The sequence below is a fragment of the Tersicoccus sp. Bi-70 genome, from assembly GCF_001968825.1.
Lineage (GTDB): Bacteria > Actinomycetota > Actinomycetes > Actinomycetales > Micrococcaceae > Tersicoccus.
Genome location: NZ_MIEU01000016.1, coordinates 576,716 through 632,217, shown reverse-complemented (window position 1 = coordinate 632,217; position 55,502 = coordinate 576,716). Strand labels below are relative to the sequence as shown.

Sequence of the window (55,502 nt, the reverse complement as noted above, 5' to 3'; positions counted from 1 at the left end):
TCACCCCAGTAACGGGGGAATAGTGTTACGGCGGCCATAGCGTGGGGGAAACGCCCGGACCCATCCCGAACCCGGAAGCTAAGACCCACAGCGCCGATGGTACTGCACTCGTGAGGGTGTGGGAGAGTAGGACACCGCCGGACAACCATTAAAAACGCGTGAAGCCTCGGACCACCCCACCACGTGGGGGAAACGGTCCGAGGCTTCCCGCATTTAACACCCCTCCCGCGTTTTACACGCCTTCATTTCTACTGGGCGGCGTCACCGCGCTGTGTGACTGCTGCCGGCGCGCTCGTCGAGTCAGGCGCGTCGACTTGCTCCCGCCGGATGGTGCGCGGGCTTTCGGGCGGCCCCGGCTGGAGGCGCCGCTGCGGTGGTGCGCCGGTATCGTGATGATGGTGATCATCCAGCGATCGTCTCGGCGCAGACCGGCGGCCCGGCGAGCTGATCAGCCCGGCCCATCGGGCTCCGACGACCTCACGGCAGCACGGGACAATCGGGCGCTCTTCGACACCTGCGCCGTTCGCACCATCGACGGCGGTCAGGTGGTGGAGCCGACCTGGCGTCCGCGCGTGATGCTGATCGGAGCACTCGGGCTCCTGCTGATCGCGGTAATCGGACTGCTCTGGGCCAAGTGGCTCCCCTACACCGGGCGCGTGCACACGCTGGCCGGCACACACACCTGGTCGGGTGGGCCGATCCTCACGACCGCGGGCCCGGCGGGCTCGACGCCGTCCCTCTCGGGAGCCCTGGCCTTCACCGGCGCCTACATCGCGGCGGTGTGGCCCGCGGCCGTCGTCGGGATCACCGTGGGCGCCGCCCTGGAGTCGCTCGTGCCCCGACACTGGCTGGTCCGGGTGTTGTCCCGCCGCAGTCGCTGGGGTCAGGGCGTCGCGGGCGGTCTGCTGTCCCTTCCCACCATGATGTGCACGTGCTGCACCGCACCGGTCGCCTCGAGCCTGCGCCGCCGCGGCGTTCCCCTCGGCGCGAGCATCGCCTACTGGCTCGGCAATCCGCTGCTGAATCCCGCCGTGTTGGTCTTTCTCGCCCTGACCCTGCCCTGGCCGGTGGTCGCCGTGCGTGCCGTCGTGGGCGCCGTTGTGATCGTGGCGGCGGCGATGCTGGCCGGACGGTGGGCTCGCGACACCGCATCGGCGCCCGTGGTCCTCGAGGGCAGCGCGCCGACCTCGGTCGCGCAGCTGGTCCGGCGCTTCGCCGTGACGCTCGCGCGGTACGTGGCGATCATCGTGCCCGAGTACCTGGTGCTGGTGTTCCTCACCGGACTGCTCAGCGGCTGGCTCTCGGACTGGGCCGGGCTCGGTGCGGCCGCCGGTCCCGTGTCCCTGCTGGTCGTGGGGGTCGTCGGTGCCGTCCTCGTGATTCCGACGGGTGGGGAGATTCCCGTCATCGTCGGGCTGGTCGCCGCCGGAGCGAGCATGGGCGTGGCCGGCGTCCTGCTCATCACCCTGCCGGCGCTCAGCCTGCCGTCGGTGATCATGGTCGCGCGCAGTTTCGGCTGGCGCGCCCTGCTGCCGACCGCGGCGGTCGTGGTGGTGGGCGGCGTCGCCGCGGGTGGCCTGCTCCTCGCGCTCGGCTGATCTCACGCTGGACCGGTCTCACGCTGGACCGGGCGTGCGTCGGGCCGACCCGCGCTGAGCCAAGGCGACGACGCTCACGCTGCCCCGCCGTCGTCCCGGCACACCGCCGGTCGAGAAACCGAGGAGCACCGGCCGCGTGCCTGGCGTTGCAGGTGCCCATGATCATGCCCCACGCCCGGGATACCTGCCTGCCCACACGACAACGGCCGCTCACCGCCGGGTGAGCGGCCGCTGCGGTGTGGGCGGGGGAGGGGCCGGTCAGCGCGTGGCTGCGGCGTCCCGGTTGCGTCCACGGCGCTCGACCTTGAAGTCGGTCGTCATGTCCTCGAGTTCCATGCCCTTCGTCTCCGGGATCCGGAAGAACACGAAGAAGAAGGAGACGAGGGCGAAGAACGCGTACAACCCGTAGGTGAGGGACAGGGACATGTCCCGCAGGATGGGGAAGCTAAGAGTCACGAGCCAGTTGGCGATCCAGTTCGCGGCGGTGGCGATCGCCATCGCGTATCCGCGGATGCTGTTGGGGAACATCTCGCCGAGCAGCACCCACATGACCGGGCCCCACGTGGCACCGAAGAAGACCACGAAGGCGTTGGCCGCGATCAGTGTCACCTGGCCCCAGCCCGGAGCGAGCTGCAGGGCGCCGTCGACCGTGGTCGCGCTGGCGAAACCCATCGCCATGACCGCCAGGCAGATCGCCATCCCGAGGGACCCGATGAGAAGGAGCAGCCGGCGCCCGATCCGGTCGACGAGCGCGATCGCGATGATCGTGACCAGCACGTTGATGACCGACGTGATGACCGACGCCGTGAAGGAGAAGCTCTCGTCGAACCCGACCGAGCTCCACAGCGACGTCGAGTAGTAGAAGATCACGTTGATGCCCACGAACTGCTGGAACACCGCCAGCAGGATTCCGGTCCACACGATCGGCAGGAGGAAGTACTTCTTGTCCCGCACGTCGCGGTAGGAGGGCTTGGACTCGCGATGCACCGACTCGCGGATGGCGGCCACCCGCTTCTCCGCCTGCTCGCGCGTCTCACCGAGCACTTCCTCCAGCACGGAGGCCGCCTTCGCGTCGCGGCCGCGGCTGACCAGGAACCGCGGCGACTCCGGGATGCTCAGCGCCATCACGCCATAGACCACCGACGGCACGACGCCGACGAGGAACATCCAGCGCCATGCGTCGAGGCCGGCCCACAGGCTGTTGCTCGCACCACCGGCCGACGTGGCCAGCCAGGCGTCCGAGAGCAGGGCGACGAAGATGCCCAGCACGATGGCCATCTGCTGCAGCGAGGCCAGCCGGCCCCGCAGGCGCGAGGGCGCGATCTCCGAGATGTACGTCGGCCCGATCACCGACGCGATGCCGATGCCGATACCGCCGATGAGGCGCCAGATGGCCAGGTCCCAGGCGGCGAACGCGAGGCCGGACCCGATCGAGGACACCAGGAAGAGGACGGCGCCCACGAACATCACCCGCAGGCGACCCCACCGGTCCGCGAGCGGGCCGGCGAACCAGGCGCCGACGGCCGAACCGATGAGGGCGATCGAGACGATGACGCCGGTGAGCGCGGCCGGCAGGGTGAAGTCCTTGGCGAGGGCGTCGACGGCACCGTTGATGACCGAGCTGTCGAAGCCGAAGAGGAAGCCGCCCACGGCGGCGGCGATGGAGATGATGACGGCCCGGCCGGCGTGCTGTTCCGGTTGGTATCCGTACCGGGAGTGATCCGGGGCCACCCCGTCGTCGCTGGTTGAATGACTCACGTTGCGCCTCCGTCGTTGGATCCTGCACACTGCTCGGCTTCGACCCAAACTACTCCTGACCAGGCACGCGCGCGACGCGCTGACCTGCACGCTCACGCGTCCCTGACGGGGCCGCCCGCGGTGCGTAGAGTGAACGGGTCGAGGAGGAGGAAACCGTCGTGGCCTGGATCGAACACGCCATCTGGTGGCACGTGTACCCCCTCGGTTTCACCGGTGCCGAGCACACGCTGCGCGAGGCGGGCGGATCCGTCCGCCACCGGCTGGCGGACCTGACCGGATGGCTGGACTACCTCGTCGACCTCGGCTGCAACGGCCTGGCCCTCGGCCCCGTGTTCCTCTCCTCCTCGCACGGCTACGACACCGTCGACCACTACACGATCGATCCGCGGCTGGGCGACGACGGCGACTTCGACCGCCTCGTCGAGGAGGCGCACGCGCGCGGCATCAAGATCCTGCTCGACGGCGTCTTCAACCATGTCGGGCGCGACTTCAGCATGCTGCAGCGCGCCATGGCGAACGGCCCGGACTCGGATGCCGCCGCGTGGTTCCGATGGGAGGACGTCGACGGCGAACGCCGGCCCGTGACCTTCGAGGGCCACGAGGGTCTGGTGGCCCTGAACCACGACCACCCGGCCGTCGTCGAGTACGTGGGCGACGTGATGACGCACTGGCTGGACCGGGGGGCGGACGGCTGGCGGCTCGACGCGGCCTATGCCGTCCCGCCACGGTTCTGGGAGGCCGCCCTCGCTGCGCCACGCCGGGCCCACCCCCAGCTGTGGGCGGTGGGGGAGATGATCCACGGCGACTACGTCGACTACGTCAACGTCTCCGGCCTGGACTCGGTGACCCAGTACGAGTTGTGGAAGGCGATCTGGAGTTCCATCAACGACGTCAACTTCTTCGAGCTCGGTCACGCACTGGGCCGGCACGCGGAGTTCTGCCGCCGGTTCCTGCCGCTGACGTTCCTCGGAAACCACGACGTCACCCGGCTCGCGAGCCGGATCGAGCGCCCCGAGCACCGGGACCACGCCCAGGCGCTGCTGTTCTTCCTGCCCGGCGTCCCGAGCATCTACTACGGGGACGAGCAGTCCTTCGCCGGGGTCAAGGAGGAGCGCCTCGGGGGCGACGACGAGATCCGTCCCCCGTTCCCGCCCAGCGGCGAGGCGCTGCACGGCTGGGACACCTATCACCGCATCCAGGAACTGATCTCCGTGCGGCGCCGCCACCCCGGCCTGCAGACCGCCGACGTCGAGGTCGTCACCGTCGAGAACGCGTTCCTCGAACTCGGAACGACGGTCGACGGTGCACGGCTCCGCCTCAGCCTGAACCTCGCGGAGGAACCGCGGGACATCCCGGCCGGCCAGGTGCTGGCCGCGTCCGACGGCAGTCGCACCCCGGGCGCGCTCGCCGGCCACGGCTGGCAGATCGCGGTCCTCGGGCCGACGTCCTCGACGGACTGACGGCGCTCACCGGCCCTGCACCGAACCCCGCGGATCCGCGGATCGACGGGTGTCGTGTCGATTAGTCGACACCCCGTCGAGATGATACGATCATCGTCGGCCGGCACCTCTGGGGGGTGCCGGCCGCATGCATGTCCGGGCTCTTCTCGACCGCGCGCCGGGCGCCGGTCAGTCGTCCTCGGTGCTGAGCACCGCGAGGGTGCGGGTGTCCGGATTCAGGAGGATGTTGGCCTCGTCGCGGCGGTGCCGCAGGATGTCCTCGAGGTAGGAGGTCACCGCCTCCGAGAGCGGGATGAACCGCTGCTGCCGCTCCGACATGTACCAGCGGTGCTCCAGGACCTCGTGCACCACCTCGGGCGGCTCGAGCTTGCCGGCCAGATCCCGGGGGATGGACCGGACGATCGGCTCGAACACCTGCTGCAACCACAGGTGGGCGGCGTAGTCCTCGTCCAGCTCGGGGCAATTCGCGGCCCGGTAGCTGTCCATGTCGTTGAGCAGCCGTCGCGCCTGGTTCTCCTGCACGTCCAGCCCCGTCAGCCGGAGCAGGCGCCGCGCGTGGTGGCCGGCGTCGACGACCTTGGGCTGCAGCAGGAAGGACGTGCCCTCCGGGCTCGTGGTGATCGAGTACTCCTCGACGTCGAACCCGAGATCGTTCAGCCGCCGGATCCGCTCTGCGACCCGCCACTTGTCCGTGGCCTTGAACGACTCGATGTCCAGCAGCTCCGACCAGAGCCGACGGTACGAGTCCATGATCCGCTCGCTGGTCTCGATCGGGTCGACGGCGTCGACCAGGCCGCCCTCCATCAGGTCCATCAACTCGCCGGCGATGTTCACCCGGGCGATCTCCAGGTCGTACTCGCGCTGCCCGGCGGAGAGCTCCGGATAGATCTCACCCGTCTCGGCGTCCACGAGATAGGCCGCGAACGAGCCGGCGTCCCGACGGAACAGGGTGTTGGAGAGGGACACGTCGCCCCAGTAGAAGCCGACCAGGTGCAGCCGCACGAGCAGCAGCGCGAGGGCGTCGATGAGCCTGGTCAGGGTGTCCGGCCGCAGCTGCTGGGAGAAGAGGGCGCGGTACGGGAGGGAGAACTTGAGGTGGCGCGTGACCAGGGCTGTCGCGAGCTCCTGGCCGTCGGCGTCGCGCCGGTTGCTGACGATCGCGACGGGCTCCACGCACGGGACGTCGAGACGCTGCAGCCGGCGCAGGATGTGGAACTCGTGGCGGGCGATGTGGTCGCTGGTCTCCTTGACGGCGACGACGGCGCCGGCCAGGTGGGCGAACCGGACGACGTGCCGCGAGATGCCGCGGGGCAGGGACGCCAGGTTGCGTTCGGGCCACTCCTCCAGCGGCACGTCCCACGGCAGGTCGAGCAGCTCCGGTACGGTCGCGGCCGCCGTGATGGCCAGCGACGCTGCCCGGGGGCCCTCGGGGCGGGACCGGTCGCCGCCGGTGCGGGGAAGGCGACCGCCGGCCGACCACTCCTGCGGGGCCTCCCACGCCGCGGCGCCGGCGGGCGGTGCGGCCGGCTGGGCGCCGGCGTCGGGCGTCGTCACGATCTCCGGTGCTGCTCCGGACGGCTCCGGGGGCGGTCCTGACGCAGCGGACCCGCCGGCGCCCTCGCGGGGTGCAGGGGTTCCGGCGGGTCCGTTCATGCGTCAGTCTCCTGTCGATCGATACCGACGATCGGGTCGGTCGTGGTGGCCGGGAGGAGGGTCACGGCCCGACCGTCAGGCTCACTCGATGACGTCGGAGAGGCTCGCCTGCGGGGTGTCCGCCGCCGGCCCGCCGTCGCCGAGGCGCAGCCCCGTCTTCGTGTCGAAGAGGTGCACGTGCCCGGACTGGGGACGGACGTGCACGACCTGCCCTGCCCGCGGTGGGCGCCGGCCGTCGGCGCGCGCCGTGATGGTGTGCTCCCGATCGCCGATGGTGGTGTGACCGTACACGTAGGCGTCGGCGCCGAGCTCCTCCACGACGTCGGCCTCGACCGCCAGGCCCTCACCCTGGCCCACCATCTCCAGGTCCTCCGGACGGACGCCGAGGGTCACGGTGTTGCCCGCGGCCTCCTGCAGGATGTCCCGCGGCACCGGGTAGACGGTGTCGCCGAACTTCACGCCGCCGTCGACGACGGGGAGTTCCACCAGGTTCATGGCGGGGGAGCCGATGAAGCCGGCCACGAACACGTTGTTCGGGTGGTCGTAGAGGTTCCGCGGGGTGTCCACCTGCTGCAGCAGGCCGTCCTTGAGCACGGCGACCCGGTCACCCATGGTCATGGCCTCGACCTGGTCGTGGGTCACGTACACGGTGGTGACGCCGAGCCGGCGGGTCAGGGACGCGATCTGGGTGCGGGTCTGCACGCGCAGCTTGGCGTCGAGGTTGGACAGCGGCTCGTCCATGAGGAAGACCTGCGGGCTGCGCACGATCGCGCGGCCCATGGCGACGCGCTGCCGCTGGCCGCCCGAGAGCGCCTTCGGCTTGCGGTCCAGGTAGTCCTCGAGGTCGAGCAGCTTCGCCGCCTCGCGCACGCGGCGCACCCGCTCCTCCTTGTCCACGCCGGCGATCTTCAGGGCGAAGCCCATGTTGTCGGCGACGGTCATGTGCGGGTAGAGCGCGTAGTTCTGGAACACCATGGCGATGTCCCGGTCCTTCGGGGGAACGTCGGTGACGTCCTTGTCGCCGATCCAGATCTTGCCGTAGTTGATGTCCTCGAGGCCGGCGAGCATGCGCAACGACGTCGACTTGCCGCAACCGGACGGGCCGACGAGGACGAGGAACTCGCCGTCCTCGATGTCCAGGCTCAGCTTGTCCACCGAGGGCTTCTCCGAACCCGGGTAGATGCGGGTGGTGTTGTCGAATCTGACCGTGGCCATGATGATTCCTTCCCTTCACCGGCAGGTACGTGCCGGACGATCCGTTGTGAAGCGGGTACCGAGTGGCGCTGACCAGACACGACACCGGACACATGGCCCCGTGGTGTGACATGGTTCACGCACTCGCGGCCATTATGTCACAGCGGTCGCAAGCGCTTCCGGGTGCCGCTCGCGTCCGAGCGGACCGATTTATTCGTCCAGGCTCGGACCGACGCGCTCGCGGTCCAGGGGCGGGGTGTCGAGCGCGTCCCGGCGCAGCCGCAGGACGGTGGAGAGCAGCTCCGCGACGTGCTCGGGGTCCTCGGCCCGGTACGCGGCGGCGGTGTCGCCGTCGCCGACCTTGACGCCCACATCCCCGGGCGCGAGAGCCGCGAACGCGGTCTCGTCGGTCACGTCGTCCCCGGCGAAGAGGATGCCGGTGGCGCCGGTGAGCTCGCGCAGGGTGGCCAGGCCGTCACCCTTGGACGCGGAGACGACCGACGCCTCGACCACCTTCTTGCCCTGCATCACGTGCACACCGTCCATCGTGGACAGCTCCCGCACCGCCTCGTCCGTGGCGGCGTCGCCGACCTCCGGCTCGGCGCGGCGGGTGTGCAGGACGACCCCGGCCGGCTTCTCCTCCAGCGACGTGCCCGGGTGCGCATCGACCACCCGGCGGACGGACGCGGTGACGACGCCGAGCAGGTCACGCTGCTGGTCGTCGAGCTCGAGCGGCTCCGCGTCCGGCCCGATCCAGGTCTCGGCGCCGTGGCTGGCGACCAGCAGCGTGCGCTCGTCGGGGGAGGCGACGTCTCGCAGCGAGGCGAGCGCTCGACCGGAGACCAGGGCGGTGCGCGTCTCCGGCAGGTCGGTCAGGCCGGCCAGCGCCTCACCGGCGGCGGGCAGGGCGCGGGCGTCCTCCGCTCGGTCGGTCAGGGGCGCCAGGGTGCCGTCGAAGTCCATGCACACCAGCAGCACCGGGGTGAAGGCCAGCCGTTCGAGGGCATGCTGGAGCCGCGCTTCCACCGCCATTTCAGCGGCTCTCCTGCAGGGCGGAGAGGAAGTCGGAGGACCAGCGCTTCACGTCGTGCTCCAGGACCTGCTTGCGCATGGCGCGCATCCGGCGTGCGGCTTCCCGCGGCTCCATGTGGATGGCGCGCACCATCGCGTTCTTGACCCCGTCGATGTCGTGCGTGTTCACCAGCAGCGCCTGGCGCAGCTGTTCGGCCGCACCGGTGAACTCGCTGAGCACGAGCACCCCGTTGTTGCGGCTCCGGGCGGCCACGTACTCCTTGGCCACGAGGTTCATCCCGTCCCGCAGGGCGGTCACGAGCAGGACGTCGGCCGCCAGGTACAGGGCGACCATCTCCTCCACCGGGTAGCTCTGGTGGAGGTAGCGGATGGCGGTCTTCTCGAGGGTGTCGTAGGTGCCGTTGATCCGGCCGACCGTCGACTCGACCTCGTCCCGCAGGGTCTTGTAGTGCTCGACGCGCTCGCGGCTGGGGCTGGCGACCTGGACGAGCGTGCAGTCCTCGACGCTGACCCGGTGGTCCTCGAGCAGTTCCCCGAACGCCTTGAGGCGGTGCGGGATGCCCTTGGTGTAGTCGAGCCGATCGACGCCGAGCAGCACGGTGGTCGGATCGCCGAGTTCGTGGCGGATCTGCCGGGCGCGGTCGATCACGTCCGGGTCCGCGGCCAGCTCGGCGATGTGCCGGGAGTCGATGGAGATGGGGAAGGCGCGCGCCTCCACCTGACGCTCGGCACCGTCCTCGTCGGTGATCGCGAAGACGCCCTGTCGGCTCTGGGCGCCGAGGAACCGCCGCACGCAGCGGGTGAAGTTCTGCGCGTCGCCGGGCCGCTGGAAGCCGATCAGATCCGCGCCGGCCAGGCCCTCCAGCACCTGCTGACGCCACGGCAGTTGCGCGTAGATCTCCAGGGGCGGGAACGGGATGTGGTTGAAGAAGCCGATCCGCAGGTCGGGGCGCAGCTGGCGCAGCATCGCGGGCACGAGCTGGAGCTGGTAGTCCTGCACCCACACCGTCGCGCCCTCGGCGGCGGCCTTCGCGGACGCCTCGGCGAACCGCCGATTGACACGCCGGTACGCGTCCCACCAGGTGCGGTGGAACTCCGGCGGGGCGATCACGTCGTGATAGAGCGGCCACAGGGTCGCGTTGGCGAAGCCTTCGTAGTAGAGCTCGACCTCGCGGGCGGACAGGTCGACGGGCACCAGGTGCATGCCGCTGTGGTCGAACTCCTCGAGCGGTTCGTCGGCGGCGCCGTTCCAGCCGACCCACGCGCCGTCGGCGTGTTCCATCACGGGGGCCAGGGCGGTGACCAGACCGCCGGGGGAGCGCCGCCAGTCCGACCGGCCGTCGACGGTGACGCGGTCCACGGGGAGCCGGTTGGACACGACGATGAAGTCGTAGTCACCCGGCTGTGGCGGCGCCGAGGCGGGATCGGATTCGAGTGCGGTGTCGGCCATGACGTGGAGCACGTCCTTTCCCGGCCGCAGGGGCGACGCGGATGACGAGGAGAGCGGTCTGATTTCTCAGCTTACGTGCCGTCGGCGAGCGTTCAGGGTGGCTGCCTAGAATGAGGTGTCCTTCGGCCCTTGCGCCGTGTCGCCGTCCGATTCTCGAGGATGCATGAGTCCGCAGAACGAACCCCGTCAGACCAAGTCCCAGCGCCAGTCGGCCGCACGCGAGAGGGCCCGGGTGATCCGGGAGCAGCAGCGCAAGCGTGAACGCCGGAACCGCATGTTCACCATCTGGGGCATCGTCGCGGCCGTCGCCGTGATCGCCGTCGTCATCGGTTTCATCGTGGCGAACGGCATCCGCGGCCAGGTGGCGGACTCGGGCGCTCGCCCGGCCAACACCAACACCTACGGCGGCGTCACCCTGGTCAAGCCGAATCAGTTGGCCACCTCGCCGGCGTCCGGCGACGTCAACGTCAAGGACACGCAGTCGCCCACCGCGAGCGCCAGCGCCAGCGGGTCCGCGCAGCCCGTGCCGCACGGGGTCGAGAAGGCCGCGTCTGGCAAGCCCGCCCAGATCGTCATCTTCGTCGACCTCGCCTGCCCGGTCTGCAAGAACTTCGAGGCCTCCTACGCGAGCCAGCTGGACACGTGGATGAAGGACAACAAGGCCACCGTCGAGTACCGGGTGACCAACCTGCTCGACGGCTCCGCGTCCACCACCAACTACTCCTCCCGTGGCGCGAACGCCGCCTACTGCGTGGCGAACTCCGCTCCGACCAAGCTCCAGGCCTTCCTCAGCAGCGCCTACGAGCAGCAGCCGCAGGAAGGCGGTGAGGGCCTGTCGAACGACAAGCTCAAGGAGATCGCCAGCACCGCCGGAGCGGGTGACATCGGCAGCTGTGTCAACGACGGCACCTACCGCCCGTTCGTGAAGTACCTGACGGACCAGGGTCGCGCCGACGGCGTGACCGGTACCCCGACGGTGTTCGTCGATGGCCAGCGCTGGAGCAACTCGGGTGACTTCACCGGCTTCGCGCAGAAGATCATCGACGCCCGCAAGTAGGCCTCTCCGGCCCACGGCACCGGGCGCCGGTGCCGTGGGCTAGCCTTGGACGGCCTCGTTCTCACGGGCCGGCCCGCACGGCCCGCCACGCGCACCCGCGGTGCACGCGGCACCCGCCCCCTTAGCTCAGTCGGCCAGAGCATCTGTCTTGTAAACAGAGGGTCGCCGGTTCGAATCCGGCAGGGGGCTCTCGTTCCTCCGACGCCCGCACCTACCGGCGATCGGTGTCTCGTACCAGTTCCGCCAGATGCCGGCGCAGCCCGGCCTCGCCCCGACGCATCATCGCGTGATGGGCGAGGGTGAACACCGGTGCCGCGATCGGGCTGAGCGCGACCATCCAGCGCTTGGCGGGCCTCACCGCCCACGTGATGACCACGTCGGTACCGCCGTCGGCCCGAGCGGTGAGCGCCACCCGACCCGTGCCGGTCAGGTCCTCCCCGGCGTCGAAGGCCACCTCCCGCAGCCGCTCGACCCTCGTCGCGTGGAACGAGATGCGCAGTGTGTAGCCCAGCGACGCGTGGAAGTCGAAGGTGGCGGTCGAGGCGAGCAGCAGGTCCTCCCGCGACGTCCCGCCGGCTCCGGACCGTTCGGCCGACTGCTCGCACGACCGCTCGACGGGCCGTGCGGGGGTACAGCCCGGCCACCACGCGGACCAGTCCAGCGCGGGGTCGGCGATCACGTCCCACACCTGCCCGACGCCGGTCGCGAAGGTCCAGGTGGAGGCGAGGTCGTAGAGCCGTGCCGTCATGGGCCGATCCTAGGTGGCGGTCACCCATGTCGGCCCTCGGTTCGGGCCGGGCGTGACCAGGTCTCGGCACGACACCGACGGCCACCTCGAGAGAGCCGAGGTGGCCGTCGGTGTCGTGCGTCTGCCGGTCAGCGCCGGTCAGTGCCGCCGCTCAGTGTCGGTCGGTGCGGCTCACCCGTCTTCGTGGTCGGTCGAGCCGGCCGGAATGCCCGGTACGTCGTCCGGCCCGTAGATCTTCGCGTCCCCGGGGTAGGGGCTGGTCCAGTGATGGGTCTGGTACCAGGTCCACCGGTTGAACAGGTACGGGTTGGCGACGTCCTCCTTCGCACCGTTGCCCGTGGCGTGCTGGTCGGCCGCCCACTCCGTCCACTGCTCCGCGATACCGCGCATCGAGGCGGGCACCGCCGTCTCCTTCGCCGAGGCACGCTGCACCGCCGCGGCCGCCGCACCGGTCTGGCCGAGCGAGTCCGGCCCGCACTCCGGGGCGGTCTTCACGCCCTGGGTGAGCGGCACCTGGTTCGGGACCGCGGTGTAGGGCCGCAGGTCCGCCTTGGTGGTGAACGCGTCGAGCATCGGCGTCGCGGCGGCGACCTTCTGGTTCAGCGGCTGGGCGCCAAGGATCTGCTCGATGGTGCGGATCATGTTGATCTGCGAGTAGAAGGTGCTGACGGTCTTGCCGTGCGCCGCGTACGGGCTGATCACCTGCACGGGGGCGCGGTGGCCGTCGACGTGGTCGGCGCCGTCCTGGCTGTCGTCCTCGGCGATGAAGATGGCCGAGTCCTTCCAGTACTTCGAGTGGGAGATCGTGTCGACGATCTTCCCGACCGCCAGGTCGTTGTCCGCGACCTGGGCCACCGGGTCGGCCGGCCCGCCCGTGTGGTCGCTGGACAGCCACGTCATCTGGAAGTTCTTCGGGCCGTTGGCCTCGAAGTCGTGCTTCCAGGTCTCGTAGCGGTAGATGTCCGGGATCTGCAGGTCGAACGGCGCGGCGTTCGGGTCGGTGATGGCGTTCAGCGACGGGATCACCGAGCTCGCGTGCAGCTGGATGTCCGGGGTGAACAGCTGCTTCGGGTCCCCGCCGGCCATGGTGCTCTTCGCCGCGCAGTAGTACTGCTGCCAGGTGGCGCCGGCCGGCTTGCCCTCGCCGTACAGGAACTCGCCGTAGTTGCGGGCTGTGTTACCGGCCGACTGGATCGCGTTCCACAGGAAGCCGGACCGCTGGTGACCCAGGACGTCCTCCTCGGTGTCGTACGAGCGCTTGTACTCGCCGGCGCTCTTCTCCGAGTACGCGGGGTCGTCGCCCTGCATCATCCAGTTGTGACCCTCGGCCGAGTTGGTGCCGATGTCGTACGTGTTGTCGTAGAGACCGAACTGGCTGGCCAGGGCGTGCTGGTTCGGGGTCACCTTCGCCCCGAACTGGGCGAGCGAGGCGTCCCCGTTGCCCTGCTTCATGTCGCCGTACACCTGGTCGTACGTGCGGTTCTCCTTGACGATGAGGAACACGTGCTTGATGGTCGACGGGTCGCCGATGCGCTTCGGCACGGCCACGGGCTTGACGTGCGCGGCGCTCGCGCCCTCCGCCTGCTTGGTCTTCGTCGGGTCCCACCCGTTCTGCTGGAACACCGTCGCGGTGTCCTTCCGGATCTGGTGGTCGTCCGGCAGCGTGAACCGGGTGAGCGACGCGGTTGTGGAGTGCGTGCCGTGACCGGTCGCCGGCGTCGTGCCCGGGCCCTTGGAGAAGGTCAACTCCGGGCCCCGCGCGTCGATGCCCCGGACGTTGGTGACGACGACCTTGCCGTTGTTGGTCGTGACGTCGCCGGGGTAGTAGTCCGTCGGGAGGAGGCCGATGAAGCTGGCCGGGTCGCGGGGATCGCGCTTGTTCACCTGGTAGACCGCGATCGCGTTCGCCCGGCCGAGGGAGACGAGCAGGTGGTCGCCCTGCATGGTGATGCCGGTCGGCTCGTACCCGACCGTCGAGGAGGCCCAGGGCTGCGTCGCGATGGTCTGCTTGACCGTGTCGGTGCGGGTGTCCACGACCGAGACGGTGTCGCTGTTGGTGTTCGCGACGTAGAGCGTCGAGCCGCTCCGGTACATCGCCGTCGGGTGCAGCTGGACGTCGATCGAGGAGACGGGCGCCGAGGCGTTCGCGGGGTCGATGACGCTGACCGTGCCCGTGGTCGAGGTGCCCAGCCGGGGATCGGCCGGGACGGCCGTGCCGTAGGAATCCATCGTCGTCTCGCCGGCGGCCGCCTTGCGGCCGCCCTCGTTCGAGACGTACAGCTTCGAGCCGACGAAACGGAGCTGGCGGGGGGCGATCCCGGTCGCCCAGGTCTGCTTGACGGTGCCCGCGGTGGGGTCCAGCGCGACGACGCTGTTCTGCCCGTTGACGGCGGCGTACAGCGTCGCGCCGTCGGGGGAGAACGCCATGCCCGCCGTGAGCGACTGCTTCCCGTCCACGGTCGGGATGCTGATCTTCGTGCCGGCCCCGAGCGACCCGTCCGCGTTGAACGGGTAGCGGACGAGGCCGGTCGCGACCGGCTGGTAGAGGAACTTCCCGTCGGGGGAGAAGACCGGGCCCTCCTGGCCCACCGAGCCGTCGGCGATCTTCTGGTAGGCCATGTCCGCGTGGCCGGCGTTGGCGGCGGCGGTCGAGAACGCCGCCGCGGTCAGGGTGCCCGCCGCCGCGACGGGTCGGTAGGTCTTCAGGTCGAACACCTGCAGGGCCACCGAGCGGTCGGTGCTGGTGCCGACCAGGTAGCGACCGCCGGGGCTGACGGTCGAACCCATGATCTTGCCGAAGGGCGTCATCAGCCGGTCGCCGAGCGGGTTGATCACCTGGTTGGACGAGACCTGCTCGCCCTTCGCGGTCTGGTCCCCGACGTGCGGCTGGGTGAACGCCAGCGTCGAGGCGCCGGCGATGCCGCCCCCGGCGAGGACGAGCGCACAGCTGGCCGCCACGATCGTGAGCGGCTTGCGCCGGGTGACCGCCGCCGACAGGCGACGCAGGCCTCGCGGGCGTGGCTGGGGGTCCTCGACGGACCCGGTGGCAGCATGATTCCATCTGGCCATGGCGGTGCTCCTGTTCTCTGCTCGGGGGCCTGCGGCACGGGGGGCGATGATCCACGGGGAGTCCCGGGCGGCTCCCCCTACTGCATGGGGGGCTCTCGCGTGAAGGCCGATTACCGGCTTCCTCAGGCTTCTCCCCGGATCTGACATCGCGGTGACGTCGACCCCAACGGGTGGGGAACACCGGTGACCGTGCGCACGTCACGGGTCGCCGTCACCGGATCGTGTCGTCCCACCCGTACCGCGCCACCGGCCCGGGTGAGACACTGTGCGCGGGGGCCCGCTCGGGGGAGTGGGACGTGACGGGGAGTGGGGACATGGGTCGTGTCGACGAGGTGATGGACCGCGCCTCGGACGAGGGGCGCGAGGCGGAGCGACGGCGGCGCCGGCGCCGTCGGACGGCGCTGCGGGTGGTGGGCGTGCTGGTGGCGGTGTTCGCCGTCCTCGTGCTCGTCGCGGGCACCTACCTGGTGAACCTCGGGCACGCGTTCGACAGCCGCAGCCACCGAATCGAGCAGGCGTTCCCCGCGGAGGCGTCACGGCCGGCCGCCGCCGACAACGCGGCGACGAACCTGCTGCTGCTGGGCAGCGACAGCCGCGGCGCCACCACGTCCGAGGCCGGGAAGGGGGACGCCTCGGATCAGCGCTCGGACACCCTCATCTGGGTGCACATCCCGGCCGACCGGAAGCGCGTGTATCTCATGTCGGTCCTGCGGGACACCTGGGTGGACATCCCGGGGCACGGGAAGGCCAAGATCAACGCGGCGCTGGCCGACGGCGGCATCCCGCTGGCCGCACAGACCCTGGAACAGCTGTTCGGCGTGCGCCTGGACCACATCGCCCTGATCGACTTCGAGGGCTTCAAGGCCGCCACCGACGCCCTCGGCGGCGTGACCGTCGACGTGCCGGTGGCGTTCTCCGCGCGGGGCCACACCTTCCCGAAAGGCCGGCAGACGCTCGACGGGGACGCCGCGCTCGCCTTCGTCCGGGAGCGGAATGCGTTCACCGACGGGGACTACCAGCGGGTCCGCGACCAGCAGATCTTCCTCAAGGCGGTCCTCGGGCAGGTCCTCAGCGTCGGCACCCTGACCAACCCCGTCCGGATCAACGAGCTCGTCGACCGGGTGTCCCCGTTCGTCAGCGTGGACACCACGCTCGATGCGACGGCCATGGCCGGTCTCGCCCTGTCCCTGAACGGGGTGCGGGCGGGCGACGTGCGGTCCTTCACCCTCCCCACCCGCGGGACCGGCACGTCGGCGGACGGCCAGTCCATCGTCGTGGCCGACACCGCCGCGATCGACGCGGTCGGGAAGGCGATGCGCGAGGACACCCTCGGCACCTGGGTGGCCGCCCACGGCACGTCGGCGCGCTGAACGGGAGCGCGCCCCAGCAGGAGGACAAGGAAGGGGCCGGGCGCCTCAGCGCCCGGCCCCCGGTCCCCCCTGTCCGCCCCCGCGTCAGGCGGCGACGGACCCATGGGGGTCGATCACGAATTTCTTCGCGACCCCCGAGTCGAAATCGGCGTAGCCCTGCGGTGCCTCGTCCAGGCTGATCGTCGTCGCGTTGACGGCCTTGGCGATCTGCACCCGGTCGTGCAGGATCGCCTGCATCAGGCCGCGGTGGTACTTCATCACCGGGCACTGGCCGGTGGTGAAGGACAGGGACTTCGCCCAGCCGGTGCCGAGCGAGAGGGACAGGGAGCCCTTCTTGGCCGCCTCGTCCACACCGCCCGGGTCACCCGTGACGTAGAGTCCCGGGATGCCGAGCGCACCGCCGGCGGCGGTGATGTCCATCAGGGTGTTGAGCACCGTCGCCGGCGCCTCCTGCCCGCCGTGGCCGTGTCCCTTCGCCTCGAACCCGACGGCGTCGACGCCGCAGTCGACCTCGCCGACGCCGAGGATCTGCTCGATCTGGTCCGCCGGCTCGCCCTGCGACAGGTCGATGGTCTCGCACCCGAAGCTGCGGGCCTGCTCCAGCCGCTGTGTGTTCATGTCGCCGACGATCACGACGGCGGCACCGAGCAGTTGTGCGCTCGCCGCTGCGGCCAGGCCCACGGGGCCCGCCCCCGCGACATAGACCGTGGAGCCGACGCCGACCCCGGCCGTCACCGCACCGTGGAACCCGGTCGGGAAGATGTCGGAGAGCATGGTCAGGTCCAGGATCTTCTCCATCGCCTGGTCCTTGTCCGGGAACTTCAGCAGGTTCCAGTCGGCGTAGGGCACCATCACGTACTCCGCCTGGCCGCCGACCCACCCGCCCATGTCCACGTACCCGTAGGCGCTCCCGGGACGGTCCGGGTTGACGTTCTCGCAGATGCCGGTCTTGCGCTCCTTGCAGTTCCGGCAGCGTCCGCACGCGATGTTGAACGGCACCGAACAGAGATCGCCGACCTTGATGAACTCGACACCGGGACCGGTCTCGACCACCTCGCCGGTGATCTCGTGGCCGAGCACGAGCCCCGCGGGAGCGGTGGTGCGGCCGCGCACCATGTGCTGGTCGGACCCGCAGATGTTGGTGGTCACCACCTTGAGGATCGCCCCGTGCGGCAGCTGCCTGCCCACGTTCGCCGGGTTGACGCCCGGCCCGTCCTTCAACTCGAACGTGGGGTAGTCGATGGTCTTGACCTCGACCTTGCCCGGGCCCATGTAGCTCACCGCGCGGTTGTCCGCCATGATGTCTCCTTCGCCGTCGTCCTCTGACTGGGCAGCGGTCCGTCCCGCGTTCGCGGAGGACCGCCCCCGGCGCAGCCGAGCGCAACCTCGGGCAGCGGTGACCTGAGCCTAGGCCCGGATGCCCCGCCTGTGAAGTGCCTCACAGCGCGGAGCCGGGTAGGTTGACGGCATGGCGAAGGAGAAGGACGCGACCGTGCTGACGGTGCCCGGCCCCGACGGGCAGCGGGAGGTGCGGGTCTCCAGCCCCACCCGCGTGTTGTGGCCGGCGGCGGGGCTGACGAAGCTGGACCTCGCGCAGTACCTGATCGCCGTCGCCGAGCCGTTCCTGGCCGCGAACGGCGGACGGCCGGTCTCCCTGCAGCGCTTCTCCGGCGACGTGACGGGGGAGGAGTTCTTCTCCAAGAACCCGCCGCGTGGAGCCCCCGACTACGTCGACGCCGTCACCGTCACGTACCCGAGCGGCCGCTCCCACCCCCAGGTGGTGATCCGGGAGATCGCGGCCGCCGTGTGGGCCGCGCAGATGAACACGGTCGTCTTCCACCCGTGGGCCTCCCGCGCCGAGGACACGGACAACCCCGACCAGCTGCGCATCGACCTGGATCCCCAGCCGGGTACCGACTTCTCCGACGCCGTCACCGCGGCCCACGAGCTGCGCACCGTGCTCGCCGACGCCGGGCTGACCGGCTACCTCAAGACCTCCGGCAACCGGGGTCTGCACGTGTACGCGCCGATCACCCCGGCGCACGAGTTCCTCGACGTCCGGCACGCCGTCATCGCCATCGGCCGCGAGCTCGAGCGGCGGATGCCGGACGCCGTCACCACGAAGTGGTGGAAGGAGGAGCGGGGGGAGCGCATCTTCGTGGACTACAACCAGGCCAACCGGGACCGCACCATCGCCGGCGCGTACAGCCCGAGGGCCCTGCCGCACGCCTCCGTCTCCTGCCCGGTCACCTGGGACGAGCTCGACGACGTCGACCCGCGGGAGCTGACCATCGCGACCGTCCCGGACCGGGTGTCCGCCGTCGGCGACCCCTGGGCGGACATGCACGCGCACCCCGGCACGCTCGACACGGCCCTGGGCTGGTGGAAGCGGGACCTCACGAACGGCCTCGGGGAGCTGGCGTTCCCGCCGGACTTCCCGAAGATGCCGGGGGAGCCGCCGCGGGTCCAACCGAGCAGAGCGAGGAAGGAACCGGCGAGGAAGCCTGCCACGGAGCAGGACTGAGGCCTAGAGCAGCACGTCGTTCAGGTCCCACGCGACCGGCACGTCCAGCTGGTCGTACGTGCACGAGCGTGCCTCGCGGTCCGGCCGCCACCGGGCGAACTGGGCCGTGTGCCGGAACCGCATGCCCTCCATCTGGTCGTACTGCACCTCGAGCACGCGCTCGGGCCGCAACCGGACGAACGAGGTGTCCTTGTTCGACGAGAACCGGTTGCGCTCGCCCTCACCGGTCACCGCGGCGCCGTGCTCGTCGCGCTCGACCACCGGGTCCAGCTCGTCGATCAACTCCAGCCGGCGGGCGTCGCTGAACGCGGAGACCCCGCCCACCCCGTAGAGCTCGTCCCCCTGGTACAGACCCACGAGGATCGACCCGACGCCCTGCCCGCTCTTGTGGATGCGATAGCCCAGCGCGACGACGTCGGCGGTGCGGTGGTACTTGATCTTGAGCATGGTCCGCTTGTTCGGCAGATAGGCCGAGGACAGGGGCTTGGCGACGACGCCGTCCAGGCCCGCTCCCTCGAACTCCTCCAGCCAGCGCTGGGCGGTGGCCAGGTCGTCCGTCGTCTGGCTCAGGTGCAGCGGTGCGCGCAGTGGCGCCATCAGCTTCTCCAGCCGGGAGCGGCGCTCGGCCAGCGGCTCCTCCAGCAGGCTCTGCCCGTTCTCGGCGAGCAGGTCGAAGGCCACGAAGGACGCCGGAGTCTCCTCGGCGAGCCGGTTGACGCGGCTGGCCGCGGGGTGGATCCGCTGGCTCAGGGCCTCCCAGTCCAGGCGTTCGGACCCGGGCTCGCCGGTGCGGACGATCAGTTCCCCGTCGAGCACGCACGGGACGGTGACCTGCTCCGCGATCTGCGCGACCACCTCGGGGAAGTAGCGGGTGAGCATCTTGGACCCACGGCTGCCGATCTGCACGTCGGTGCCGTCGGCGTAGATGATCGCGCGGAACCCGTCCCACTTGGGCTCGTACTGCAGTCCGCCCGGGACGCTGTCCGGAGCAGGCACGGTCGCCACGGCCTTGGCGAGCATGGGGGCGACGGGATTCTCGGCGGTGAGGGCGGTCATGGACCGATTCTGGCGGTCGACGACGCTGTCGCGCCACCGCCACGACGAGCGGGCATCACCGGGTATCACCGGACGCGCGGGGCACGTGCCCCGGCGGACGGCGAACCGTCAGCGACGCGGACCGCGGCGGCCGGAGCTCCGGCCGCCGGTCTGCCGGCCGCGACCTCCGCCCGCCCCCTTCGCTCCGGCTCCTCGGGGGCCTGCGCCCTTGCCAAGCGCGCCACCGCGAGTGGACGCCGTGCCTTTCGAGGGCACGCCGCCGCGAGAGTTGCCGCCGCGGCGAGCGCCGTCGGCGGTCTCCTCGCGGCCGGCGAGGGGCTGGCGGGAACTGCTCGCGGTGCGGCCACGCAGCACTCCGATGAACTCCTCGACCGCCGGATCCTCGTCCTCGGCCCACCAGGCGACGCCGATCCGGGTCGGCTCGGCGTCGATCACGGGCCGCAGCACCACGTCCCGGTTGTTCACGGCCCGGGCGACGGGGGCGGGCACGACGGCGACGCCGGCCCCGGACGCCACGACCTCCAGCAGCGCGGCGGTGCTCAGGTCGCCCTGGTCCAGGATGGTCTCGTCGGCCAGGTCGGCGAGGGTCACCGCGTCGAAGGCGGCGACGACGTGGTCGCGGGCGGCGGCGACCGCCATCTCCTCCACGTACAGATCGATCACGTGCATGGTGTCGGTGCGCTGCAGGTCCCGCCCGAGCAGCAGCCGGACGCGGCCGTCGGTGAGAGCGGCGAGCTGGTCGCGCGCCGCCAGGGGGTGCTCGACGAGGGGGATCTCGGGGTGGCGCTCGTGCCAGCGGCGCACCCACTTGCCCGGCGTCGTGCCCTCGACGAAACCGAAGTCCAGGTTCTCGGTCATGGTGGTCCTCCTGACGCCGGCGATCGTCGTCCGGACAGCAGGAGCAACCCTAACGAACGGAGGGCGGACCCGTGATCGGCGGTGCGCCGGAGATGCGCGGCGTGGACAGCGGACCGGGCCGGACGCGAAGAAAGCGGTGGACGGGCAGGGCGCCCGTCCGCGCCCTGCCTGTCCACCGCCTCGCGGGTCCCCCTCGCCCGCCCGGGTGACGACGACCCCTCATCGTCTCCCGATGCCGTGGTGCAGCGAGAACCATGCTGGTCGGTCGGCGACCCGCTCCGATAGAGGGGAAACCCTTGACTTCTCCGCCGTGTCCCCGCCCGGGCGCGGGCTCTGACGCCACCCGGTCCAGCCTGACCGCTGCGGGGGAGACCCGTCGGTAGACTGTCGGCGGGTCGGCGCAGGTCCTCGACGTGTCCGCCGACGTGTCCGCCGATCACGATCTGGAGTTCCCCTTGCCCGCCTTCACCGCCCGATTCGCCTCCGACGAGGAGATCACCCACTGGGACGAGCACGTGCTCGCCAATCCGGGCGGCGGCAATCTCCTGCAGTCCGAGGCCTTCATCGACGTGAAGAAGTGGCACGGCTGGGTGCCCCGGTACCTCGTGCTCGAGTCCGCCGGCCTGACCTCCGTCTCCCTCGCACTGGAGAAGACGTTCCCGGGGCTCGGCCGCCTCTGGTACCTGATCAAGGGTCCCGACGTCGGTGACGCGGCGGCCGTGGTCGACGCCCTCGACGCGGTCAAGGAGCTGGTGCGCCGGGAGAAGCTGCGTGTGTTCGCGGTCAAGGTCGAACCGGAGATCCTCGACGACGAGCGCTCGCGGGCCGTGCTGGCTCGCGCCGGCCTGGTGAAGACCTTCAACATCCAGCCGAACGACAGCACCGCCGTCCTGGACGTCACGCCGGACGAGCGCGCGCTGTTGCGTACCCTGCACTCCCGCGGCCGCAACGCCATCCGCCGCGCCGAACGGGAGGGCGTCGAGGTCGTCCGGATGCCGGCCGAGGAGAACACCTACCGGCAGATGTTCGCCATGATGAGCCAGGTCGGCCAGGGCAAGGCCAACGTCGCTCTGCGCTCGTACGAGTACTACCGCCGGTTCTGGCAGAACTTCGTCGACCGCGGCCAGGGCCGGATGTACTTCGTCTTCGAGGACGGCGCTCCCGCCGTCGGCGCCTTCGTCATCAACTACGGGCGCAAGGGCACGTACAAGGACGGCGGTTCGGTCCCGAAGCGCAAGGCCTACGGGGACTCGCACCTGGTGCAGTGGACCGCGATCAACGACCTGAAGGCCGAGGGCATCGTCGAGTACGACTTCTGCGGCACCCCGCCCTCGGACCGGCTCAAGGACACCACCCACGCTCACCACGGGCTCGGCCTGTTCAAGACCAGCTTCACGAAGACCGTCATCGACTTCGTCGGGTGCTGGGACCTGCCGATCGACCCGGTGGCCTACCGGGTGTGGAACGGCATCGGCGAACGGGTGTTCCGGCAGATCTGGTGGCGCCGCCACCGCCAGCCCTTCTACTGATCGACAGCGCTGCGGCGCAGCGCCCCAGGGGGAACGCCGCAGGGGAGCACCGCAGGCCACGCGCCCGCGGGAGAGGACGAGGTGTCAGCGAATCAGCCCACCGGGCAGACCCGTCGGATCGAGCGCCGGGACCCGCCGACCCGGCGGAACCCGCGCATCATGGCCGTCAAGACCGGGCCCGCGACCCGACCGGTCACGATGCCCGGCTCCGCCCAGTCGCGATCGAACTACGCGGCCAAGCGGGTGCTGCGCCGGCTGATCCAGGGTGACGCTCCGCCGACGGCGCCGATGAGCCTGGTCGAACGGCTGGCCGGCAGCCCGTACGCCAACCCCACCATCCGCGTCGACGCGGTCGAGGACAGTGCGCGGAAGACGCTGGACTTCTCTCTCGAGCTGGCCGAGTCCCTCTTCCGGTACGGCGCCGGTGCGCTCGAGGTGGAGACCAGCGTCATCGCCGTCACCGCCTCCTTCGGGCTGCGCAACGTCGACGTCGACATCAACAACCAGTCCGTGACGATCAACTACGCGGGCCCCTACATCACGCCGATCACGGTGCTGCGGGTCGTGCGCTCCTGGTCCGACAACTACGCGGCCCTCGCCGACCTCCACCTGCTGGTCTCCGACATCATCGTCGGCGATCTGGACCGGGAGACCGCCGCCATCCGGATGGAGGAGATCACCTCTCGGCACAAGCCCTTCCCGCGCTGGGCCGTCCGGCTCGCGTCCGCGGGCTTCACCACGACCATCGTCCTGTTCCTCGGCGGCGGCCTGGTCGCCTGCCTGCTCTCGTTCGTCTCCACGGTGCTGGTCACTCTCGTGCAGCAGCGCCTCGGCGCGTGGCGCATCCCGGAGTTCTTCACCGTGGCGGCGTCGTCGGCGATCATCGCCGGCCTCGCCCAGCTCGCCGGCGTCGCCCAGGTGCCGGTGGCGCAGGGGCTGGTGATCGCCGGTGGGCTGATCCTGCTGCTACCGACGATGCGGCTCGTCTCCGCGACCCAGGACGCCGTGAACGGGTTCCCCGTCAGCGCCGCCGGCCGCTACCTCTCCGCCATGCTCGTGTTCGCCGCGATCGCCGCGGGCATCGCCATCTCCCTCGTGATCGGCGTCAACCTCGGGGTGCCGCGCCTGGACATCGACGTCACGGGGGCGATCAACAGCCCGCCGTGGCCCGCGATGGTGATCCTCTCGGCCGTCTCCGCGGTGCTCATCGCGATCGTCCTGCAGACCCGGCCGGAGCTGCTGCTGCCGACCGCGGGCGTCACCGCGGCCGCCTACCTCGTGATGGTCGTCGCCGGCTGGACCGGCCTCGGGCAGCGGCTCGCACCGGCCGCCGCGAGCGTCTTCATCGGGATGGCCGCCCGGATCGTCGCGCTGCGGATGCACGCCCCGTCCGCCGTGATCGCGATCCCGTCCATCATGTTCATGTTCCCCGGGATGAGCATCTTCCAGGCCGTGTACGGCATCTCCATCGAGGGCTCGGATCTCGGGAACGGCGCTACGACGCTGTTCTACGCGATGACGGTGATCCTCGCCCTCGCCGCGGGGGTGGTGCTCGGGGACAACCTGGCCCGGCCCTTCGCGAAGGGTCCGGGCGAACGACGACGGCGCAACCGCCGCCGCTGAGCCGGTCCGTGCGGAGGGTCAGCGACCATCTCGCCGCGCACGCGGACGGCCAACAGCCCAGCGGCGACACCACTCCCTGAGACGCCACCGATCCGTTAGAGCCAGCCGCCCGACGACCGCGTCAGCGGCGCACCGCTCAGGACAGCGACCAGTCCACCTCGGGCGCGCCCAGCTCGGCCAGCATCGCGTTGCTGCGCGAGAACGGTCGCGACCCGAAGAAGCCGCGCGAGGCCGACAGCGGGCTCGGGTGGGCCGAGGCGATCTGCGGGGTGTCGCCCAGCAGCGGGGCGAGATTCTGCGCGTCCCGGCCCCACAGGATCGCCACCAGCGGCGTCTCCCGGGCGACGAGAGCGCGGATGGCGGCCTCGGTGACCGCCTCCCAGCCCTTGCCGCGGTGGGATCCGGCCGCGCCGGGCCGCACCGTCAGCACCCGGTTCAGCAGCATGATGCCCTGCCGGTTCCAGGCGCTGAGGTCCCCGTGCCCGGCGGGCGCCTGGCCGAGGTCGTCGTGCAGTTCCCGGTAGATGTTGGCCAGGCTGCGCGGCACCGGACGGACGTCCCGCTCCACCGCGAACGACAGGCCGACGGGATGGCCCGGCGTCGGGTACGGGTCCTGCCCGACGATCAGCACCCGGACGTCGGCGAGTGGCTGTTCGAAGGCGCGCAGCACACGGTCGCCGGCGGGCAGATAACCCCGGCCCGCGGCCACCTCCTCGCGGAGGAAGTCGCCCATGGCGTGCACGGTGGACTCGACCGGGGCGAGGGCCTCGGCCCAGTCCGGTGCGACGAGGTCGGTGAGCGGTTTCGGCATGACCCCATTGTGCCGGTGCTCGCTCCCGGGCCTCGGTTCACGCCACTTCCGGCCCGGATCGAGTGAATGACACCGGTGTGATTCGCCGGTACGCTGGGGGAGTCAGCCCGGGCGTGGTCATGCCCGGGACGAGACGCCGGGAGAGAAGGGAAGCGATGAGCGCCGACGAGCTGCGGAACCACACTCTCGACAGCCATGCCCTCGAGAACCGTGCTCCCGGAGACGACACGTCGCCCGACGGTGCCCACCCGGGGCTGTCCCAGCGCGACGCCGCGATGCTCACCCTGGAACGCCAGTGGTGGAAGTACGCCGGCGCCAAGGAGCAGGTCATCCGCGAGACGTTCGACCTCTCCGCGACGCACTACTACCAGATCCTCAACGCCCTGATCGACACCGAGGCGGCCCTCGTCCACGATCCCATGCTGGTCAAGCGACTGCGTCGCCAGCGCGCCACCCGGCAGCGCGCCCGCACGGAGCGCCGGCTCGGCGGCTCGGCCTGAGCGACGCCCGGCCGTCGAGGACCCGGACCGCACGATGAACGAGCCCGTCGACACACGGCCCGTCGAACGGCGCGAGCCCGTCGACCTGCCCGAGTCCGTCGAGTTGCGGGGCGCCAAGGTGGTCCTGCGGGACTGGACCCACGCCGACGTCGACGCCCTCCTGACCTGGATCACTCCGCCCCCGGAGGGCGGCGTCCACGCGTGGCAGCGCACCGACGCCCCCTACTTCGAGCGGTGGACCGCCGACGGCGCCGCGGGCTACTGCCGGTGGCTGCACGAGCGGGTCGACGCGAACGACTGGCCGACCCCGCGGCTCTCCCTGCCCATCATCGACACCGGGACCGGCGCCTTCGTCGGCCAGGTGTCCTGGTACCACGAGGAGAAGGGCAACCGGCCGGACGACGTGCCCCCGGGCACGGGCACGTATGCCCTGCCGTGGATCCGGATCGGCATCGGCATCTACCCGCCCGATCACTGGGGCGGCGGGTACGGCACCGAGGCGATGAGCCGGTGGACCGACTACCTCTTCGCGACGACGACCGTCGGCCGGCTGGACTACGCCACCTGGAGCGGCAACGTCGGCATGTGCCGGATCGGCCCGAAGCTCGGCTACCGCGAGGAGGCCCGGTTCCGGAAGGCGCGGCTGGTCGAGGGCGTGCTCCACGACGCCGTCGTGTTCGGGGTGCTGCGCGAGGAGTGGGAGGCCGCCCGGCGCGGCTGATGCCGCCCTCGGCGAAACCCGCGCGCGAGCGCCTCCGGGCGCTTGCACTCACCCATGCCGAGTGCTAATGATGGAGTTAGCACTCGATCGCGTCGACTGCCAGCACCGGTCCGCCGGGGCGGCGTCGTCGGAGGATCGGGCAACGGCTGCCGCGGTGAGATCAGGCGGGGCGCACTTCGATGGTGCGGCTCGAGGGATCGTCCGTCGCGGGCATCGGGGCGGCCACGTTCATCTATCGACTCGACAGTCACCACTGTCCGGGAGGGACGACAGCCAGATGGCAAAGATCATCAGTTTTGACGAAGAGGCCCGCCGCGGCCTCGAGCGGGGTCTGAACACCCTTGCTGACGCGGTCAAGGTCACCCTCGGCCCCCGTGGCCGCAACGTCGTGCTGGAGAAGAAGTGGGGCGCCCCCACGATCACCAACGACGGTGTGTCCATCGCCAAGGAGATCGAGCTCGAGGATCCCTACGAGAAGATCGGCGCGGAGCTCGTCAAGGAGGTCGCCAAGAAGACCGACGACGTCGCCGGTGACGGCACCACCACGGCCACCGTGCTCGCCCAGGCGCTGGTCAAGGAAGGCCTGCGCAACGTCGCGGCCGGTGCGGACCCGCTGTCCCTGAAGCGCGGCATCGAGAAGGCCGTCGACGCGGTCACCGCCGAGCTGCTGGCCACCGCCAAGGAGGTCGAGACCAAGGAGCAGATCGCGGCCACCGCGTCCATCTCCGCGGGCGACACCCAGATCGGTGACCTGATCGCCGAGGCCCTCGACAAGGTGGGCAAGGAAGGCGTCATCACCGTCGAGGAGTCCAACACCTTCGGCCTCGAGCTCGAGCTCACCGAGGGCATGCGCTTCGACAAGGGCTACATCTCCGGCTACTTCGTGACCGACTCGGACCGCCAGGAGGCCGTCCTCGAGGATCCCTACATCCTCATCGTCAACTCGAAGATCGCCAACGTGAAGGACCTCGTGTCCCTCCTCGAGAAGGTCATGCAGTCCGGCAAGCCGCTGCTGATCATCGCCGAGGACGTCGAGGGCGAGGCCCTGGCCACGCTCGTCGTCAACAAGATCCGCGGCACCTTCAAGTCCGTCGCCGTCAAGGCCCCGGGCTTCGGCGACCGCCGCAAGGCGCAGCTGGCCGACATCGCCACCCTCACCGGTGGCCAGGTCATCGCCGAGGAGGTCGGCCTCAAGCTCGAGAACGCGACCGTCGACCTGCTGGGCCGCGCCCGCAAGGTCGTCGTCACGAAGGACGAGACCACGATCGTCGAGGGTGCCGGTGACGCCGAGGCGATCGCCGGCCGGGTCAAGCAGATCCGTGCCGAGATCGAGAACTCCGACTCCGACTACGACCGCGAGAAGCTGCAGGAGCGTCTGGCGAAGCTCGCCGGCGGTGTCGCGGTGATCAAGGCCGGTGCCGCCACCGAGGTGGAGCTGAAGGAGCGCAAGCACCGCATCGAGGATGCCGTGCGCAACGCGAAGGCCGCCGTGGAGGAGGGGATCGTCGCCGGTGGTGGCGTCGCCCTCATCCAGGCCGGCGAGAAGGCGTTCGCCAACCTCACCCTCGAGGGTGACGAGGCCACCGGCGCCAACATCGTCAAGGTCGCCATCTCGGCCCCGCTGAAGCAGATCGCCTTCAACGCGGGCGAGGAGCCCGGTGTCGTGGCCGCCAAGGTCGCCACCCTGCCCTCCGGTCACGGCCTGAACGCCGCGACCGGCGAGTACGAGGACCTGCTGGCCGCCGGCGTCAACGACCCGGTCAAGGTGACCCGCTCCGCGCTGCAGAACGCCGCGTCGATCGCGGGCCTGTTCCTCACCACGGAGGCCGTCGTGGCCGACAAGCCGGAGAAGGCCGCCCCGGCCGGCCCCGGCGCCGACGAGATGGGCGGCATGGGCGGCTTCTGAGCCGACAGGCTCACCGCTGCCGCTGCTCTCGCAGCACCTGAACGGAACCCCCGGACCGCACGGTCCGGGGGTTCCGTCGTTCCCGGACATCGCCAGCTCGTCAATACGTGTTCCATCCCGCTCGGAATCGGTCTCCGGTGAACATCTATTGACGAGCTGGGGCAAAGACGGGGCTCTCGGGGCGGCCCGGAGCGCCGTCGCCCACGCCTAGACTCGGCGGGATGACGGTGTTGATCGATCCGCCCCGGTGGCCGGCCCACGGGACCGAGTTCTCCCACCTGGTCTCCGACGCCGACCTGACCGAACTCCACGCCGCGGCCCGACGACTGGGCCTGAGCGAACGGGCCTTCGACGGCGACCACTACGACGTCCCGGCCCGGCTGCACGACCGGGCCGTCGCGCTCGGCGCGGTGCCCGTCGAGGGCAGCGAGCTCACGCGCCGTCTGATCGCGAGCGGGCTGCGGATCCGCGCCGTCGACCGGCCCCGCCGGGTGGCGCTCGTCCTGCGGCACCGGTGGAGCGTGCTGATGCCCGGGCAGCGCCGGCTCGGGGAGGACCTGCTCGGCCGCTGGAGCGAGCCGCACCGGCACTACCACGACGTCCGGCACCTGCTCGCCTGCCTCAACGCCCTCGGCGCCCTCGAGTACGGCGGCGAGGACTTCGGCCCGCGGCCGCGCGCGGTGTGGCTGGCCGCCTGGTTCCACGACGTGGTCTACCGAGGGGTGGCGGGGCAGGACGAGGAGCGGTCGGCGGAGCTGGCGGAGCAGACGCTGACCACCGCCGGCGTGGACGCGGACGAGACGGCCGAGGTCGCGCGGCTGGTCCGGTTGACGGCGGGCCACGCGCCGGCCGACGACGACCCCGCGGGGCGGGTGCTGTGCGACGCCGACCTCGCCGTCCTCGGACGGGACGAGGCCGGCTACCGGACCTACCTGACCGACGTCCGCGCCGACTACGTCCACCTGACCGACGACGCCTTCGCCACCGGGCGCCGCGCCGTCGTCGAGCAGCTGCTCGCCCTCGACCCCCTCTTCCGCACGCGCACCGGGGCGGAGCGCTGGAACGAGGCCGCACGGGGGAACCTCACCGCCGAACTCGCGCGCTGAGCACCGGCCCCTCCCGGACCGGGGCACGGGGCGGTGTGCAATTGCCTTAGAATCTGCGTATGAATGCAGATAGCGCACGATGCGGTCGCCATCCCGACAGCGACTATGTCGAGCTGGCCGTGGAGGTGTTCGCGATGCTCGCGGACGCCACCCGGGTGCGGATCGTGCTGGCGCTGCGTGACGCCGGCGAACTGAGCGTCAATCGGCTCGCCGAGCTGGTCGGCAAGTCCCCCTCGGCGGTGTCGCAGCACCTGGCGAAGCTCCGGCTCGCCCGCATCGTCGGGACCCGCCAGGACGGGACCCGCGTGTTCTACCGGCTCGAGAACGAGCACGCGCGTCAGCTGGTGACGGACGCGATCTTCCAGGCCGAGCACTCGCTCGGCGGCACCCCGCGCCACCATCACGCCGAGGCCGACGCGGCGGACGCCTCGTGACCAGCGCACCCCGTTCCCGTGGCGCATCGGCCGGCACGGAGGGCGAAGCGCACGTGCACGACGAGCACGATCACACCGACGACCACAACCACGACGACCACGGCCACGCGGGCGGTCACGCACACGGCCATGATCACGCGGGCGGTCACGCACACGGCCACGTCCACGGGCACAACGTCGACGACCACGACCACGACCACGACCACGACCACGGTCACGCGCACGGCCATGACCACGACCATCCGCACGGGGGCGGCATCCGCGGCTTCCTGTACGAGCTCGTCGTGCCGCACTCGCACGACGCGGCCGACTCCATCGACGACGCCCTCACCGCGTCCCGGGCGGGTGTCCGCGCTCTGAAGGTCAGCATGGTGGCGCTGCTCGCGACCACCGCTGTCCAGTTCGTGATCCTCCTGCGCACCGGCTCGGTGGCGCTGCTGGCGGACACCGTGCACAACCTCTCCGACGCCCTGACCGCCGTCCCGCTGTGGGTCGCGTTCGCACTCGCGCGGCGGCCGGCCACTCGCCGCTACACGTACGGGTACGGCCGCGCCGAGGATCTCGCGGGCCTGTTCATCCTCGTCGTCGTCGCCCTGTCGGCGGTCGTCGCGGTGTGGCAGTCCGTCGAGCGCCTGACGAATCCGCAACCCGTCCACCACCTCGGGTGGCTGGCGGTCGCGGGCGTGGTCGGTTTCCTCGGTAACGAGGCGGTGGCCATCTATCGCATCCGGGTCGGGCGCAGGATCGGGTCGGCCGCCCTGGTCGCCGACGGGGTGCATGCCCGCACGGACGGATTCACCTCCCTCGCCGTCGTCCTCGGCGCCGCCGGCATCTGGCTCGGCTTCCCCCTCGCGGATCCGATCATCGGGATCCTCATCGCCGTGGCGATCCTCGTCCTGTTGTGGGGGACCACTCGGAACGTGGGCGCCCGCCTCCTGGACGGCGTCGACCCCGCGCTGGTGGATCGTGCGGAGCGCGCCCTGACCGGAACGCCGGGTGTGCTCGGCGTCGAGCAGGTCCGGGTCCGGTGGATCGGCCACCGGATCGTCGGCGATGCCGTGATCCGGGTCGATGCCGAACGGCTGGTCGACGCGGCCGCGATCGCCGCCGAGGCCGAGCAGGCGCTGATCGACGGGCTGCCGGGCGTCGACGGTTTCACTGTCCGCCCGGTACCGCCGACGGCGGGCAGCGCGCTGCCGGCCACCCCGTCGATCGGCAGCTGAACGGGTCGCACCGCTCTCGCGTCGAGAGGCGATCGCCGGCAGGCGGCGGAGAGCGGGCCGACCGGAAACGTCGGTGCGCTCTGTCAGGATGGAAACCATGACGATCATTGCTGCCGCCGACGGTTCTGCCCTCGGCAATCCAGGGCCGGCCGGGTGGGCCTGGTACGTGGACGAGACCTGCTGGGCGGCCGGCGGCTGGCCCCACGGCACCAACAACATGGGCGAGCTGATGGCGGTGCTGGACCTGCTCGAGGCCACGGCCGGCGTGACCGAGCGGCTGCAGATCCTGTGCGACTCGCAGTACGTGATCAACTGCGTCACCAAGTGGATGCCGGGCTGGAAGCGGAAGGGGTGGCGCAAGGCCGACGGCAAGCCCGTGCTGAACGTCGACCTGCTCAAGCGCATCGACACCGCCATCGCCGGGCGCGACGTCGCCTTCGACTGGGTCAAGGGGCACGCCGGTCACGACCTCAACGAAGCGGCCGACGACAGGGCGCGGGCGGCGGCCACGGCCTACTCCCGGTCCCTGCCCGTGGACGCCGGGCCCGGTTTCCGCGTGCCCGGTGCGGCCGGTGCCGCACTGGCGACCGCCACGGCACCTGCCGCTAGCGCTTCCGCCAGCACCGCGTCGACCAGCACCGCGTCGACCAGCACCGCGTCGACCAGCACCGCGTCGAGCAGGACCGGCGCGCCCGTCGCTGCCGCGGCGTCGACGACGGCCGTTCGTGACCGCGAGGACCGTTCGGGCACCCTCGCCAACCCTGTCGCCGGCGACGAACTCGAGCCCGACCTGTTCTCCGTGCTCGCCGACGACACCGACATCGCTCGGCTCGAGGACGAGGAACTCGTCGCTCAGTACGAGCAGGAACTCCTCGACCCGCAGGTGCGTGCCGACGTGGCCCGGCTCGCGGCTCTGCTCCACCCGGACTTCCTCGAGGTCGGCGCCTCCGGGCGGCTGTGGGACCGCGACTCCACCATCGACCTCGTCAGCAACGGCGAGACCGGTGCCGTCCAGTTCGAGCAGGTCCAGGTCGACCGGATCGATCCGACGACGATCCTGCTGGTCTGGCGGAGCACCCGCGACGGACAGTCGGCCGTGCGCAGTTCCTGGTGGGTGCGCGACGGCCAGCAGTGGCGCCTCCGCTTCCACCAGGGCACCCCCACCAGCTGACGGGCGCGGCCGGCCGTCACCCCGCGTGGAACAGCGCCGCGTTGCGGGCCTCGGCCTCCTCATAACCGGCAGCCGCCGCGTCCAGGGCAGCCGTGATCGACTCGAGCGAGGACTCCACCGTCGCCTCGGTGGTCCGCCACTGCGCCACCACGCCCTGGAACAGGGCCGCGGCCTGACCGGTCCACGAGCCCTCGAGGGCCTGCAGGCCGGCGTGCATGGTGGCGACCTCCGCCCGGATCCGCTCGACCGTCCCTCGAACCGCCGCGCTGTTCGCCTGCAGGGCCGCGCTGTCCACGGTGAACACTGCCATCGTGATCCCGTCCTCTCCTGTGCTGGGGATGTTGGCGCCAGCGTAGGGACGGACCGGTTCACCCGGGCCGGATGGGCGAGCGGGTGTGGACGGCGAGGAGCTCAGGGCCGCCTGGGGAGGAAGAAGCCCCGCCACCAGGAGCAGGCGTCGGGTGAGCCGCCGGTGGTGGCTCCGAGATGCGTCAGCGCCCGCCGCGGCGAAGGGCGCGGCGCAGTCGTCCGGTCGCCGACGTCGCGGTGCTGCCGGACGGCTCCGGAGAAACGTCGTCGTCGGCTGCTGCGTCGGCGGGGTCCGGCGCGGGGGTCTCCTCGGCGAGGTCGTGCGCCGAGAACGGCAGCCGCACGCTGAATGTGGCCCCGCCGCCGTCGGTCTCGGACAGGCGCACCGACCCGTCGTGCTGGGCGACGATCGCGGCCACGATGGCCAGGCCGAGCCCGCTGCCGCCGGTCTCGCGGGTGCGGGAGGTGTCGGCGCGGAAGAACCGTTCGAAGACGCGGGCGGCGTCGGCGTCGGAGATGCCGGGGCCGTGGTCGCGGATCTCGATCACCGACTCCACCGCGCCGCCGACCGGCTCGGCGGTGCCGACGGCGATGTCGATGGGCGAGCCCTCCGGCGTGTACCGCAGGACGTTGGTCATCAGGTTGCCCACGACCTGGCGCAGCCGGCTCTCGTCGCCGAGCACCGGGGCGTTGCGCGGCGCGCCGCCGTCCAGCCCGGTCACGGTGACCCGGCGGCCCGGGGCGTTCACCCGCGCGTCGACGGCGGCGTCGTTGCCGAGCAGCAGCAGGTCGAGGGGCCGCTGGCGGGCGGGCCGGGCGTCGTCGATGCGGGCGAGAACGAGCAGGTCCTCGACCAGCTCGCTCATCCGGGTCGCCTCGCTCTCGATGCGGCCCATCGCGGTGCCGACCTCCTCCTCGGTGCGCAGACCGCCGTGGCGGTAGAACTCGGAGAAGCCGCGGATCGTCACGAGCGGCGTGCGCAGTTCGTGGGAGGCGTCGGAGACGAACCGGCGCATCTTCGACTCGGAGGCCTTCTGCGCGGCGAAGGCCGTCTCGATGTGGGCGAGCATCGCGTTCAGCGACCGGCTCAGGCGTCCCATCTCGGTCTGCGGACTGGCCGGTTCGAGGCGTCGGGAGAGGTCGCCCGCGGCGATCGCGGCGGCCGTCCGCTCGACCTTGATGAGCGGCCGGAAGGCGCGGGTCACGGCGAGGTAGGCGACCGCCGAGGACAGGGTGACGAGGGCGACGCCGAGCAGCAGGATCAGCCAGGCGGCCGACTCCACCACCTCGTTGACCTCGTTCAGGGGGGTCGCGATGGCCACCGAGCCGTTGCCCGCCTGCAGGGCTCGCACCAGAACGCGCCACCCCGGACTGCCCGGCGTCGAGCCCGGCACGTTGAACCCGTCACCGGTGCTGCGCACCCGGTCGAGCGTCATCCGGGGGATCTGCGGCACGTCCGCCGTCGCCGAGGTGCGGGAGGTCCGGGTGACGGTGTTGCCGTCCGCGTCCATCTGCAGCCCGTAGAAGCGACTGAACACCAGCTGGTTGAACGTCGGCTCGGCCGTGCCCTGCTTGACCTGGTACAGGTACACCGACATCGGCGTCACATAGTTGAGCAGGTCGGAGTCCGCCCGCTGCACGAGCGTGTTCTTCAGGGTGGAGACGGTCAGCGTGCCGAGCAGCGCGATGACGATCGCGATCAGCACGGACGTCATCGCGACCAGCTGCGAGCGCAGCGACGCGTTCTTCCACCGGTTCAGCACCGAGCGGCCGCCCTACCGCCGGTCGGCGGTGCGCAGGAGGTAGCCGACGCCCCGCTTGGTCTGGATCAGGGCCGGCACGTCCGGGTTGCGGTCGATCTTGCGGCGCAGGTAGGAGATGTAGGACTCGACGATCGACGCGTCGCCGTTGAAGTCGTACTCCCACACGTGGTCGAGGATCTGCGCCTTGGACAGCACCCGGTTGGGGTTGAGCATGAGGTAGCGCAGCAGCTTGAACTCGGTGGGCGAGAGCTCGATGACCTCCCCGCCACGGCGCACCTCGTGGGCGTCGTCGTCCAGCTCCAGGTCGTCGACGCGGATGATCGCCTCGTCGTCGAGCATCGGCTGGGTGCGGCGCAGCACCGCGCGGATGCGGGCGACGACCTCGTCGAGGCTGAACGGCTTGGTGACGTAGTCGTCGCCGCCCACGGTCAGGCCGGTGACCTTGTCCTCCGTGTCGTCGCGAGCCGTCAGGAACAGCACGGGGCAGTGGCGGCCGGAGGCGCGCAGTTTGCGGGTGACGGTGAACCCGTCCATGTCCGGGAGCATCACGTCGAGGACGACGAGGTCCGGGTTGTGCGTCTCCGCGGCGGTCAGGGCGTCGCGCCCGTTGCCGGCGGCCACCACGTCGAAGCCGGCGAACCGCAGCGACGTCGACAGCAGCTCACGGATGTTGGGCTCGTCGTCGACGACGAGGAGACGGGCTTCGGGCTGAGAGCTTTTCACACCATGATTCTCTCGGTTTTCGCTGTGAGTCGCCTGAGCGACGATGGCGAGCCAGCTGTGGGCGCGGGGCGTCCGACCCGCGAGCACTGTCCAGGCTGTCGACCCGGCGGGAGCCCGTGGCGTCGCGTCAGGCCCCGGTGTCCTCACGGTCGGTCGGCACGTCGCCGGCGTCGACGATCTCGTACGAGTAGCCCTGCTCGGCGAGGAAGCGCTGCCGACGGGCGGCGTACTCCTGGTCGAGGGTGTCCCGCGCGACGACGGTGTAGAAGTGCGCCGCCCGCCCGTCCGGTTTGGGTCGCAGCAGCCGGCCGAGTCGTTGCGCCTCCTCCTGCCGCGACCCGAAGGACCCGGAGACCTGGACGGCGACGGTCGCCTCGGGCAGGTCGAGGGAGAAGTTGGCGACCTTGGACACGACGAGGATCTGCTGCTCGCCCGCGCGGAACGCGTCGAACAGGCGCTGCCGCACCGCCACCGACGTGGTGCCCTTGATCACCGGGGCGCCGAGCCGCTCACCGAGCTCGTCCAGCTGGTCCAGGTACTGGCCGATCACCAGGGTCTGTTCCCCGGCGTGGTGCCGCGTGATCGCCTCGACGACGTCGAGCTTGGTGTCGCTGGTGGCACCGAGGCGGTACTTGTCGGCGTCGTCGGCCATCGCGTAGGCCATCCGCTCGTCCCGGGGCAGGTCGACGCGGACCTCCACGCAGACGGCCGGGGCGATGTACCCCTGGGACTCGATGTCCTTCCACGGGGCGTCGTACCGCTTCGGCCCGATCAGGGAGAAAACCTCGCCCTCGCGGCCGTCCTCCCGCACCAGGGTGGCGGTCAGCCCGAGCCGGCGCCGGGCCTGCAGGTCGGCGGTCAGCTTGAAGATGGGGGCCGGGAGCAGGTGCACCTCGTCGTAGATGATCAGCCCCCAGTCGTTCTCGTTCACGAGCTCGAGATTCGGGTAGAGCCCACCGCGCTTGACCGTCAGCACCTGGTAGGTGGCGATGGTGACGGGCCGGACCTGCTTGACGGCTCCGGAGTACTCGCCGATCTCGTCCTCGGTCAGCGTCGTGCGCTTGAGCAGTTCCGCGCGCCACTGCCGGGCGGAGACCGTGTTGGTGACGAGGATCAGCGTCGTGGTGCAGCCGACCGCCATGGCCCCCGCCCCGACCAGCGTCTTGCCGGCGCCGCACGGCAGCACGACGACGCCGGAGCCGCCGGCCCAGAAGTTCTCGATCGCCTGCTGCTGGTACGGCCGCAGCGACCAGTCGGCCTCGTCCAGCCCGATCAGGTGCGGCGTGCCGTCGACGTAGCCGGCGCGGTCCTCGGCCGGCCAGCCCAGCCGCAGCAGCGCCTGCTTGAGCGCGCCCCGCTGCGACGAGTGGACGACCACCGTCTCGCCGTCGAGCCGCGGGCCGAGCAGCGGTTCGATCTTCGGCGCGTGCAGGATCTCCTCGAGGACCGGGTAGTCCTCGCTGCGCAGCACCAGGCCGTGCTGCTCGTCCTGCTCGAGCACCACGCGGCCGTACCGCGACATCGTCTCCTCGATGTCGACCAGCAGGGCGTGGGGGACCGGGAACCGGGAGTAGCGCAGCAGGGTGTCCAGCACCTGCTCGGCGTCCAGGCCCGCGGACCGGGCGTTCCACAGACCGATCGGGGTGAGCCGATAGGTATGCATGTGCTCGGGCGCGCGCTCGAGCTCTGCGAACGGGGCGATGGCGTGGCGCGCCTCGTCGGCCTGTTCGTGGTCGACCTCCAGCAGGATGGTCTTGTCGCTCTGGACGATCAGGGGGCCGGTGCTCACGGGCGGTACCTCGGGGTGGACGACGGGGTGGAGGTCGGGACGGGACGGGTCACGCCGGCAGCACCTCGACGATGCGGGGCAGGCTGATCACCCGCTCGGCGTCCCGGTGGGGGTCGAAGGCGCGCAGTCGGCCGGCGCTGACCGAGAGGGGAACCAGCACGTCGCGCCGCTGATTCCCGGTCGCATCGACGGTCACGACGGTCAGTGCCCGGCCGTCGCGACTGGCGGCCCGGATCAGGTGCAGGTCCAGCAGGGTCGCCGTCTCGGGGTCCGGCCGGCTCGGCGCGGACGGGTCGGCGGCGCGACGGCGCAGGGCGGCGACGACCTCGGTGGCCGCGGCAGCGGGGTCGGGCGCCGGGAGCAGGTCCATCTCGGCGGCGGCGTCCTCCCGATCGTCGGCCGGCTCGAGGTTGGTCCCGTCGGGTTCGACGACGGCGTCGTCGCGGGTGGAGTGCACCCCGGCCCGGTCGAGCTCGGCGTGCAGGGCCTCGGGCGTCAGCGCGCTGATCGCGACGGTGGGTGCCAGGCGGCGCAGGCGGAACCGGTCCCTGCCCGTGCCGTCGGCGAGGGCGATCAGCGCGTCGAGCTCCACCGGGTCGCTCACGCTGACCCAGCCCGCCGCCGCGCCGAGCCGGACCCGGCCGCTGCGGGCAGCCGTGTCCTCGACGAGGTAGACGAGCGGCTGGGGCAGCGGCCCGGGGCTGAGCCGGCGCAGGCGTTCGAGGAGGCCGGCGGCGTCCTGACCGGCGTCGAGGGCCCGCTGGATCGAGGCGGCCGAGAAACGGTACTGCTCGGCGGGTCCGCGGCCTTCCCGGTCCGCCATCCCCGCCAGGGCGCGGGCGGCGTCCCGGCTCAGGGTTCCGGGGGCGACGGCGGTCAGGTCCGCCTGCAGGAGCACGGTCTCCACGGGCGGCGGGAGCGCGGCCTCGAGTCGGGCGGTGGCGCCGGCGTCGTCACCGGCGGCGATCCGCTCGCCGGCGTCGGTCAGCGCGGACGCCCCGGTCAGCCCGAGGGTGCGGGCCTCGGTCAGGAACGGCAGCACCAGGGGAAGCGCCCGCGCGGCCGCCCGGGGCCAGCGCCAGGCGACGCGCTCCCGAACGGTTGACTCGGTGAGCGCGGTGCCGGGCTCGGCAGCCGCGAGCTCGGCGACGGCGGTGAGCAGCCGGTCGCGGACGGCGCTCGCATCCGCACGGCCCGCCTCCGCCGAGAGCGGCGCGACGAGGCTGCCGTCGACGCGGGGGACCGTGACGAGGGCGGGCACCCGTCGGGACGTCCGCCAGGCGCCGACCAGCCGTACCCACTGCTCCGCGCGGGTCGCGTCGAGCCAGGGGTGCCCCGGCACCGCCCGGTGTTCGGGACGCGCCTCGTCGGGCGCGAGCAGGCCGGCGACGGCGGCGAGCTCGATCAGCACCCCGGCGGCGGACTCGTCCACCCCGAGCGCTCGCGCGACCCGCCGCAGCTCCCGGATGCCCACGCCGCCGGTGCGCAGCGTGGCCAGCGGCCGGCGCGACGTCTCCTCGTGCAGCACGGTGAGCAGGCGCAGGCACTCGGTGACCGCGGCGAGCGCGGCGTTGTCCCGCACGGCGGTGGACACCCGCGGGCCGTCGCCGGCCGGGGGATCGACCGGCAGGTGCGGGTGGACGGCACCACCGCGCGCCGCCAGGCCGGCCTCGCGGGACAGCTCGACGTGCTCGCCGTCGATGGGAACCAGGACGCCGTGCCGCAGCAGCCACGCGACCGGGTCCGTCGTGTCCCCGTCCCCCGTGTCCAGGGCGCGGGTGGCGTTGCGCAGTTCGGCGACCGGCGTGTGCCGGAACCGGTCCAGCAGCTCGGCGGCGCCGTCGGGGGCGGTGGTGAGCAGGGCGCGGAACTCGTCGACCGCGCCGGGTCCGCCGGCGCTGCGGGCCGTCGGCATCCGCTGCCGCAGGACCACGGCGTTCGGAGAGCCGGCGAGCAGGCGGGCCAGGCTGCGGCCGAGGCCGGCGGGGTGGTGACCGAGGGCGTCGGTGAGCGCGCCGGCGGGCCGGACGACGTCGGTCGCCGGCGTCCTGAGCAGCCGCAGCGCGGCCAGGTCGGTGATCAGAGTGGTGAGGGCGGCAGCGGGCAGGTCCGGCAGGGCCGCGGCGAGGTCCGTGCCCGTGATCGGGGCGTGCCCGTGGAGTTCGGCGACGACGACGGCGGCCTCGAGCACGCCCAGGTGCGGCCGGTCCAGCGTCTCGAGCGCACGTTGCAGCGAGAGGCGGGACAGCGCACGAGCGGCCAGCGCGCCGACGTCCGAGGCGCCGACCAGCAGATCCGGCCGGGCCTGCAGCAGCTGGACGAGTTCGCTGTCGGGGGCCGCCGCGAGGTCGGCGGCGAGGTCGACGACCTCGCTCACGGGCGGCCGCGCCGCCCGGCGGTGGTGCGGCGACTCCGCACGGCGTCGACCATCAGGGCGACTCCGAGGAGGAAGGCCAGCGGGAGCCCGATCATGGTGATCCAGGAGAGACCGGTCCACGGGTGGGCACCGGTCATCGTCAGGAGCAGAACGGCGAGCAGGGCCGCGACGGAGACGAGGGCGACGACGGCCGCAAGGACCGCCACCGCGGGGCGGTTGCGTCGGGGCGGTGCGTCGGTGGCGGCCACGGACGGCGTCGTCCCGCGCGCGGAAGGACGCGAGGACATGCCGACAACGCTACCAGCGGACGACGGCCGTGCCGTCGGCCACAGCGGCTAACCTAGGGAGACAGACTTTCCGGCGGGCCGCCCGTCGACGGACCGGACCGGGGTGATCCCCGGCCGGCCACGGACCCTCCCGGGTCCGTGGAATGCGTGTGCGGCCGCCACGGTCGGGGCATGTGCCCCGACATCCGTGATCGACGGCGGTGCGGGGGACGCACGCCCAAGGAGTGAGGTAGACGTGCCGATCGGCAAGGTGAAGTGGTTCGACGCGGACCGCGGTTTCGGGTTCCTGGCCACCGACGACGGGCGGGAGGTGTTCCTCCACGCCTCGGCGCTGCCGGCGGACCACAAGGAGGTCAAGCCCGGCACCCGGATGGAGTTCGGTATCGCCGACGGCAAGCGGGGCGCTCAGGCACTGTCCGTGCGGGTGATCGACACGCCGCCGTCGGTGGCGCGTGCGGCGCGCAAGCCCGCCGATGACATGGCCGCGATCACCGAGGACCTGATCAAGGTGCTCGACCAGGTCTCCAACGGGCTGCGTCGCGGCCGCTACCCCGAGAAGGGGTCCGCCACCAAGGTGGCGTCGATGCTGCGCCGGGTCGCTGACGATCTCGATGCCTGAGCAACGCGAACCGGCGCAGCCGGACACCCTGGACCCGACCACCGACGAGACGGCCCCGGCGACGGAAGCCGTCGACGCGGCCGAGGACGTGGCGACGACCGACACCGACGACGTGACCCGGACCGATGACGGATCCGTGCCGGCCGAGGCCGTCGCGACCGATGGCTCCGCGCTCCCCGTTCCGGCGCGAGCCGCGGCACGACGCCGCGCCCGCCCGGACGCGGTGCTGATCGAGGCGCGGGACACGGCCCGGTCCGCCCTGGTCGACATCGCTCGCGAGGACCAGATCGGCGAGCACCTGGGCACGAGCGTCGACGGCGAGCGACTCGTCACCCACACCTTCGCATCCCTCCTGCCGGGCTACGGCGGCTGGAACTGGTTCGTCGTGCTCGCCCGCGTGCCGCGGTCCCGCACCGTGACGGTGTGCGAGATCGGTCTGACGCCGGGGGAGGGCGCCCTGCTCGCTCCGCCGTGGGTGCCGTGGGCGGACCGCCTGCGGCCGGAGGACCACGAGGACGACGACGCCGAGGCGGCGCCGGACGCCGACGCCGCGGCCGAGGAGAACGCGGAGTCCGCAGCTGACGGAACAGACGCCGACCAGCCCCGCGCCGACCGGTCCGATGCGGCGTCCGGGGTCGAGCCGGCGCACGCGACCGACGGCGAGAACGCCGACGTCGCCCCCGCTGTCGCCACCGAGCCGGACGCGACGGAAGCCCTCCCGGAGACGGCGGAGCGGACGCCCGACGACACCGAGATCGTCGACGACGACGCGACCCTGCTGGCCCGCCCGGAGAACGACGGAGGCGAGCTGCCCGGCGAGGACGACGAGGAACCCGACGCGGACCTGTCCGCGGAGGCCGAGGACGTCAGGACCGAGGAGAACACCGAGGAAGCCGTCGCCCGCGCGACCGAGGAGACGACCGACACGTCGGCCGGGGAGGCCCCCCAGGCGTGAAGTCGACGTTCCGATCGCTCCAGTTCATCAACTTCCGGCTCTGGTGCATCGGCGCGCTCGTCTCGAACATCGGCACCTGGATGCAGCGGACGGCCCAGGACTGGCTCGTCTACAACGAACTGACGCACCAGGACGCGACCGCCATGGGCATCGTGATGGCGCTGCAGTTCGGCCCGCAGCTCCTGCTCGCCCCGGTGTCCGGCGTGCTCGCGGACCGGATGAACCGCCGTCACCTGCTGATCGGCACGCAGGCCGCGATGGCCCTGCTCGCCGTCGGGCTCGGGGCCATGGTGATCACCGGCACGGCCGACCTGTGGCACGTCTACGCGTTCGCGCTCGGCCTCGGCATCGTCGCCACCCTCGACGGCCCGGCCCGGCAGACCGTCGTCTCCGAACTGGTGCGGGACGAGTTCGTGCCCAATGCGGTGGCGCTGAACAGCATGTCCTTCAACGTCGCGCGGATGATCGGGCCGGCCGTCGCCGGTGTCCTCGTCGCCGCGATCGGCTCGGGCTGGGTGTTCCTGCTCAACGCCCTCAGCTTCATCGTGATGATCGGCGCGATCCTCGCACTGCGCACCGGGCAGCTGCGGGTGCTTCCCCGGGCGAGGGCGGGACGCGGCCTGATCCGCGAGGGCTTCGCGTACGTGCGGAGCCGGCCGGACATCATCGCCGTCCTGACCGCCATCTTCCTGATCGGCACGTTCGGGCTGAACTTCGCCGTGTTCATCGCGGGCATGGCCCGCACCCAGTTCGGACTGCAGGCCGACGGGTTCGGCGTGCTGTCCTCCGTGATGGCGATCGGCTCCGTGGCGGGCACCCTCGCCTCCGCCCGCCGGGAACGGCCCCGGCTGCGTTTCATCTTCGGTGCGGGTGGCCTGTTCGGGGTGGCCTGCGTGCTCGCGGCGCTGGCCCCGAACCCCGTGCTGTTCGGCGGCGCCCTGATCCTCTGCGGGCTGACCGCGCTGACGGTGATGACCTCGGCCAACGCCTACGTGCAGACCAGCACCGAACCCGCGTTGCGCGGTCGCGTGATGGCGCTGTACTTCGCCATCTTCATGGGCGGCACGCCGCTCGGGGCGCCCGTCGTCGGGTGGATCTCCGACACCTTCGGTCCGCCGTGGGCGCTCACCGCCGGCGCCGCGTCCGGCTTCGCCGCGGCCGTCGTGGGACTCGTCTGGTACTGGCGCAGCCAGCACCTGCACCTCGCGTTCGACCGCACGTCGCGCTTCCACGTCTCCATCCACCGCTGACGGCGGGCTGGGACGCAGAAGGGCCCCGGGAGTTCCCGGGGCCCTTCTGCGTCGTCGTGCGCCGGTCAGTCGGCCAGGTGCTCCAGCACCCAGTCGATGCAGGCGATCAGCGCGGAGACGTCGTCCGGCTCGATGGCCACGAACGTCGCCACGCGCAGCTGGTTGCGACCGAGCTTGCGGTACGGCTCGACGTCGACGACGCCGTTGGCGCGCAGCACCGCGGCGATCCGCGCGGCGTCGACCGACTCGTCGAAGTCGATGGTGACGATGACGTTTGACCGGTCCTCGGCCCGCTTCACGTAGGGCGTCGCGACGTCGCTCGCCTCCGCCCACCGGTAGAGCCGGGAGGCCGAGTCCGCCGTACGGGCGGTGGCCCAGTCCAGGCCGCCGTGGCCGAGCATCCACTGCACCTGGTCGTCCATGCTCACCAGGGTCGTGAGGGCGGGCGTGTTGTAGGTCTGGTTCTTCCGGGAGTTGTCGATCGCCGTCGGCAGCGAGAAGAAGTCGGGGATCCAGCGGTCCGACGCCGCGATCCGCGCCGCACGCTCGAGGGCGGCGGGGGAGAAGAGGCCGAACCACAGACCGCCGTCGGAGGCGAAGTTCTTCTGCGGGGAGAAGTAGTAGACGTCGCTCTGCGCGACGTCGACGGCCAGGCCGCCGGCCGCCGAGGTGCCGTCGATCAGCACGAGCGAGCCGGCGTCCGCGCCCGCCACGCGCCGCACCGGCGCGGCGACACCGGTGGAGGTCTCGTTGTGGGCCCACGCGTACACGTCGACCCCGGCCTCGGCGGCGGCCTCGGGACGCGTGCCGGCGGGCGAGGCGACGATGGAGGACGCCTCCAGGAAGGGAGCGCGGTCCGTCGCGGAGGCGAACTTGGAGCTGAACTCGCCGAAGCTGAGGTGCTGGGCACGGGAGTCGACCAGGCCGAAGGTGGCGATGTCCCAGAAGGCGGTCGCGCCGCCGAGGCCGAGGACGACCTCGTAGCCGTCCGGCAGGGAGAAGAGGTCGGACAGACCCTCGCGCAGCCGGCCCACCAGGTCCTTGACCGGGGCCTGCCGGTGGGAGGTGCCGATCACGCGCGGGGCGGCGTCGACGATCGCCGCCAGCTGCTCGGGGCGGACCTTCGAGGGACCGGCACCGAAGCGTCCGTCGGCGGGCAGCAGGTCGGCAGGGATGGTCAGGTCAGTCACGGGCGGGCTCACTTCGCGTCGGCGGGGTGGACGGGAACGGTCGCGGTCGTGCAGCGCCCCGGGGCGCAGGCGCACGACGACGGCGCGCGCACCCATTCTTCCCCAGAGGCAGGCGTGGGACCCAGCCGGACGGCGTCACACGGCGGCCGGGCGGGCACGCGCGGGGCGGTCGCGGCCGCCTGACCTCGGCTCCCGCCCGCCCGGACGACCCGGCGGCCTGTGTCTAGAATGGCTAGCGTTCTCCCGGCCCCCGTCCCCGCGCCAACGGCGCGCGCAGCGACGGGCGCGGCCGGGCACCGGGCCGAGGAGCAGGAAGGAAGGCGGGACGATGGCGGACCTCATCGACACCACCGAGATGTACCTGCGCACCATCCTCGAGCTGGAGGAGGAGGGCATCGTGCCCATGCGGGCGCGGATCGCGGAGCGGCTCGGCCACTCCGGGCCCACCGTGTCCCAGACGGTGGCGCGGATGGAACGGGACGGCCTCGTGCACGTCACCGAGGACCGGCGCCTCGACCTGAGCGAGACCGGACGCCGGCGTGCGACGGGCGTGATGCGCAAGCACCGCCTCGCCGAGCGCCTGCTGCACGACGTCATCGGCCTGGACTGGGCGTACGTCCACGAGGAGGCCTGCCGCTGGGAGCACGTGATGAGCGAGCGGGTCGAGCGCCGCCTGCTCGGACTGCTGCACCAGCCCACCGAGTCCCCTTACGGCAACCCGATCCCGGGACTGACCGAGATCGGCGGTCCGGACGCCGGGCGGTTCACGGACGGGGTCACCTCGCTCACGGCGCGGGTCGCGGCCGTGGAGGGGGAGACCACGGTGCAGATCGCGCGGCTGGCCGAACCCGTGCAGTTCGACCCCGAGTTCCTGGCCCAGATGGCCGAGTACGGCATCCGTCCCGGCGCGCAGGTGCGGGTCAGCGCGGCCGGCCGGTACGTGCGCATCTCCACGGACGAGCAGGGCACGCTCGAACTGGCCAACGAGATGGCCGGCCACATCTTCGTCGCCGACCACTGACGCGCCGCCCGGCATCCTCGGCGTGACGTCGTCGATGTGGTCGAGGCCGCTGCCGTCGGCTCCGGGGTGAGGTTGGTAACGAAACGGTGACAGTCGGGAACCGTCTCGGTAGAGTCGACACTCGTTCGAGACCTCATCTCGCGGTCCGCCGCGACGTCGTTCGCGGCTGCGTGACCGCCATCCCGGCCGATCCGCACGATCGTCGACCGGATTCTCGGACCGATCCAGGCAGTCCAGCACGACGCCGCCCCCGCACACGCCCGAGAGCGTGACGCGCTGCCGCGGCGGTCATCCCCGTGACGATCCCCGTCACCCGGACGCGTCGCATCCTTCCGCTCCGCACCGTCCCTCCTCGCCTCGTCGCGGGAGGAACGGGACCCGCGCTCCGTCATCTGCGTCGTGGCCGTCATCGACCACCTGCTGGCCTGTTCCCGAACCCCGGAAAGGCCCCATGTCAGCCCCGCACCATCCCGCCCGTCATCGTTCGACCGCCGCGAGCGGTCCCGCCCCCGCCGGCGCCGCCGCCGCGTCCCCCGAGCGCGCAGGCGCTCGCCACCGCGACACCCGGCCCGGATCGGCCCTCCGCCGCCGCGCCGGCCTGGGCCTGGCCTGCGCCGGTGCCGCGGCCGCCCTGATCGTCCCCCTCACCTCCGCCGCCCTACCGGATGCCGGGCAGACCGCCGTCCACGTCCTGGCCAGTGCCGGGGTCGGCGCGGAGAAGAGCGACGACGGCGACACCGGCGGCACGGGCGCGGTCGGCTCCGGGCCGACCGCACGTCCCGCCCCGCAGGGCGCCGAGAAGGCCGACCAGGACCGGAGGACGGGGAAGAGCACCGCCGCCGCGACGAAGGCGACGGCTGCGACGGCGCCGGCGAAGACACCTGGCAAGTCGAAGGCGACGACGCCCCAGGAGCGCGCCGGTCTCACCGCACCGCTGAGCGCGTCGACCATGACGTCACCCTTCGGCCAGCGCGTGAGCCCGATCACGGGTCAGCTGGACGAGATGCACACCGGTCAGGGTTTCGGTGCCGCGGCCGGGAGCGCGGTCAGGGCCGCGGGCGCGGGGCGGGTGAAGGAGGCCGGCTGGCACGCGTACGGAGGCGGCAATCGGGTGGTCATCGACCACGGTCACGGGTTCTGGACCAGCTACAACCACCTGTCCCGCATCGACGTGCACGTGGGCCAGACCGTCTCCCGGAGCGACCTCGTGGGCGCCGTCGGCAGCACGGGTGCCTCCACCGGCCCGCATCTCCACTTCGAGGTCTACGTGGACGGCAGGTGGGTCGATCCGTTGCCGTATCTGCGTGCTTCTGGTCACCGGTCGTGACCGGAACGTGACATTCCGGTGACACTACGATACCGTCGTAGCCGTGCCCGCCCCACTCTGGGGAGTGCACCCCGTCCCGGCTGTCCAACCCTGCCTCCGGGACCGGTCCGTTCAAACGCTTCGTTTGGCAGGGGCGGGGGAACCAATTACGGCCTCACTCGAGGCCTTGGGGTCAAGTGTCCGATCCATGGACGCCGGGTGCCTCCCACCCGAACCCGACAGCTCACCCCGTAGACACCAGGGAGAGGTAAACACCATGTCGTCAACGACTGCTCGCCATCGCGCCCCCATGACCGGTCGGGATCACCTGACCAACGCCTCGAAGGCTGCCGCCGAGAACCGCGGCGTCGTCCGGGGCGGCGCCGTCGCCGCTGCTGCCGCCGGCCTGCTGGCCGTCTCGGTCGCCCCGGCCAACGCCAGCGCGTACTACGAGACCCCGAACACCGCGTCGCAGGCCAGCACCACCGCCTCGACCGGTACCCACCACACGTGGACCAGCAACGGCATCACCTACACCTGGAACGGCGCGAACATCCAGGACGGGTACCGCTACTTCGGTCTGACCGGCCCGCAGTCGGCCCCGGCCGCCACCGGCGCCACCCCGACCGCCAGCTACAGCGCCGCCGGTGCTGCTGCCCCGGCCGCCGGTGCGCAGACCCAGGCCGCCACCACCCCGAAGGCCACCCTCGCGTCCGCCGCGAAGGCCTCCACCGGTGGCAACCAGTCGATCGTCTCGGCGGCCTACGCCGGCATCGGCCACCCCTACGTCTGGGGCGGCACCTCCACCGCGGGCTGGGACTGCTCCGGTTTCGTGCAGTGGGCCTACGCCCAGGCCGGCAAGAGCATCCCGCGCACCTACCAGTGGACCGCGATGACCCCCACCTCCGCGCCGAAGCCGGGTGACCTCATCGTCCAGAACGGTGGCTCGCACGTCGGCATCTACGTCGGCAACGGCATGGAGATCAGCGCGCTGAACCCGAGCCAGGGCACCATCCTGCACCCGGTCAGCGCCATGTCGGTCGACGGGTACTACACCCTGGGCTGATCCAGCCCCTTCTGGCCCCCTCCGGTCACCGACCGGTGGGGGCCGGTCTCTGTCCTCACCCCCTCCGGTAAGCCCACCGGTGGGTCCGTTCTGCCTGTCGGCAGTGACGCCGGGCGTCCGCGTGTGACGCCTACGGACCCGCGACACTGAAAGAGAGCAGTATGTCCACCCCCTCCACCGGTCGCCACCGCACGGCCGCTCCCCGCAAGGCCGCCGCGCTGGCGCAGGCCATCTCCCTGCAGTCCGGCAAGGTCGGCCGTCGGGCCGCCGTGGTGGCCGCCGCGTCGGGTCTGGTCCTGGTGTCCGGCGTCGCCGCCCACGCGGAGACCGCACAGCAGCCCGCCGCCGCGCAGCCGGCCAGCCAGGCCGTCGCCGCCGGCAAGGTCGGTGCGGTCACCGCGCCCGCCACCGCCTCGGTCGACTTCCAGCGCACCGCTGTCGCCTCCACGGCGCCGAAGGCCAAGCCCGCCGTCAAGCCGGCGGCCGCCGTCCAGGCGCAGGCCAAGCGCGTGGCTGCCCAGCAGGCGCAGGCCGAGCGGGTTGCCGCGCAGAAGGCCGCTGCCGCTGCCGCCCAGCAGCAGGCCGCCGCACAGCAGGCCGCCACCGCCCAGGCCGTCACCGCCCAGCGGGCCGCCGCGGCGCCGCCGCCGCACAGCAGGAGCAGGCGCGTCAGGCCGCCGCCCAGCGCGCCGCCGCCGCACAGCAGGCTCAGGCGCGTCAGGCCGCCGCGCAGCAGGCCACGGTGCAGACCGCGTCCGCTCCGGCCAAGCCCGCCGCGTCGGCCTCGGGTTCCAGCAAGGCTGCCGTCGCCAATGCGGCGCTCGCGCAGCTGGGCGTCACCCAGGACTGCACCATGCTGGTGACCAACGCAATCAAGGCCGTGGGCATCAACTTCCACGGCTGGCCGGCCGACTACTTCCAGCTCGGCTCGCAGATCCCGGCCTCCCAGGCCCAGCCCGGAGACCTCATCTACTACGCCGACGGTGGTGGCGGCCAGGCGCACATCGCCGTCTACATCGGCAACGGCATGGCCGTGCACGGTGGCTGGAACGGCAACCAGACCGTCAAGTTCAGCGCGAACGTGGGCTCCGGCCCGGTGTTCATCCGCCTGCGCTGACCGGCTCCGCTCGACGACCCCTCGCCTCACGGCGGGGGGTCGTCGTCGTTGCCGGGGTCGGGCGTCAGCGCGGTCGGCACCGGCAGTCCGGTCGGTGCGCTGCGTTAGGGTCGGAGTCGGGACGGGTGATCCCGGCCACACGACGCCGACACGACGCCGACACGACCTGAGGACGGGAGGATGCCGTGCCCTACGCGAGTCTGACCTGGCATCGTGCGCACGAACTCGCCCACCGCAGCGCCCAGCCCCTCGTGCCCGAGACCGTGACGGTGGACCGGGCGATCGGCCGGATCCTCGCCGCCGACGTCGTCGCCGTCGCTGCCGTGCCCCCGTTCGACTCCGCCGTGATGGACGGCTGGGCGGTGGCCGGCTCCGGGCCGTGGACCGTGCTCGCGACGGAACCGGTGGCCGAGCAGTCGCCGGAGGCGGCGGTACTGGCCCGGATGCGCTGGGTGCGCGGGCTCGCGCTCGCGCCGGGGCAGGCGGTGCGGGTGTCGGCCGGGGCGCTCGTGCCCGCGGGCACGACCGCGGTGCTCGTCCGCGACCGGGGACGGGTGAACACGGAGGGCCGGCTGACCCGCGTGGAGGACGCGCGCGAGGACGGACCGGCCGCCGGGGAGCATGTGCGCCGCGCCGGCGAGGAGGCCGAGCCGGGCGAGATCGTCCTCACCGCCGGCACCGTCCTGACGCCTGCGCACGTGGCCTGGGCGGCGTCCTGCGGACTCGACATGGTCACGGTGCTGCGCCGTCCCCGGGTCACCCTCGTCATCACCGGAGCCGGACTCGAGACGCACGGCGTGCCTGAGCCCGGCCTGGTGCGCGACGTCTTCGGCCCGCAACTGGGCGCCTACGTCGAGGCGCTCGGGGGTCTGGTCATCGGCACGCACCACGTGGGCCTGGACCACCGGGCGCTGCTCGCGCAGCTGGGCACGGACGCGCAGGACGAGCACCAGATCCGGGAGGCCACCGGCGACGTGGTCATCACCACCGGCGGCACCGGTGCGCACTCGCGGCGCGAGGTCCGCGGCGCCCTCGCCGCCGCCGGGGCGGAGGTGATCGTCGACGGCGTCGCCGTGCAACCCGGCCACCCGCTCCTGCTCGCCCGCCTCGCCGACGGCCGGATGCTCGTCGCCCTCCCGGGGCATCCGCTCGCCGCCATGACGGGGATGCTCACCCTGGTCGCCCCGCTGCTCGCCGGGCTGGCGGGCGCGGCCCTGCCCCGCCCGGGCCACGTCCGGCTCGGCGCCGCCATCCCTGCCGGGCTGCGCACACGCCTCGTGCCCTACCTGCTCGACGACGGCGTCGCCGTGCCCAGCCGCTGGCGCGCCGCGGGCATGCTGCGCGGACTCGCCGAGGCCGACGGGGTGCTCCTCTGCCCGCGTGACGGTGCCGCCGCCGGGGATGTGCTCGAGGAGATCACCCTGCCGTGGTGACCCGCCGCGCACCTGCCCACCAGCTCGACCCGCACGACCAGCTCGACCCTCATCAGCAGGACCACCGGCACCACCAGGACCACCAGAGAGGCGTGACGCCGTGCATGACGACCGCGTGATCACCGAGCGGCGGCTCTACCGCTTCCTGCGGCAGCGGATCGAACCGGCCGTCCTCGGGCAGCGGTGGCCGGTCCGGGTGACCGGTTGGGACGTGCCGGGAGAACCGGTGCCCGCCGCCGAGGCGATCGCCGCGGTCGGCGGCTTCACCGAGCGCACGCCCGGCACGCCATGGGGTCCGCCCTGGTCGACGACGTGGCTGCACCTGACCGCGGACCTGCCCGAGGGCGTGCCGCTGGCGGACCTCGTGCTCCTCGTGGACCTCGGGTTCAACGGGGACGGGCCCGGCTTCCAGAGCGAAGGGCTGGCCTGGCGACCGGACGGGACCGTCCTCACCGCCGTCAGCCCCCGCAACCACGCGATCCCGGGCCGGCTGCTCGCCGCGGGCACGACCCCGGCGGGCGTGGACCGGGGCGGCCTCGACCTGTACGTCGAGGCCGCCGCCAACCCGGACCTCACGCAGGGCTGGACGTTCCAGCCGACTCCGCTCGGTGACCCGGCGACGGCGCCCGCCACGCCGCGCTACGTCCTCGGGGAGATCGCCCTGGCCCGCGTGCACCACGACGTCGAGGAGCTCCACCGCGACTGCTGGGTGCTCAACGGGCTGATGGCGGAGCTGCCGGTGGATGCGCCCCGCCGGCACGAGATCCTCCGCGCCACCGAGGCCATGATGGACGCGATGGACCCGGACGACATCCCGGGTACGGCCGCCGTCGGCCGGGAGCACCTGCGGGAGGTCCTGTCCCGCCCCGCCAGCGCCTCCGCCCACCACCTCGTCGCGACGGGGCACGCCCACATTGACTCCGCGTGGCTGTGGCCCGTGCGCGAGACCATGCGCAAGTGCGCCCGGACCTTCGCCAACGCCCTGACCCTGATGGACGAGGACCCCGACTTCGTGTTCGTGGCCTCCTCCGCGCAGCAGTACGCCTGGATCAAGGAGCACTACCCGGACCTCTTCGAACGGATCCGCGCCCGCGTGGCCGACGGCCGGTTCGTCCCGGTCGGCGGCATGTGGGTCGAGGCGGACTCCACGATGCCCGGCGGCGAGGCGATGGCCCGGCAATTCATCGAGGGCAAGCGCTTCTTCCGCGACGAGTTCGGCGTCGACGGCGACGAGGCGTGGCTGCCCGACTCGTTCGGCTACTCGGCGGCGATGCCGCAGATCGTGGCCGCGGCCGGCATGCGCTGGTTCCTCACCCAGAAGATCTCCTGGAACCAGACCAACGCCTTTCCGCACCACTCCTTCCTGTGGGAGGGCCTGGACGGCACCCGGCTCTTCACCCACTTCCCGCCGGTGGACATGTACAACGCGCAGCTGCTGGCCTCCGAGGTGACGCACGCGGAGCGGAACTTCCGGGACAAGGGCCGGGCCACCGTCTCCCTCGTCCCGTTCGGCTACGGCGACGGCGGGGGAGGCCCCAACCGGCTGATGCTCGCGGCGGCCTCCCGGTGGAAGTCCCTCGAGGGGGCGCCGAGCCTGGAACTGGGGACCCCGGCGTCCTTCTTCACGCGTGCGGAGGCGGAGTACACCGACCCGCCGGTGTGGGTGGGGGAGCTCTACCTGGAGAAGCACCGGGCGACCTTCACCGCCCAGCACCGCACCAAGCGGGGCAACCGGGAGTGCGAGCGGCTGCTGCACGAGGCGGAACTGTGGTGCGCGACGGCCACGGTCCGCACCGGCGCCGACTACCCGGCCCAGGAACTCGACCGGCTGTGGCGGATGGTGCTGCTGCTGCAGTTCCACGACATCCTGCCCGGCAGCGCGATCGCCTGGGTGCACCAGGACGCCGAGCGGAACCACAACGCGGTCGCCGCGGCGTGCGAGGAGCTGATCGAGGCCGCCCTCGCCGCCCTCACCGGTCCCGCGACGGACGCCGGGGACGACGGGCCGGAGGGGATGCCGGAGCTGGCACCGGCCGGGGTCTGGTTCAACGCCTCGGGGTTCCCGGTGCGCGGCATCGCGCCGTTCGCCGCCGGGGTGCCGACGCCGGTCACGACGCCAGCGACGGTGACGCAGCACGACGGCGGCCCGGTGCCGGACGGCGGGTTGGTCCTGGAGAACGGGCTGGTGCGGGCCGTCATCGACGCCCGGGGGCTGATCGTCTCCCTCGTGGACGCGGCCACCGGGCGGGAGGCCATCGCCCCGGGCGGGCGCGGCAACCTGCTCAGTCTGCACCGCGACACCCCGAACGAGTGGGATGCCTGGGACCTGGACGGCTTCTACCGCAACACGGTGAACGAACTGACGGACGTCGCGGGCATCACCACGGAGTCGTGCCCCACCGGGTCCGCGGCCGTCGTCGTCGACCGGGCCGTCGGTGTCACCCGGATCCGCCAGCGGATCGTCCTCGCCGCGGGGGAGCCGCATCTGCGGATCGAGCACGAGATCGACTGGCAGGAGCACGAGAAGCTGCTCAAGCTCGGCTTCGACCTGGACGTGCGCGCCGACGTCTCCAGCGCGGAGACCCAGTTCGGTCACGTGCAGCGGCCCACCCACACCAACACGTCCTGGGACGCCGCCCGCTTCGAGATCTGCGCGCACCGCTGGCTGCACGTCGGCGAGCCCGGATACGGCGTCGCGATCGGCAACGACTCCAGCTACGGGCACGACGTCACCCGCACCGTGCGGCCCGACGGCGGGACCACGACCGTGCCCCGCGTCTCGCTGCTCACCGCCCCGGTGTTCCCCGACCCGTTCGCCGACCGCGGCCGGCAGCGGATGACGGTGACCGTGGCCCCCGGTGCCGGCATCCCGGAGGCCGTGCGGCTGGGCCAGGCCACGGCGGGTCTGGTCCGGTCCGGGCCCGCTGCCGGCGGAGCGGGTCAGCGCGTGGACCCGCCGGTGGACCCGCACGTCGACCCGCTGGTGGTTCTCGACGGCGACGGGCTCGTGATCGACGCGGTCAAGCTCGCCATCGACGGCAGCGGCGATGTGATCGTCCGGCTGCACGAGGCCCACGGGTCCCGGTCCACGGGCGTGCTGCGCCCCGGCTTCGCGTGCCGGGCCGTGGAGACGACCGACCTGCTCGAGCGCCCGGTCGAGCCCCGCCGCGGTGTCACGGTCGACGGCACCACCGTGACCGTCGTCGCCGATCCCTTCACCCTGCACACCCTCCGGTTCCGTCGCGCCTGACGCCGGCATCGGGGCCGTTTCCTTGCCGCGACGGCCGGAGGAGCCCACCGGTGGAACAGCTGTCGGTGGCGGGTGGTTGACTGGAAGGAGTACACGAACCGGAGAGGGAGCGAGACACGATGAGCATGGAAGGGGCCGCCCATTCGTCCCTGTGGCGGATGGTCTCGGACACGGGAGAGCGGCGCAAGTTCTCGCCGGCCACGTTCCGGCGCATCATGACGTTCGCCGCGCCGCACCGACGGCGGCTGATCGTCTTCGTCATCCTCTCGGTCGCCTCGGCCGTCCTGGCGGTGCTGACGCCGATCCTGGCCGGTGAGGTCGTCAACGCCATCACCGGTCGCCGCTCGGTCAGCACGGTCACCTGGCTGGCGGTGCTGATCGCCGTCGCCGCCCTCGCGGACGCGGGCCTCGGCCTGCTGACCCGCTGGTTCTCCTCCCGGATCGGGGAGGGGCTGATCCTGGATCTGCGCCGCGCCGTGTACGACCACGTGCAGCGGATGCCGATCGCGTTCTTCAACCGCACCCGCACCGGTGCCCTGGTCAGCCGGCTGAACTCCGACGTCCTCGGTGCGCAGCGCGCCTTCAGTGGCACCCTCTCCGGCGTGGTCAGCAACGTCGTCGCCCTCATCCTCACCGTCGGCGTGATGGTCAGCATCTCCTGGCAGATCACCCTGCTCGCCCTGATCCTGCTGCCGCTGTTCCTGATCCCCGCGCGGCGCATGGGCGGGCGGCTCGCCTCCCTGCAGCGGGAGGCGGCCAACCTGAACGCGTCGATGAGCACGCAGATGACCGAGCGGTTCTCCGCGCCCGGCGCCACCCTGATCAAGCTGTTCGGCCAGCCCGAGGCCGAGTCGGCCGAGTTCGCGCTGCGCGCCGGACGGGTGCGGGACATCGGGGTGAAGACCGCGATGCTGCAGACGATCTTCGTCACCGCGCTGACCCTCGTCTCCGCCCTCGCCCTGGCTCTCGTCTACGGGCTCGGCGGGTTCCTCGCCATCGTCGGCTCGCTGAACCCCGGCGACGTGGTCACCCTGGCGCTGCTGCTGACCCGGCTCTACGTGCCGCTGACGGCGCTCGCGAGCGCCCGGGTCGAGATCATGAGCGCCCTGGTCAGCTTCGAGCGCGTCTTCGAGATCCTCGACCTCAAGCCGCTGATCGTGGAGAAGGCACCCCCGGAGGCGATTCCCGCCGGGCCCGTCGCCGTGGGCTTCGACCACGTGAGCTTCGCCTACCCGGCGGCGAAGGACGTCTCGCTCGCCTCCCTCGAGGAGGTCGCGACGCTGGACACCCGGGGCGGCGAGGAGGTGCTGCACGACGTCTCCTTCACCATCGAGCCCGGGCAGACCGTCGCGCTCGTCGGGTCCTCCGGGGCCGGCAAGTCGACCATCGCGCAGTTGGTGGCCCGGCTGTACGACGTCACCGACGGCGCCGTGACCTACGGGGGAGTCGACGTCCGGGACGTGGCCTTCGCGTCGCTGCGCGAGACACTCGGCATGGTCACCCAGGACGGTCACCTGTTCCATGAGACCGTGCGCACCAACCTCGCGCTCGCCCGTCCGGAGGCCACCGACGAGCAGATCTGGGACGCGCTGCGCCGGGCGCGGCTGGAGGGGGTGATCCGGGCGCTGCCCGACGGGCTCGGCACCGTCGTGGGCGAACGCGGCTACCGGCTCTCCGGTGGCGAACGCCAGCGGATGACGATCGCCCGCCTGCTGCTGGCCCATCCGCGGGTCGTGATCCTCGACGAGGCGACGTCCGCCCTGGACTCGACCAACGAGGCCGCGGTGCAGGCGGCGCTCGGGGAGGCACTGGCGGGCCGGACCGCGCTCGTCATCGCCCACCGCCTCTCCACCATCCGGGCGGCCGACGCCATCCTCGTCGTCGAGGGCGGCCGGATCGTCGAACGCGGCACCCACCTGGAGCTGCTCGCCGCGGGCGGCCGTTACGCCGAGCTGCACGCCACCCAGTTCGCCTCCCAGGAGACCGGGCCGCACGGCGCGTCCCTCGCCGCGAGCACCTGACCGGGACCACCCGATCGGCCCGCCCCGGGCGGATCCCCGACGAGACCCACCGGCCAGACCCACCGACCAGACCCACCGACCAGACCCACCGACCAGACCCACCGAGAGGCGCCGCCATGACCAGCACACCGTCGAACACCGGATCCACCGGCACCGAGCCCACCGGCACCGCCACCGCGGACCTCTGGGACGACCGCGGGGAGGAGCTGCAGTCGGTCGACCTGCCGTTCCTCGACCTGGGCGGGCACGTGCGGTTCCACGGGCCGGTGCGCACCGTGCGGTGCCGGAACGACAACGCGCTGGTCAAGTCGGTCCTGGCGAGCCCCGGAGACGGAGCGGTGCTCGTGGTGGACGGCGGCGGGTCGATGCACACCGCGCTGATGGGGGACCTGATCGCGGCGTCCGCGGTCGAGCACGGGTGGGCCGGCGTCATCATCAACGGGCCGGTCCGGGACCGCGCCACCCTGGCCACCCTGCCGCTCGGCGTCAAGGCCCTCGGCAGCAACCCGCGCAAGAGCGCCAAGGACGGGGCCGGTGAGGTGGACGTGCCGGTGACCATCGACGACGTGACGTTCCGTCCCGGCGTCACGGTGTGGGCCGACGAGGACGGCATCGTCGTCGAACGCTGACGCGGGGGCGAGAGCCGGCGCCACGATGCGGGTGTCGGCCCGCCTGGTGCCCCTGGCCGGAATCGAACCGACGGCCTGCCCTTTAGGAGAGGGCCGCTCTATCCTACTGAGCTACAGGGGCGTGCCCGGATGGGCGCGCTCCAGTCTAGCCGTTCCGGTCGTGCCGGCTCCGGACTCTCCGGCGGGTGGGCACCCGACTGTCGGTGGGCGCGTCTAGGCTGGAAGTGCGATGGACTACCTTTTCGACAGCTTCACTCCCGGCACCCACCGCGACACCGCGGCCGAACGGGGCGGCACCGCCGTCGCCGGCGGCGCGGCGTCGCGCAGCTCGCGGCCCCGCAGCGGCGGGCGGGACGACCAGCGCGTCCGCCCGAATGACCGCGGCACCCGGGAGGACCGGGGCAGGTTCGACGACCATGGCCCCGCCGTCCTGCAGGCGGATGACGGCGCGCACCGTGATGACGCGACCCCCGGCCACCAGCCCGACCGCGATCCGCGGGACTCCCCGCGAGCCCGCGCGCTGCTGGAGGGGCTGAACCCGGAGCA

General features: G+C 71.9%; 45 protein-coding genes, 2 tRNA genes, 1 rRNA gene and 1 riboswitch (1 of these 49 cut by a window edge). Of the genes, 29 read left to right on the top strand and 19 right to left on the bottom strand.

Annotation, left to right across the window (positions count from 1 at the left end):
* The first annotated feature begins 26 nt into the window (after positions 1 to 26).
* A 5S ribosomal RNA gene (gene rrf, locus BGP79_RS15320) occupies positions 27 to 143 on the top strand.
* A 402-nt stretch (positions 144 to 545) separates the two neighbouring features.
* Complete coding sequence (locus BGP79_RS15315) at positions 546 to 1,598, top strand: permease (RefSeq protein ID WP_233121595.1); 1,053 nt, start codon at positions 546 to 548, stop codon at positions 1,596 to 1,598.
* A 258-nt stretch (positions 1,599 to 1,856) separates the two neighbouring features.
* On the opposite strand, the gene BGP79_RS15310 is transcribed toward BGP79_RS15315, so the two are convergent.
* Positions 1,857 to 3,269: a sugar porter family MFS transporter gene (locus tag BGP79_RS15310; protein WP_369800243.1), complete on the bottom strand. Its 1,413-nt coding sequence runs from the start codon at positions 3,267 to 3,269 to the stop codon at positions 1,857 to 1,859.
* 245 nt (positions 3,270 to 3,514) lie between these two features.
* On the opposite strand from BGP79_RS15310, the gene BGP79_RS15305 reads away from it, so the two are divergent.
* The gene (locus BGP79_RS15305) at positions 3,515 to 4,816 is read left to right on the top strand and encodes an alpha-amylase family glycosyl hydrolase (RefSeq protein ID WP_076696899.1); all 1,302 of its coding nucleotides are present in this window, start codon (positions 3,515 to 3,517) and stop codon (positions 4,814 to 4,816) included.
* 168 nt (positions 4,817 to 4,984) lie between these two features.
* Here the strand turns inward: BGP79_RS15305 and BGP79_RS15300 are convergent, their stop codons facing one another.
* From BGP79_RS15300 to otsA, 4 genes are all read right to left on the bottom strand, one after another.
* Positions 4,985 to 6,370, bottom strand: a complete 1,386-nt coding sequence (locus BGP79_RS15300) for a DUF4032 domain-containing protein (protein ID WP_076696898.1) — start codon at positions 6,368 to 6,370, stop codon at positions 4,985 to 4,987.
* A gap of 180 nt (positions 6,371 to 6,550) precedes the next feature.
* Entirely contained in the window at positions 6,551 to 7,684 is a 1,134-nt protein-coding gene (locus BGP79_RS15295) for an ABC transporter ATP-binding protein (protein ID WP_076696896.1), read from the bottom strand.
* A gap of 189 nt (positions 7,685 to 7,873) precedes the next feature.
* Complete coding sequence (otsB, locus tag BGP79_RS15290) at positions 7,874 to 8,695, bottom strand: trehalose-phosphatase (protein ID WP_076696894.1); 822 nt, start codon at positions 8,693 to 8,695, stop codon at positions 7,874 to 7,876.
* A 1-nt stretch (position 8,696) separates the two neighbouring features.
* The gene (gene otsA, locus BGP79_RS15285) at positions 8,697 to 10,145 is read right to left on the bottom strand and encodes an alpha,alpha-trehalose-phosphate synthase (UDP-forming) (protein ID WP_076696892.1); all 1,449 of its coding nucleotides are present in this window, start codon (positions 10,143 to 10,145) and stop codon (positions 8,697 to 8,699) included.
* 163 nt (positions 10,146 to 10,308) lie between these two features.
* Here otsA and BGP79_RS15280 point away from each other — a divergent pair, with 163 nt between their 5' ends.
* Positions 10,309 to 11,202: a DsbA family protein gene (locus tag BGP79_RS15280; protein ID WP_076696891.1), complete on the top strand. Its 894-nt coding sequence runs from the start codon at positions 10,309 to 10,311 to the stop codon at positions 11,200 to 11,202.
* Between the two features lie 115 nt (positions 11,203 to 11,317).
* A tRNA-Thr gene (locus BGP79_RS15275) sits at positions 11,318 to 11,391 on the top strand.
* A gap of 22 nt (positions 11,392 to 11,413) precedes the next feature.
* Here BGP79_RS15275 and BGP79_RS15270 read toward each other — a convergent pair.
* Together BGP79_RS15270 and BGP79_RS15265 are read right to left on the bottom strand one after the other, a co-directional pair.
* The gene (locus BGP79_RS15270) at positions 11,414 to 11,950 is read right to left on the bottom strand and encodes a hypothetical protein (protein WP_076696889.1); all 537 of its coding nucleotides are present in this window, start codon (positions 11,948 to 11,950) and stop codon (positions 11,414 to 11,416) included.
* 171 nt (positions 11,951 to 12,121) lie between these two features.
* Entirely contained in the window at positions 12,122 to 15,019 is a 2,898-nt protein-coding gene (locus BGP79_RS15265; protein WP_083701985.1) for a bifunctional YncE family protein/alkaline phosphatase family protein, read from the bottom strand.
* Positions 15,020 to 15,333: 314 nt separating this feature from the next.
* Here BGP79_RS15265 and BGP79_RS15260 point away from each other — a divergent pair, with 314 nt between their 5' ends.
* Positions 15,334 to 16,389 (top strand): LCP family protein, encoded by a 1,056-nt coding sequence (locus BGP79_RS15260; RefSeq protein ID WP_233121592.1) that lies wholly within the window; start codon positions 15,334 to 15,336, stop codon positions 16,387 to 16,389.
* An 84-nt stretch (positions 16,390 to 16,473) separates the two neighbouring features.
* Here the strand turns inward: BGP79_RS15260 and fdhA are convergent, their stop codons facing one another.
* Positions 16,474 to 17,688, bottom strand: coding sequence for a formaldehyde dehydrogenase, glutathione-independent (fdhA, locus tag BGP79_RS15255; protein ID WP_076696887.1), 1,215 nt, complete (start codon positions 17,686 to 17,688; stop codon positions 16,474 to 16,476).
* Between the two features lie 169 nt (positions 17,689 to 17,857).
* Between fdhA and ligD the strand changes: the two genes are divergently transcribed.
* Positions 17,858 to 18,913 carry a non-homologous end-joining DNA ligase gene (ligD, locus tag BGP79_RS15250; RefSeq protein WP_076696886.1) on the top strand — a complete coding sequence of 352 codons (1,056 nt, stop codon included), beginning with the start codon at positions 17,858 to 17,860 and terminating at the stop codon, positions 18,911 to 18,913.
* Positions 18,914 to 18,916: 3 nt separating this feature from the next.
* On the opposite strand, the gene BGP79_RS15245 is transcribed toward ligD, so the two are convergent.
* The gene (locus BGP79_RS15245; protein ID WP_076696884.1) at positions 18,917 to 19,969 is read right to left on the bottom strand and encodes an ATP-dependent DNA ligase; all 1,053 of its coding nucleotides are present in this window, start codon (positions 19,967 to 19,969) and stop codon (positions 18,917 to 18,919) included.
* Between the two features lie 108 nt (positions 19,970 to 20,077).
* Positions 20,078 to 20,827, bottom strand: a complete 750-nt coding sequence (locus BGP79_RS15240) for a LysR substrate-binding domain-containing protein (protein WP_076696882.1) — start codon at positions 20,825 to 20,827, stop codon at positions 20,078 to 20,080.
* A 455-nt stretch (positions 20,828 to 21,282) separates the two neighbouring features.
* Here BGP79_RS15240 and BGP79_RS15235 point away from each other — a divergent pair, with 455 nt between their 5' ends.
* Together BGP79_RS15235 and BGP79_RS15230 are read left to right on the top strand one after the other, a co-directional pair.
* Positions 21,283 to 22,356, top strand: coding sequence for a peptidoglycan bridge formation glycyltransferase FemA/FemB family protein (locus tag BGP79_RS15235; protein ID WP_083702019.1), 1,074 nt, complete (start codon positions 21,283 to 21,285; stop codon positions 22,354 to 22,356).
* 81 nt (positions 22,357 to 22,437) lie between these two features.
* Positions 22,438 to 23,979: a threonine/serine exporter ThrE family protein gene (locus tag BGP79_RS15230; RefSeq protein WP_233121589.1), complete on the top strand. Its 1,542-nt coding sequence runs from the start codon at positions 22,438 to 22,440 to the stop codon at positions 23,977 to 23,979.
* Positions 23,980 to 24,115: 136 nt separating this feature from the next.
* On the opposite strand, the gene BGP79_RS15225 is transcribed toward BGP79_RS15230, so the two are convergent.
* A complete protein-coding gene (locus BGP79_RS15225; protein WP_076696880.1) occupies positions 24,116 to 24,790 on the bottom strand; it encodes a uracil-DNA glycosylase in 675 nt (224 codons plus the stop codon).
* Positions 24,791 to 24,945: 155 nt separating this feature from the next.
* Here BGP79_RS15225 and BGP79_RS15220 point away from each other — a divergent pair, with 155 nt between their 5' ends.
* The 7 genes from BGP79_RS15220 to BGP79_RS15190 all read left to right on the top strand — a co-directional run bounded on the left by BGP79_RS15220 (position 24,946) and on the right by BGP79_RS15190 (position 31,851).
* Positions 24,946 to 25,290: a DUF3263 domain-containing protein gene (locus tag BGP79_RS15220; protein ID WP_083701984.1), complete on the top strand. Its 345-nt coding sequence runs from the start codon at positions 24,946 to 24,948 to the stop codon at positions 25,288 to 25,290.
* 34 nt (positions 25,291 to 25,324) lie between these two features.
* Positions 25,325 to 26,011 (top strand): GNAT family N-acetyltransferase, encoded by a 687-nt coding sequence (locus BGP79_RS15215; RefSeq protein WP_076696877.1) that lies wholly within the window; start codon positions 25,325 to 25,327, stop codon positions 26,009 to 26,011.
* A 277-nt stretch (positions 26,012 to 26,288) separates the two neighbouring features.
* A complete protein-coding gene (groL, locus tag BGP79_RS15210; RefSeq protein ID WP_076696875.1) occupies positions 26,289 to 27,917 on the top strand; it encodes a chaperonin GroEL in 1,629 nt (542 codons plus the stop codon).
* Between the two features lie 221 nt (positions 27,918 to 28,138).
* Positions 28,139 to 29,023, top strand: a complete 885-nt coding sequence (locus tag BGP79_RS15205) for a DUF4031 domain-containing protein (RefSeq protein ID WP_076696873.1) — start codon at positions 28,139 to 28,141, stop codon at positions 29,021 to 29,023.
* A 59-nt stretch (positions 29,024 to 29,082) separates the two neighbouring features.
* Positions 29,083 to 29,457, top strand: a complete 375-nt coding sequence (locus BGP79_RS15200) for a metalloregulator ArsR/SmtB family transcription factor (protein WP_076696871.1) — start codon at positions 29,083 to 29,085, stop codon at positions 29,455 to 29,457.
* Positions 29,454 to 30,680: a cation diffusion facilitator family transporter gene (locus BGP79_RS15195; protein ID WP_233121587.1), complete on the top strand. Its 1,227-nt coding sequence runs from the start codon at positions 29,454 to 29,456 to the stop codon at positions 30,678 to 30,680. The genes BGP79_RS15200 and BGP79_RS15195 overlap by 4 nt, the downstream gene beginning before the upstream one ends.
* 97 nt (positions 30,681 to 30,777) lie before the next feature.
* A complete protein-coding gene (locus BGP79_RS15190; RefSeq protein WP_076696869.1) occupies positions 30,778 to 31,851 on the top strand; it encodes a ribonuclease HI family protein in 1,074 nt (357 codons plus the stop codon).
* Positions 31,852 to 31,867: 16 nt separating this feature from the next.
* Here BGP79_RS15190 and BGP79_RS15185 read toward each other — a convergent pair whose 3' ends face one another.
* The 6 genes from BGP79_RS15185 to BGP79_RS15160 form a co-directional block, all read right to left on the bottom strand.
* Positions 31,868 to 32,161 carry a WXG100 family type VII secretion target gene (locus BGP79_RS15185; protein ID WP_076696867.1) on the bottom strand — a complete coding sequence of 98 codons (294 nt, stop codon included), beginning with the start codon at positions 32,159 to 32,161 and terminating at the stop codon, positions 31,868 to 31,870.
* A gap of 181 nt (positions 32,162 to 32,342) precedes the next feature.
* Positions 32,343 to 33,923, bottom strand: coding sequence for a cell wall metabolism sensor histidine kinase WalK (locus BGP79_RS15180; protein ID WP_076696865.1), 1,581 nt, complete (start codon positions 33,921 to 33,923; stop codon positions 32,343 to 32,345).
* 12 nt (positions 33,924 to 33,935) lie between these two features.
* A complete protein-coding gene (locus BGP79_RS15175) occupies positions 33,936 to 34,646 on the bottom strand; it encodes a response regulator transcription factor (protein ID WP_076696863.1) in 711 nt (236 codons plus the stop codon).
* 127 nt (positions 34,647 to 34,773) lie between these two features.
* Positions 34,774 to 36,435, bottom strand: a complete 1,662-nt coding sequence (locus BGP79_RS15170; RefSeq protein ID WP_076696861.1) for a DNA repair helicase XPB — start codon at positions 36,433 to 36,435, stop codon at positions 34,774 to 34,776.
* A 49-nt stretch (positions 36,436 to 36,484) separates the two neighbouring features.
* A complete protein-coding gene (locus tag BGP79_RS15165) occupies positions 36,485 to 38,812 on the bottom strand; it encodes a helicase-associated domain-containing protein (RefSeq protein ID WP_076696859.1) in 2,328 nt (775 codons plus the stop codon).
* On the bottom strand, positions 38,809 to 39,099 hold the full coding sequence (locus BGP79_RS15160) for a hypothetical protein (protein WP_143588451.1): 291 nt from the start codon (positions 39,097 to 39,099) through the stop codon (positions 38,809 to 38,811). The genes BGP79_RS15165 and BGP79_RS15160 overlap by 4 nt, the downstream gene beginning before the upstream one ends.
* Before the next feature lie 235 nt (positions 39,100 to 39,334).
* Here BGP79_RS15160 and BGP79_RS15155 point away from each other — a divergent pair, with 235 nt between their 5' ends.
* Genes BGP79_RS15155 through BGP79_RS15145 form a run of 3 tightly spaced genes read left to right on the top strand, consistent with a single transcriptional unit; the run spans position 39,335 to position 41,923 of the window.
* Positions 39,335 to 39,718, top strand: coding sequence for a cold-shock protein (locus BGP79_RS15155; protein ID WP_076696855.1), 384 nt, complete (start codon positions 39,335 to 39,337; stop codon positions 39,716 to 39,718).
* Positions 39,711 to 40,673, top strand: a complete 963-nt coding sequence (locus tag BGP79_RS15150) for a DUF3027 domain-containing protein (protein ID WP_076696853.1) — start codon at positions 39,711 to 39,713, stop codon at positions 40,671 to 40,673. The genes BGP79_RS15155 and BGP79_RS15150 overlap by 8 nt, the downstream gene beginning before the upstream one ends.
* Positions 40,670 to 41,923, top strand: coding sequence for an MFS transporter (locus BGP79_RS15145; protein WP_076696851.1), 1,254 nt, complete (start codon positions 40,670 to 40,672; stop codon positions 41,921 to 41,923). The genes BGP79_RS15150 and BGP79_RS15145 overlap by 4 nt, the downstream gene beginning before the upstream one ends.
* Positions 41,924 to 41,988: 65 nt before the next feature.
* Here the strand turns inward: BGP79_RS15145 and serC are convergent, their stop codons facing one another.
* The gene (gene serC, locus BGP79_RS15140; RefSeq protein ID WP_076696849.1) at positions 41,989 to 43,113 is read right to left on the bottom strand and encodes a phosphoserine transaminase; all 1,125 of its coding nucleotides are present in this window, start codon (positions 43,111 to 43,113) and stop codon (positions 41,989 to 41,991) included.
* Between the two features lie 328 nt (positions 43,114 to 43,441).
* Between serC and BGP79_RS15135 the strand changes: the two genes are divergently transcribed.
* From BGP79_RS15135 to rraA, 9 genes are all read left to right on the top strand, one after another.
* Positions 43,442 to 44,134, top strand: coding sequence for a metal-dependent transcriptional regulator (locus BGP79_RS15135; protein ID WP_076696847.1), 693 nt, complete (start codon positions 43,442 to 43,444; stop codon positions 44,132 to 44,134).
* Between the two features lie 451 nt (positions 44,135 to 44,585).
* Positions 44,586 to 45,461 (top strand): M23 family metallopeptidase, encoded by an 876-nt coding sequence (locus tag BGP79_RS17020; protein WP_076696846.1) that lies wholly within the window; start codon positions 44,586 to 44,588, stop codon positions 45,459 to 45,461.
* Between the two features lie 99 nt (positions 45,462 to 45,560).
* A riboswitch (cyclic di-AMP (ydaO/yuaA leader) is annotated at positions 45,561 to 45,713 on the top strand.
* Between the two features lie 37 nt (positions 45,714 to 45,750).
* On the top strand, positions 45,751 to 46,506 hold the full coding sequence (locus tag BGP79_RS15125; RefSeq protein WP_076696844.1) for a C40 family peptidase: 756 nt from the start codon (positions 45,751 to 45,753) through the stop codon (positions 46,504 to 46,506).
* A gap of 161 nt (positions 46,507 to 46,667) precedes the next feature.
* Entirely contained in the window at positions 46,668 to 47,369 is a 702-nt protein-coding gene (locus tag BGP79_RS17140; RefSeq protein WP_369800237.1) for a hypothetical protein, read from the top strand.
* On the top strand, positions 47,360 to 47,623 hold the full coding sequence (locus BGP79_RS15115) for an NlpC/P60 family protein (RefSeq protein ID WP_369800236.1): 264 nt from the start codon (positions 47,360 to 47,362) through the stop codon (positions 47,621 to 47,623). The genes BGP79_RS17140 and BGP79_RS15115 overlap by 10 nt, the downstream gene beginning before the upstream one ends.
* Before the next feature lie 185 nt (positions 47,624 to 47,808).
* On the top strand, positions 47,809 to 49,056 hold the full coding sequence (locus BGP79_RS15110) for a molybdopterin molybdotransferase MoeA (protein WP_076696840.1): 1,248 nt from the start codon (positions 47,809 to 47,811) through the stop codon (positions 49,054 to 49,056).
* Positions 49,057 to 49,156: 100 nt separating this feature from the next.
* The gene (locus BGP79_RS15105) at positions 49,157 to 52,306 is read left to right on the top strand and encodes an alpha-mannosidase (protein WP_076696838.1); all 3,150 of its coding nucleotides are present in this window, start codon (positions 49,157 to 49,159) and stop codon (positions 52,304 to 52,306) included.
* 119 nt (positions 52,307 to 52,425) lie between these two features.
* The gene (locus BGP79_RS15100; RefSeq protein WP_076696836.1) at positions 52,426 to 54,327 is read left to right on the top strand and encodes an ABC transporter ATP-binding protein; all 1,902 of its coding nucleotides are present in this window, start codon (positions 52,426 to 52,428) and stop codon (positions 54,325 to 54,327) included.
* Between the two features lie 116 nt (positions 54,328 to 54,443).
* Complete coding sequence (gene rraA, locus BGP79_RS15095) at positions 54,444 to 54,956, top strand: ribonuclease E activity regulator RraA (RefSeq protein WP_076696834.1); 513 nt, start codon at positions 54,444 to 54,446, stop codon at positions 54,954 to 54,956.
* Positions 54,957 to 55,000: 44 nt separating this feature from the next.
* Here the strand turns inward: rraA and BGP79_RS15090 are convergent.
* Positions 55,001 to 55,077, bottom strand: a tRNA-Arg gene (locus BGP79_RS15090).
* A gap of 108 nt (positions 55,078 to 55,185) precedes the next feature.
* Here BGP79_RS15090 and pcrA point away from each other — a divergent pair.
* Positions 55,186 to 55,502: the 5' end (the start) of a DNA helicase PcrA gene (pcrA, locus tag BGP79_RS15085; protein WP_083701979.1), read on the top strand. 2,296 nt of this gene lie beyond the right edge of the window; 317 of the gene's 2,613 nt are visible here — the first part of the coding sequence; the start codon lies at positions 55,186 to 55,188; its stop codon lies beyond the right edge, outside the window.

Excerpts from the sequence above, each read along its gene's own strand:
- BGP79_RS15280 (WP_076696891.1), top strand. The coding sequence starts at position 10,309 with ATGAGTCCGCAGAACGAACCCCGTCAGACCAAGTCCCAGCGCCAGTCG.
- BGP79_RS15205 (WP_076696873.1), top strand. The coding sequence starts at position 28,139 with ATGACGGTGTTGATCGATCCGCCCCGGTGGCCGGCCCACGGGACCGAG.
- BGP79_RS17020 (WP_076696846.1), top strand. The coding sequence starts at position 44,586 with ATGTCAGCCCCGCACCATCCCGCCCGTCATCGTTCGACCGCCGCGAGC.
- BGP79_RS15260 (WP_233121592.1), top strand. The coding sequence starts at position 15,334 with ATGGGTCGTGTCGACGAGGTGATGGACCGCGCCTCGGACGAGGGGCGC.
- BGP79_RS17140 (WP_369800237.1), top strand. The coding sequence starts at position 46,668 with ATGTCCACCCCCTCCACCGGTCGCCACCGCACGGCCGCTCCCCGCAAG.
- rraA (WP_076696834.1), top strand. The coding sequence starts at position 54,444 with ATGACCAGCACACCGTCGAACACCGGATCCACCGGCACCGAGCCCACC.
- BGP79_RS15215 (WP_076696877.1), top strand. The coding sequence starts at position 25,325 with ATGAACGAGCCCGTCGACACACGGCCCGTCGAACGGCGCGAGCCCGTC.
- BGP79_RS15135 (WP_076696847.1), top strand. The coding sequence starts at position 43,442 with ATGGCGGACCTCATCGACACCACCGAGATGTACCTGCGCACCATCCTC.
- fdhA (WP_076696887.1), bottom strand. The coding sequence starts at position 17,688 with ATGGCGGACAACCGCGCGGTGAGCTACATGGGCCCGGGCAAGGTCGAG.
- BGP79_RS15115 (WP_369800236.1), top strand. The coding sequence starts at position 47,360 with ATGCTGGTGACCAACGCAATCAAGGCCGTGGGCATCAACTTCCACGGC.
- ligD (WP_076696886.1), top strand. The coding sequence starts at position 17,858 with ATGGCGAAGGAGAAGGACGCGACCGTGCTGACGGTGCCCGGCCCCGAC.
- BGP79_RS15190 (WP_076696869.1), top strand. The coding sequence starts at position 30,778 with ATGACGATCATTGCTGCCGCCGACGGTTCTGCCCTCGGCAATCCAGGG.
- BGP79_RS15295 (WP_076696896.1), bottom strand. The coding sequence starts at position 7,684 with ATGGCCACGGTCAGATTCGACAACACCACCCGCATCTACCCGGGTTCG.
- groL (WP_076696875.1), top strand. The coding sequence starts at position 26,289 with ATGGCAAAGATCATCAGTTTTGACGAAGAGGCCCGCCGCGGCCTCGAG.
- BGP79_RS15200 (WP_076696871.1), top strand. The coding sequence starts at position 29,083 with ATGAATGCAGATAGCGCACGATGCGGTCGCCATCCCGACAGCGACTAT.
- BGP79_RS15245 (WP_076696884.1), bottom strand. The coding sequence starts at position 19,969 with ATGACCGCCCTCACCGCCGAGAATCCCGTCGCCCCCATGCTCGCCAAG.
- otsA (WP_076696892.1), bottom strand. The coding sequence starts at position 10,145 with ATGGCCGACACCGCACTCGAATCCGATCCCGCCTCGGCGCCGCCACAG.
- otsB (WP_076696894.1), bottom strand. The coding sequence starts at position 8,695 with ATGGCGGTGGAAGCGCGGCTCCAGCATGCCCTCGAACGGCTGGCCTTC.
- BGP79_RS15225 (WP_076696880.1), bottom strand. The coding sequence starts at position 24,790 with ATGCCGAAACCGCTCACCGACCTCGTCGCACCGGACTGGGCCGAGGCC.
- BGP79_RS15160 (WP_143588451.1), bottom strand. The coding sequence starts at position 39,099 with ATGTCCTCGCGTCCTTCCGCGCGCGGGACGACGCCGTCCGTGGCCGCC.
- BGP79_RS15265 (WP_083701985.1), bottom strand. The coding sequence starts at position 15,019 with ATGGCCAGATGGAATCATGCTGCCACCGGGTCCGTCGAGGACCCCCAG.
- BGP79_RS15125 (WP_076696844.1), top strand. The coding sequence starts at position 45,751 with ATGACCGGTCGGGATCACCTGACCAACGCCTCGAAGGCTGCCGCCGAG.
- BGP79_RS15240 (WP_076696882.1), bottom strand. The coding sequence starts at position 20,827 with ATGACCGAGAACCTGGACTTCGGTTTCGTCGAGGGCACGACGCCGGGC.
- BGP79_RS15150 (WP_076696853.1), top strand. The coding sequence starts at position 39,711 with ATGCCTGAGCAACGCGAACCGGCGCAGCCGGACACCCTGGACCCGACC.
- BGP79_RS15185 (WP_076696867.1), bottom strand. The coding sequence starts at position 32,161 with ATGGCAGTGTTCACCGTGGACAGCGCGGCCCTGCAGGCGAACAGCGCG.
- BGP79_RS15270 (WP_076696889.1), bottom strand. The coding sequence starts at position 11,950 with ATGACGGCACGGCTCTACGACCTCGCCTCCACCTGGACCTTCGCGACC.
- BGP79_RS15100 (WP_076696836.1), top strand. The coding sequence starts at position 52,426 with ATGAGCATGGAAGGGGCCGCCCATTCGTCCCTGTGGCGGATGGTCTCG.
- BGP79_RS15220 (WP_083701984.1), top strand. The coding sequence starts at position 24,946 with ATGAGCGCCGACGAGCTGCGGAACCACACTCTCGACAGCCATGCCCTC.